Origin of the sequence: Actinobacillus capsulatus DSM 19761 (genome assembly GCF_000374285.1) — a bacterium.
GTDB classification, from domain to species: domain Bacteria; phylum Pseudomonadota; class Gammaproteobacteria; order Enterobacterales; family Pasteurellaceae; genus Actinobacillus; species Actinobacillus capsulatus.
Map to the genome: position 1 here is coordinate 1 of NZ_KB893937.1, position 57,671 is coordinate 57,671.

General features: G+C 39.4%; 49 protein-coding genes, 2 pseudogenes, 1 CRISPR repeat array and 1 riboswitch. Of the genes and pseudogenes, 33 read left to right on the plus strand and 18 right to left on the minus strand.

Features of this window, described 5'->3' with window-relative positions:
* The first annotated feature begins 129 nt into the window (after positions 1-129).
* The gene (locus tag C228_RS15075) at positions 130-288 is read left to right on the plus strand and encodes an IS3 family transposase (protein ID WP_425393289.1); all 159 of its coding nucleotides are present in this window, start codon (positions 130-132) and stop codon (positions 286-288) included.
* Between the two features lie 50 nt (positions 289-338).
* Here C228_RS15075 and C228_RS0106175 read toward each other — a convergent pair whose 3' ends face one another.
* A complete protein-coding gene (locus tag C228_RS0106175; RefSeq protein ID WP_018651801.1) occupies positions 339-1,163 on the minus strand; it encodes a D-alanyl-D-alanine carboxypeptidase family protein in 825 nt (274 codons plus the stop codon).
* A gap of 77 nt (positions 1,164-1,240) precedes the next feature.
* Positions 1,241-2,278: a glycosyltransferase family 9 protein gene (locus C228_RS0106180; protein ID WP_018651802.1), complete on the minus strand. Its 1,038-nt coding sequence runs from the start codon at positions 2,276-2,278 to the stop codon at positions 1,241-1,243.
* A gap of 245 nt (positions 2,279-2,523) precedes the next feature.
* Between C228_RS0106180 and argG the strand changes: the two genes are divergently transcribed.
* The 11 genes and pseudogenes from argG to C228_RS13380 all read left to right on the plus strand — a co-directional run bounded on the left by argG (position 2,524) and on the right by C228_RS13380 (position 13,767).
* Entirely contained in the window at positions 2,524-3,855 is a 1,332-nt protein-coding gene (argG, locus tag C228_RS0106185; protein WP_018651803.1) for an argininosuccinate synthase, read from the plus strand.
* 108 nt (positions 3,856-3,963) lie between these two features.
* The gene (gene rnhA / locus C228_RS0106190; protein WP_018651804.1) at positions 3,964-4,425 is read left to right on the plus strand and encodes a ribonuclease HI; all 462 of its coding nucleotides are present in this window, start codon (positions 3,964-3,966) and stop codon (positions 4,423-4,425) included.
* Between the two features lie 157 nt (positions 4,426-4,582).
* Positions 4,583-5,086, plus strand: coding sequence for a CvpA family protein (locus C228_RS0106195; RefSeq protein WP_018651805.1), 504 nt, complete (start codon positions 4,583-4,585; stop codon positions 5,084-5,086).
* A 13-nt stretch (positions 5,087-5,099) separates the two neighbouring features.
* Positions 5,100-6,617, plus strand: coding sequence for an amidophosphoribosyltransferase (gene purF / locus C228_RS0106200; protein WP_018651806.1), 1,518 nt, complete (start codon positions 5,100-5,102; stop codon positions 6,615-6,617).
* Positions 6,618-6,900: 283 nt separating this feature from the next.
* Positions 6,901-10,017, plus strand: coding sequence for a type II CRISPR RNA-guided endonuclease Cas9 (cas9, locus tag C228_RS0106205; protein ID WP_018651807.1), 3,117 nt, complete (start codon positions 6,901-6,903; stop codon positions 10,015-10,017).
* 53 nt (positions 10,018-10,070) lie between these two features.
* The gene (cas1, locus tag C228_RS0106210; RefSeq protein ID WP_018651808.1) at positions 10,071-10,988 is read left to right on the plus strand and encodes a type II CRISPR-associated endonuclease Cas1; all 918 of its coding nucleotides are present in this window, start codon (positions 10,071-10,073) and stop codon (positions 10,986-10,988) included.
* Complete coding sequence (gene cas2 / locus C228_RS0106215; RefSeq protein WP_018651809.1) at positions 10,981-11,307, plus strand: CRISPR-associated endonuclease Cas2; 327 nt, start codon at positions 10,981-10,983, stop codon at positions 11,305-11,307. The genes cas1 and cas2 overlap by 8 nt, the downstream gene beginning before the upstream one ends.
* Positions 11,308-11,371: 64 nt before the next feature.
* Positions 11,372-11,935: direct repeats of the CRISPR family, unit length 36 nt; unit sequence ATTATAGCACTGCGAAATGAAAAAGGGAGCTACAAC.
* Between the two features lie 16 nt (positions 11,936-11,951).
* Positions 11,952-12,008, plus strand: a pseudogene (locus tag C228_RS15165) (tail fiber protein); the annotation flags it as partial.
* A gap of 21 nt (positions 12,009-12,029) precedes the next feature.
* Positions 12,030-12,536, plus strand: a complete 507-nt coding sequence (locus tag C228_RS14325; protein WP_245552752.1) for a hypothetical protein — start codon at positions 12,030-12,032, stop codon at positions 12,534-12,536.
* Positions 12,537-12,773 (plus strand): hypothetical protein, encoded by a 237-nt coding sequence (locus C228_RS0106225; RefSeq protein WP_018651810.1) that lies wholly within the window; start codon positions 12,537-12,539, stop codon positions 12,771-12,773.
* Between the two features lie 81 nt (positions 12,774-12,854).
* Positions 12,855-13,767: pseudogene (locus tag C228_RS13380) on the plus strand (bile acid:sodium symporter family protein).
* Between the two features lie 75 nt (positions 13,768-13,842).
* Here the strand turns inward: C228_RS13380 and C228_RS0106235 are convergent.
* Positions 13,843-15,021: an efflux RND transporter periplasmic adaptor subunit gene (locus tag C228_RS0106235; RefSeq protein WP_018651811.1), complete on the minus strand. Its 1,179-nt coding sequence runs from the start codon at positions 15,019-15,021 to the stop codon at positions 13,843-13,845.
* A 99-nt stretch (positions 15,022-15,120) separates the two neighbouring features.
* Positions 15,121-15,936, minus strand: coding sequence for a Cof-type HAD-IIB family hydrolase (locus tag C228_RS0106240; protein WP_018651812.1), 816 nt, complete (start codon positions 15,934-15,936; stop codon positions 15,121-15,123).
* 599 nt (positions 15,937-16,535) lie between these two features.
* Between C228_RS0106240 and leuA the strand changes: the two genes are divergently transcribed.
* The 6 genes from leuA (at position 16,536) to upp (ending at position 22,686) form a co-directional block, all read left to right on the plus strand.
* Positions 16,536-18,083 carry a 2-isopropylmalate synthase gene (gene leuA / locus C228_RS0106245; protein ID WP_018651813.1) on the plus strand — a complete coding sequence of 516 codons (1,548 nt, stop codon included), beginning with the start codon at positions 16,536-16,538 and terminating at the stop codon, positions 18,081-18,083.
* Between the two features lie 334 nt (positions 18,084-18,417).
* A complete protein-coding gene (gene rpoE, locus C228_RS0106250) occupies positions 18,418-18,996 on the plus strand; it encodes an RNA polymerase sigma factor RpoE (RefSeq protein WP_018651814.1) in 579 nt (192 codons plus the stop codon).
* A gap of 19 nt (positions 18,997-19,015) precedes the next feature.
* Positions 19,016-19,627 (plus strand): sigma-E factor negative regulatory protein, encoded by a 612-nt coding sequence (locus tag C228_RS0106255; RefSeq protein ID WP_026313221.1) that lies wholly within the window; start codon positions 19,016-19,018, stop codon positions 19,625-19,627.
* Positions 19,628-19,859: 232 nt separating this feature from the next.
* Positions 19,860-20,288, plus strand: a complete 429-nt coding sequence (locus tag C228_RS0106260) for a SoxR reducing system RseC family protein (protein ID WP_018651816.1) — start codon at positions 19,860-19,862, stop codon at positions 20,286-20,288.
* A gap of 10 nt (positions 20,289-20,298) precedes the next feature.
* Positions 20,299-21,984, plus strand: a complete 1,686-nt coding sequence (gene fadD, locus C228_RS0106265; RefSeq protein WP_018651817.1) for a long-chain-fatty-acid--CoA ligase FadD — start codon at positions 20,299-20,301, stop codon at positions 21,982-21,984.
* 75 nt (positions 21,985-22,059) lie between these two features.
* Positions 22,060-22,686, plus strand: coding sequence for a uracil phosphoribosyltransferase (upp, locus tag C228_RS0106270; RefSeq protein WP_018651818.1), 627 nt, complete (start codon positions 22,060-22,062; stop codon positions 22,684-22,686).
* 126 nt (positions 22,687-22,812) lie between these two features.
* On the opposite strand, the gene rsmA is transcribed toward upp, so the two are convergent.
* From rsmA to hemA, 6 genes are all read right to left on the minus strand, one after another.
* Positions 22,813-23,682 (minus strand): 16S rRNA (adenine(1518)-N(6)/adenine(1519)-N(6))-dimethyltransferase RsmA, encoded by an 870-nt coding sequence (rsmA, locus tag C228_RS0106275; RefSeq protein ID WP_018651819.1) that lies wholly within the window; start codon positions 23,680-23,682, stop codon positions 22,813-22,815.
* 53 nt (positions 23,683-23,735) lie between these two features.
* On the minus strand, positions 23,736-24,680 hold the full coding sequence (locus C228_RS0106280) for a peptidylprolyl isomerase (protein WP_018651820.1): 945 nt from the start codon (positions 24,678-24,680) through the stop codon (positions 23,736-23,738).
* 83 nt (positions 24,681-24,763) lie between these two features.
* Positions 24,764-25,303: a bifunctional pyr operon transcriptional regulator/uracil phosphoribosyltransferase PyrR gene (gene pyrR / locus C228_RS0106285; RefSeq protein ID WP_018651821.1), complete on the minus strand. Its 540-nt coding sequence runs from the start codon at positions 25,301-25,303 to the stop codon at positions 24,764-24,766.
* Between the two features lie 16 nt (positions 25,304-25,319).
* Positions 25,320-26,750 (minus strand): bifunctional D-glycero-beta-D-manno-heptose-7-phosphate kinase/D-glycero-beta-D-manno-heptose 1-phosphate adenylyltransferase HldE, encoded by a 1,431-nt coding sequence (gene hldE / locus C228_RS0106290; RefSeq protein WP_018651822.1) that lies wholly within the window; start codon positions 26,748-26,750, stop codon positions 25,320-25,322.
* A 115-nt stretch (positions 26,751-26,865) separates the two neighbouring features.
* Positions 26,866-28,383, minus strand: coding sequence for a ribosome biogenesis GTPase Der (der, locus tag C228_RS0106295; RefSeq protein WP_018651823.1), 1,518 nt, complete (start codon positions 28,381-28,383; stop codon positions 26,866-26,868).
* Positions 28,384-28,544: 161 nt separating this feature from the next.
* Positions 28,545-29,855: a glutamyl-tRNA reductase gene (hemA, locus tag C228_RS0106300; RefSeq protein WP_018651824.1), complete on the minus strand. Its 1,311-nt coding sequence runs from the start codon at positions 29,853-29,855 to the stop codon at positions 28,545-28,547.
* 333 nt (positions 29,856-30,188) lie between these two features.
* Here hemA and relA point away from each other — a divergent pair, with 333 nt between their 5' ends.
* Positions 30,189-32,396, plus strand: a complete 2,208-nt coding sequence (relA, locus tag C228_RS0106305) for a GTP diphosphokinase (protein ID WP_018651825.1) — start codon at positions 30,189-30,191, stop codon at positions 32,394-32,396.
* 70 nt (positions 32,397-32,466) lie between these two features.
* Entirely contained in the window at positions 32,467-33,657 is a 1,191-nt protein-coding gene (gene ispC / locus C228_RS0106310; protein ID WP_018651826.1) for a 1-deoxy-D-xylulose-5-phosphate reductoisomerase, read from the plus strand.
* A gap of 53 nt (positions 33,658-33,710) precedes the next feature.
* Here the strand turns inward: ispC and lon are convergent, their stop codons facing one another.
* The 4 genes from lon to glpQ form a co-directional block, all read right to left on the minus strand.
* Entirely contained in the window at positions 33,711-36,119 is a 2,409-nt protein-coding gene (lon, locus tag C228_RS0106315) for an endopeptidase La (RefSeq protein ID WP_018651827.1), read from the minus strand.
* Between the two features lie 153 nt (positions 36,120-36,272).
* Entirely contained in the window at positions 36,273-37,181 is a 909-nt protein-coding gene (locus tag C228_RS0106320; RefSeq protein ID WP_018651828.1) for a hypothetical protein, read from the minus strand.
* 142 nt (positions 37,182-37,323) lie between these two features.
* The gene (glpT, locus tag C228_RS0106325; RefSeq protein WP_018651829.1) at positions 37,324-38,769 is read right to left on the minus strand and encodes a glycerol-3-phosphate transporter; all 1,446 of its coding nucleotides are present in this window, start codon (positions 38,767-38,769) and stop codon (positions 37,324-37,326) included.
* Positions 38,770-38,968: 199 nt separating this feature from the next.
* On the minus strand, positions 38,969-40,057 hold the full coding sequence (gene glpQ / locus C228_RS0106330; RefSeq protein ID WP_018651830.1) for a glycerophosphodiester phosphodiesterase: 1,089 nt from the start codon (positions 40,055-40,057) through the stop codon (positions 38,969-38,971).
* A gap of 263 nt (positions 40,058-40,320) precedes the next feature.
* On the opposite strand from glpQ, the gene glpA reads away from it, so the two are divergent.
* The 7 genes from glpA to ribH all read left to right on the plus strand — a co-directional run bounded on the left by glpA (position 40,321) and on the right by ribH (position 48,561).
* Positions 40,321-42,006: an anaerobic glycerol-3-phosphate dehydrogenase subunit A gene (gene glpA, locus C228_RS0106335; protein WP_018651831.1), complete on the plus strand. Its 1,686-nt coding sequence runs from the start codon at positions 40,321-40,323 to the stop codon at positions 42,004-42,006.
* Positions 41,996-43,282, plus strand: coding sequence for a glycerol-3-phosphate dehydrogenase subunit GlpB (gene glpB / locus C228_RS0106340; protein WP_026313222.1), 1,287 nt, complete (start codon positions 41,996-41,998; stop codon positions 43,280-43,282). The genes glpA and glpB overlap by 11 nt, the downstream gene beginning before the upstream one ends.
* Entirely contained in the window at positions 43,279-44,553 is a 1,275-nt protein-coding gene (glpC, locus tag C228_RS0106345; RefSeq protein ID WP_018651833.1) for an anaerobic glycerol-3-phosphate dehydrogenase subunit GlpC, read from the plus strand. Before glpB ends, glpC begins: the two co-directional genes overlap by 4 nt.
* A gap of 51 nt (positions 44,554-44,604) precedes the next feature.
* A riboswitch (FMN riboswitch) is annotated at positions 44,605-44,730 on the plus strand.
* 132 nt (positions 44,731-44,862) lie between these two features.
* Positions 44,863-45,957 carry a bifunctional diaminohydroxyphosphoribosylaminopyrimidine deaminase/5-amino-6-(5-phosphoribosylamino)uracil reductase RibD gene (gene ribD, locus C228_RS0106355; RefSeq protein ID WP_018651835.1) on the plus strand — a complete coding sequence of 365 codons (1,095 nt, stop codon included), beginning with the start codon at positions 44,863-44,865 and terminating at the stop codon, positions 45,955-45,957.
* Between the two features lie 123 nt (positions 45,958-46,080).
* A complete protein-coding gene (gene ribE, locus C228_RS0106360) occupies positions 46,081-46,728 on the plus strand; it encodes a riboflavin synthase (RefSeq protein ID WP_018651836.1) in 648 nt (215 codons plus the stop codon).
* Between the two features lie 55 nt (positions 46,729-46,783).
* Entirely contained in the window at positions 46,784-47,989 is a 1,206-nt protein-coding gene (locus C228_RS0106365; RefSeq protein WP_018651837.1) for a bifunctional 3,4-dihydroxy-2-butanone-4-phosphate synthase/GTP cyclohydrolase II, read from the plus strand.
* Between the two features lie 110 nt (positions 47,990-48,099).
* Positions 48,100-48,561, plus strand: coding sequence for a 6,7-dimethyl-8-ribityllumazine synthase (gene ribH, locus C228_RS0106370; RefSeq protein ID WP_005600491.1), 462 nt, complete (start codon positions 48,100-48,102; stop codon positions 48,559-48,561).
* Positions 48,562-48,650: 89 nt separating this feature from the next.
* Here ribH and greB read toward each other — a convergent pair whose 3' ends face one another.
* The 4 genes from greB to radA all read right to left on the minus strand — a co-directional run bounded on the left by greB (position 48,651) and on the right by radA (position 52,940).
* A complete protein-coding gene (gene greB / locus C228_RS0106375; protein WP_018651838.1) occupies positions 48,651-49,139 on the minus strand; it encodes a transcription elongation factor GreB in 489 nt (162 codons plus the stop codon).
* 9 nt (positions 49,140-49,148) lie between these two features.
* A complete protein-coding gene (locus C228_RS0106380) occupies positions 49,149-50,084 on the minus strand; it encodes a KpsF/GutQ family sugar-phosphate isomerase (protein WP_018651839.1) in 936 nt (311 codons plus the stop codon).
* A gap of 127 nt (positions 50,085-50,211) precedes the next feature.
* Positions 50,212-51,495, minus strand: coding sequence for an aminopeptidase PepB (gene pepB, locus C228_RS0106385; RefSeq protein WP_026313223.1), 1,284 nt, complete (start codon positions 51,493-51,495; stop codon positions 50,212-50,214).
* 65 nt (positions 51,496-51,560) lie between these two features.
* Positions 51,561-52,940: a DNA repair protein RadA gene (gene radA / locus C228_RS0106390; protein ID WP_014991736.1), complete on the minus strand. Its 1,380-nt coding sequence runs from the start codon at positions 52,938-52,940 to the stop codon at positions 51,561-51,563.
* A gap of 179 nt (positions 52,941-53,119) precedes the next feature.
* Here radA and C228_RS0106395 point away from each other — a divergent pair, with 179 nt between their 5' ends.
* Genes C228_RS0106395 through yacG form a run of 6 tightly spaced genes read left to right on the plus strand, consistent with a single transcriptional unit; the run spans position 53,120 to position 57,653 of the window.
* Positions 53,120-53,557: a prepilin-type N-terminal cleavage/methylation domain-containing protein gene (locus C228_RS0106395; protein WP_018651841.1), complete on the plus strand. Its 438-nt coding sequence runs from the start codon at positions 53,120-53,122 to the stop codon at positions 53,555-53,557.
* A gap of 20 nt (positions 53,558-53,577) precedes the next feature.
* Positions 53,578-54,963, plus strand: coding sequence for a GspE/PulE family protein (locus C228_RS0106400; protein ID WP_018651842.1), 1,386 nt, complete (start codon positions 53,578-53,580; stop codon positions 54,961-54,963).
* Positions 54,956-56,149, plus strand: a complete 1,194-nt coding sequence (locus C228_RS0106405; protein ID WP_018651843.1) for a type II secretion system F family protein — start codon at positions 54,956-54,958, stop codon at positions 56,147-56,149. The genes C228_RS0106400 and C228_RS0106405 overlap by 8 nt, the downstream gene beginning before the upstream one ends.
* On the plus strand, positions 56,149-56,823 hold the full coding sequence (locus C228_RS0106410) for an A24 family peptidase (RefSeq protein ID WP_018651844.1): 675 nt from the start codon (positions 56,149-56,151) through the stop codon (positions 56,821-56,823). The genes C228_RS0106405 and C228_RS0106410 overlap by 1 nt, the downstream gene beginning before the upstream one ends.
* A gap of 21 nt (positions 56,824-56,844) precedes the next feature.
* Entirely contained in the window at positions 56,845-57,483 is a 639-nt protein-coding gene (coaE, locus tag C228_RS0106415; protein WP_018651845.1) for a dephospho-CoA kinase, read from the plus strand.
* Positions 57,465-57,653 carry a DNA gyrase inhibitor YacG gene (yacG, locus tag C228_RS0106420; protein ID WP_018651846.1) on the plus strand — a complete coding sequence of 63 codons (189 nt, stop codon included), beginning with the start codon at positions 57,465-57,467 and terminating at the stop codon, positions 57,651-57,653. Before coaE ends, yacG begins: the two co-directional genes overlap by 19 nt.
* Positions 57,654-57,671 lie beyond the last annotated feature (18 nt).

A 57,671-nucleotide genomic window follows, 5' to 3' on the forward strand; every position in this document is an offset into this window, starting at 1 on the left:
TCGTCCTAATTTTGCTTTAGTGGCAAATATGCTGAAGAAAACGTTAGTGCAACTGAAAGAGGACAGAGCTACCAATTATTCATAGTGTTCAGGGTTGTTTATATGAGCTAGAACGTTGGCGAAATCAGCATATTAAAATCGGAATGTTTTTATGGACATCAATTTGCAACAGTTGATGAATTAGAACAGGCATTGCATAAACATATTCGTTACTATAATGAGAAACGGATAAAACCAAGCTTAAAAAATTTGAGCCCTGTACAATACAGAGCCCAATATCTTAGCTAATTTATGAACTGTCCAAATTTATGGGGCAGATCAACAAGCGGTCTTTTTCGTTAAATATCTTCTTCCTCATCATAGCCGTCATAATTATCGTTGGCTAATGAAGTACATCCGTATTGTTCCAATTTATTTTTGGTAAAGTTTGAACGAGTAGCAGAACTACGATTATTTAAGCTGATTACGCCGATAGTCGCATGGTTACATTGGTGTTTATTCACAAACACTAAGTTATAACCGGATTCACGAATATAACCGGTTTTATTGATTGCTGCATCGAAAATCTCTTCTCGTACTAATGCACTGGTGTTTTGCATAAATACATTGCGTTTTCCTGCACGAATATATGTTGCTTTCGTATTAGATAGCTCTTGAATTTTGGTATTATTCAGCGAATATTTTGCCAGCTTAACTAAATCCATCGCACTCGAGATATTAGCGCTAGATAAACCTGAGCTATCTCTAAAACGAGTAGAACGCATACCTAATTGCTGCGCTTTTTGGTTCATCTTTTGGATGAATTGCGAACGGCTCATCCCTGCAGAACGAGAGAGTGCGTGAGCAGCATAATTATCTGAATGGACTAACATCGCTTTTAATAATTCGCTGCACGCAATCGGTGTATATTTGGGCAATTTAGTGCCGGTGCCTTTGATGTAATCGAAATCTTCATCAGAAATCGAAGCGCTACAGTTTTTATTTTTATTATTTTCTAAGAAAACATTCGCTGTCATTAGCTTGGTAACAGAAGCAATCGGCTGAACATTATTCGCTGATCGGCTTTCTAAAATTTTATCGTGAGTAAAATCATACACCACATAAGATTGGGCAATACTAAGAGCTGGAAAAAGGAAAAAAACGGAAAGAAATTCTTTAAACATATTATGATTCATTGAGTTAAAAATTAGCCTGTTATTTTAACAGGCTTTTATTCTGCTCGCTATGGATTAAACAATTCTTAGGAATGCCAAATGTTCTTTACAAAAGGCACAATGGTTTTAAGCGCTTCCGAGATTGAAATTAAGCCTAAATTCATTTGTTGCGCTTTTTCTTTCGCTTCAGGCGGCATAAAGGCTAAATGTTTGCCTTCTTCATTAATCGGACGCCAACGGCGAGGCAATGCAGATAAACGGCTCGGATAAAACCCAATAGTTGCGACATTCAGTGCGCCGGCGATATGCAGAGGTCCGGTCGAACCAGCAATAAACAGATCGGCACAAGCAATCGAACAGGCAAAATCTTGTAAACCGTCATTCTTATCGTACACCACCGCTTTAGCTGCAGTAATTTGTGCGGCTAATTGGTGGGCTTTTTCACTTTCGCCTTTACCGGCAGTGAGCACGATTTCACAATTTGTTTCATTTGCAATGCAGTTAAGCATTTGCGCATATTGTTCAATGGATAAACTGGTTGCCGAGCCACCGGTGGACGCATGTACAAACAGCCATTTACAAGCGGTCGAAATTTGCAGATTTTTTGCTAATTTTGCTTTTTGTTGTGCAATCTGCTCTTCGCTGAATTGTAAGTACGGCGGCTTAGGCTCAACCACTGCAATATGGTGTTTTTGCAGAAATGCACGAGCTAAATCGAGATTATATTCGCTTTCCGCTTTTGCCGATTGCGAACGGCGCTGGGTTAAGCGCTGGTTATACAAAAATTGAAAGACTTTGGTTGCCGGCGCAAGACGGTGTTTAATGCCGCTTTTCCACGTCAGTTTGGCATTGTACCAGTCGGAAACAAAGCAGATTACCGCATCAAATTGCGCATTTTTGACAGCTTGCAGAACACGATTAAATTCGGCTTTATCTTTTTTGTTAGGTGTATCGATAATAACGTTATCAATCGAAGGGCATAGTTTGGCAAGCGGGGCGGTATAGCTTGGCACTAGCGCCGTAATTTCTACATTTAGTATAGACTGTTTCAACATCGCAAATGCCGGAAAACACACCATAAAGTCACCGATTTTATCATTGCGAATGACAAGAATTTTTTTCATTATATTTTTTACCTTTTAAAACGAATTGCGGGCTATTTTAGCATTTTTTAAGTGGAATTTTTGGTAAAAAATTATGAAAATTTGACCGCTTGTTTAGTGTCAAACGTTAGATTAAAAATCATTACGAGATTTCCTTCTAAATTTTAGATGTAATTTTTACAAAATTGAACTAGAATAGACGGAATGACACAAATGCAACCGTTTGCGTCAGTTGTCTTTTATTGTGAAAATTTATAGGAATTCGTATGTCAGCAACAATTTTAGAATCTCTCCCATTAGGTCAAAAAGTAGGTATCGCATTTTCAGGTGGTTTAGATACCTCAGCCGCATTACTTTGGATGCGTAAAAAAGGTGCAGTACCTTATGCTTACACTGCAAACTTAGGTCAGCCGGATGAAGACGATTACAACGCAATTCCGAAAAAAGCGATGGAATACGGTGCGGAAAATGCACGTTTAATCGATTGCCGTGCACAATTAGCACACGAAGGTATCGCAGCAATTCAATGTGGAGCTTTCCATATTTCAACCGGTGGTATTCCATATTTCAATACGACGCCACTTGGTCGTGCGGTAACCGGTACAATGCTTGTTGCGGCAATGAAAGAAGATGACGTAAACATTTGGGGTGATGGTTCAACTTTTAAAGGTAACGATATTGAACGTTTCTATCGTTACGGCTTATTAACCAATCCAAAATTAAAAATCTACAAACCTTGGTTAGACCAACTTTTCATTGATGAGCTTGGCGGGCGTTTCGAAATGTCGCAATTCTTAATTGCTAACGGTTTCGACTACAAAATGTCGGTGGAAAAAGCATACTCAACTGACTCAAATATGTTAGGTGCGACCCACGAAGCGAAAGACTTAGAAGAATTAAGCACCGGTATGAAAATTGTGAAACCGATTATGGGTGTGGCATTCTGGGACGAAAGTGTAGAAATCAAACCTGAAACCGTTTCAGTGACTTTCGAAGAAGGTGTGCCGGTTGCGTTAAACGGTAAACGTATCGAAGATGCGGTTGAATTAATTTTAGAAGCAAACCGTATCGGTGGTCGTCACGGTTTAGGTATGTCGGATCAAATCGAAAACCGTATCATTGAAGCGAAATCTCGCGGTATCTACGAAGCACCGGGAATGGCGTTATTACACATCGCTTACGAGCGTCTAGTGACTGGTATTCACAACGAAGATACAATCGAACAATATCGTATCAACGGTTTACGTTTAGGTCGTTTACTTTACCAAGGTCGTTGGTTCGATCCACAAGCCTTAATGTTGCGTGAAACTGCACAACGCTGGGTGGCAAAAGCAATTACCGGCACAGTAACTTTAGAATTACGTCGTGGTAATGACTTCACCATTTTAAATACTGAATCACCAAACTTGACTTACGAAGCAGAACGTTTAAGTATGGAAAAAGTAGAAGATGCACCGTTTACACCGGCGGATCGTATCGGTCAATTAACCATGCGTAACTTAGATATCGTGGATACACGCGGTAAATTAGGTATCTATACTGAGACAGGTTTATTATCCGTTCAAAACAACGTATTACCGCAACTTGGTAAAAAGTAATCTTGATCTAATGCTTTAGAAAACTTAGAATCAGACAAAAGCCCCATAGTTTACGCTTTGGGGCTTTAATTTTTTAATAAGCGGTTAAAATTGAAGAATTTTTTGCAAATGAAATTAGTTGAAATATTTACAGACGGTTCGTGCTTGGGTAACCCCGGTAAAGGTGGCATTGGTATCGTATTGCGTTACAACGGACATGAAAAGCAGGTTAGTAAAGGCTACTTGCAAACCACCAATAACCGGATGGAATTACGAGCGGTGATTGAAGCGTTGGCAATGTTGAAAGAGCCTTGTCAAGTACAGTTAAATTCAGATAGCCAATATATGAAAGACGGTATTACTAAATGGATTTTTAACTGGAAGAAAAATAACTGGAGAACCGCAAACGGTAAGCCGGTTAAAAATAAAGATTTGTGGATAGCGTTAGATCAAGAGATTCAGCGTCACAAAATTGAGTGGACTTGGGTAAAAGGGCACTCAGGTCATCGTGAAAATGAAATTTGCGATGAGTTGGCTAAAGCCGGTGCAAATAACCCTACATTGGAAGATGTAGGGTATAATGCGGAGTAGCCAAAAGAGGCAAGCGGTCAAATATTGCAAAATTTTTGCAAATTTGAACCGCTTGTAAATTTTTTCGGCATATATTATGCCGTTTTTTACGAAGTTTGCTCTACGCAAACGTTTTCTTTTTTTGTAGAATATAGGTTCTTAACCTTTAGAGGTTTTTATGGTTGACATTATTATTATCGGATTAATTGCATTTTCTATCTTAGTAAGCCTTTGGCGAGGTTTTGTGAGTGAAGTGCTTTCACTTGCCGGTTGGGTCGTAGCGTTTTTTGTGGCAAGCAATTTTTACCCTTACCTTAGCAGCTATCTCACGCAAGTAAATTCGGTATATCTTCAAAACTCAGAATATTTACGTAATGGCATCGCCGCCGCTATCCTTTTCATTATTACGCTGATTGTTTGTGGCATTATTACCGCTCTACTGAGCAAATTAGTTGACACAACAGGCTTATCGGCGACAGATCGTGTGTTAGGCGGTGCGTTTGGCGCATTACGCGGTATTTTGATTGTTGCGGCAATCTTATTCTTCTTAGATACCTTCTCATCAGCAAGTCAAACGGAATTATGGAAAGAGTCTCAACTTATTCCACACTTTGACTTTATTGTGAAATGGTTCTTTGAACAACTACAAGCTAATTCCAGCTTTTTAAATTCGACTAAATAGAGAGGTTTTTTATATGTGCGGCATTGTCGGCATTATTGGGGGATCGCCGGTTAATCAGGCGATTTATGATGGCTTAACATTACTTCAACATCGCGGGCAAGATGCCGCAGGTATTGTCACAATTGATGATGAAAACCGCTTCCGCTTACGTAAAGCTAACGGCTTAGTAAGTGACGTATTTCGTCAAGAGCATATGCTCAGATTACAAGGTAATGCGGGTATCGGTCATGTTCGTTACCCGACTGCCGGCTCATCAAGTGTTTCAGAAGCACAACCTTTCTATGTAAACTCACCTTTCGGTTTAACTTTAGTTCACAATGGTAACTTAACCAATAATGCTGAATTAAAAGAACGTTTATTCAAAGAGGCTCGCCGCCATGTGAATACCAATTCGGATTCAGAATCATTATTGAATATTTTTGCGCACTATTTAGATCAATATCCGACAGCGCATTTAACTCCTGAAAATATCTTTGAAACGGTACGTAAAACCAACGAAGTAATTCGTGGTGCTTATGCGTGTATCGCAATGATTATCGGTCATGGTATGGTGGCATTCCGTGATCCGTTTGGTATTCGTCCGTTAGTATTAGGTAAACGTGTTGTGGAAGGCAAAACAGAATATATGTTTGCTTCTGAAAGCGTTGCCTTAGATATTGTCGGTTTTGAATTTGTGCGTGATGTAAACCCGGGTGAAGCGGTTTATATTACTTTTGAAGGTGAATTGCATTCGGCAATTTGTGCTGATAATCCGAAATTAAACCCATGTATTTTTGAGTACGTTTATTTTGCTCGTCCGGATTCGGTGATTGACGGCGTGTCTGTGTATAGCGCACGTGTTCATATGGGAGAATTATTAGGTGAGAAAATTAAACGTGAATGGGGCAGAATGGTTGATGAGATTGATGTGGTTATCCCAATCCCTGAAACCTCAAATGACATTGCCGTACGTATCGCAAACGTTTTATATAAACCTTATCGCCAAGGCTTTGTAAAAAACCGTTATGTTGCTCGTACCTTCATTATGCCAGGGCAAGCGCAACGTAAGAGTTCGGTACGCCGTAAATTAAATGCGATTTCAAGCGAGTTTAAAGGCAAAAATGTGTTATTAGTAGATGACTCTATTGTACGCGGTACAACATCGGAACAGATTGTTGAAATGGCTCGTGCTGCCGGTGCGAAGAAAGTTTACTTTGCGTCAGCTGCACCGGAAATTCGTTATTCAAATGTATATGGTATTGATATGCCGACTTGTGAAGAGTTAGTGGCTTATGATCGCTCAGTGGAAGAAGTAGCGGAAATGATTGGTGTAGATAAACTGATTTTCCAAGATCTCGAAGCATTATACAAAGCGGTTCAGGCAGAAAACCCAACAATTCAACATTTTGACGCATCAGTATTTACCGGTGAATACATTACCGGCGATGTAGATAAAGCTTACCTTGACGCAATTGCACACGCTCGTAATGATAAAGCAAAAGCCAAAGCTGCAAAACAAGCAACTAATTTAGAAATTCATAACGAAAACTAAATTAAAGCATAAAAACAAGCCCTTGAGTCTGAGAAGATTCAAGGGCTTTTTGTATTAATGACTATATAAAACGATGCCCCTTGAAACCGAAATTTCAAGGGGCAGAGCGTTGCGAGAAATTCATCTCTTATTGTAACAACGTTTTTCATTTCGCAGTGCCATTACAATGGCTAAATAGTATCGTTGACATTGATTGTTGTCAATATACATTTATTACAATTTATGATAAAAATTAAACGCCGTGTAAAAAAGGATTATTACAAATTATAAGAGGTGAAATTGTATGAAATTGACGCCACTAAACTATATTTTAGGTCTTGATTTAGGGATTGCTTCTGTCGGTTGGGCAGTGGTAGAGATTGATGAGTCTGGCAACATCATTCGCCTAATTGATTTAGGTGTCCGAACTTTTGATGCAGCTGAAACTGGTAAAGGGGAGAGCCTAAATTTAGTCCGTAGATCTACTCGAGCTACCAGACTGCTGATTTATCGTAAAGCTCAACGAGTTAGAGAGTTACGATACCTTTTGAAAAATGAAGGGATGATTGATGATGCTATAGCTAGTTATAAATTGCCAAATAATGTTTGGGAGCTACGAGTTGAGGGCTTAGATCGAAAATTAAACAAAGAAGAATGGGCAGCTGTATTACTACATTTTGTCAAACATCGTGGATTTAAATCTTCAAGAAAGCATCAGCCTAAAGACGGCGGGAAACAAGGACAGTTAATAAAAGGAATAAACGATAATAAAATATTATTAGCTTCAGGAGTATATCGTTCACCAGCAGAGCTGGCGATCAAAAAATTCTATGTAGAAGATGGTTATATTCGTAACCAACGACAATATCAACACACGTTTGGCAGAGAAGAATTAGCTGCTGAATGCGCTTTATTGTTTGAAACTCAACGCAAACTAGGTAATCCATTTTCTTCTAAGGAATTTGAATCTAAGTGGGCAGATATATTTAATAAACAGAAAAAAGCACTTACAAGAAAACAAATGTTAGCGATGGTGGGTATCTGTACCTTTGAAAATACAAAATATGGTTTAACTGAACAAAAAAGAGCGGCTAAAAATACCTATTCTACTGAGCGATTTGTTGCAATTCAGCGATTACAGAATTTACGTATTGTTGAAAATGGTGAAGAAAAAGGATTAACCGACAATGAGTTTCAAAAAATTTTATCACTTGGTTATGAATTAGAAAAAGGTGTCAGCTATGCTCGAGTTAGAAAAGAACTTAATTTATCTGAAAAAGCCTTTTTTAAAGGACTACAATACTCAAAATATACTAAAAAAACTGAAGATAGTTTATTTTTAAACTTTAAGTTTTACCACACTCTCCACAATACTTTATTATCCAATAATTTAGAAAATGAATGGAATGAAATTTCTAAAAACGATAAATTAATGGATAAAATTGGTACAGAATTATCACTTTGTAAGAATCAAGATGAATTTTTAGAATCTCTTAGTGATGAATTACCAAAAAATGTTTTAAATGTATTATTTGAAAATATACATTTTGATAAATTTATTCATATTTCTCTTGTTGCCTTATATAAATTATTGCCATTGATGGAGCAAGGATATAACTATGCTCAAGCTCATACTGAAATTTATGGGTATTCGCAAATAGAAGATAAAAAGTTTTTATCTGCAATTCCTTTGGCGGATATTCATAATCCTGTTGTATTACGTTCACTGACTCAAGCAAGAAAAGTAATTAATGGTATTATTCGATTATATGGTTCTCCAACTCGTATTCATATTGAATTATCAAGAGATTTAGGGAAATCAAAGGTTGATAGAGATGCAATAAGTAAGCAGAATGCAAAAAATAGAGCTAGTAATGATGAACTAGCTAAACAAATTCGAGAAGAATTTCAGTTCGAACCTAAAGCAAAAGATATTCTTAAATATAGGTTGTATATTCAGCAAAACTGTCATTGTATTTATTCAAATAAGAAAATTGATTGTAAGCGATTATTTGAAGATAACTATGTAGAGCTCGATCATGCTCTACCGCTAAGCCGTTCTTGGGATGATAGCTTTAATAATAAAGTGCTAGTTTTAAAATATGAGAATCAGAATAAGAGAAATTTAACACCTTATGAGTGGTTAGATGGTAAAAATGATAGTTTACAATGGCGGACTTTTGTTGCGAGAGTAAATAGTTTTTCTGAAATTTCTAAAGAGAAAAAACAAAAGTTGTTATCACATAATATTAATGAAGATGAATTTAAATCTCGTCATTTAAATGATACACGTTATATTGCTAGATACTTAAAAAATCATATTGAAGAACATTTAATGATAACAGGAAAAGGTAAAAATGTATTGGCAACAAATGGGCGTATAACGAGTTTATTGCGTAAAGTTTGGGGGCTAAATAAAGATCGAGATTTAGGGGATCGTCATCATGCTCTAGATGCGGTAGTTGTTGCTTGTACACAGAGTAAGCTCATTCAACAAATAACAGAGGATATTCAACATAACCGTATTTGCCGTTTTACAGGAGAGCCTAAGAAAAAAATATTTATACCTTGGGAACATTTTACTGCAGATGTAAATATTCGAGTATTTAGTGATAATCCAAAATTAGAACTGGAAAATCGTTTGCCTGATTATCCGCAATATAACCATGAATTTGTGCAATCATTATTTGTCTCTCGTATGCCAACTCGCAAAATGGTAGGGCTAGGACATGAAGCGACATTACGTTCAGCGAGAATTCTTGACACAACAGGAAAGAGCATTAAAAAAGAGTTTTTAACTGATTTAACGCTTAAGAACCTTGAGAATATGATGAATAAAGAACGTGAACCAGAACTTTATCAATCATTAGTTGAACATTTTAAAAAATATGGAGATAAGCCTAAAGAAAAATTCTTTAAGAAAGGTGGTACAGAAGTTAAGTCAATTCGAATCTGTAAAACTCAAAATAAATTTGTAGATTTAGGCAATAAAACTATCGCAGATAATGGAGATATTGTTCGCACAGATCTATTTTTAAAAGGGAAAAAATACTATTTTGTTAATATCTATGCTTGGCAGGTTGCAGAAGGTATTTTGCCAAATGAAACAACAATGGGGAATTTATTAGATGATTCTTACATATTCCAATTTAGTTTATTTAAGAATGATATATTAGAGATACCTCATCCTGAAGATAAAAATAAAAGTGTATTTGCTTATTTTATTCGTCCAGATGATGATAGACGATGGATTTTAAAATTTCATGATAATGCTAAAATTCCTGAGATCTATAGCAAAAAAGATGACACATCTATCCGTTTAAGCGTTCAAGGGCAAAAATTTATTCGTAAATACCAAGTCGATGAACTCGGTAAAAATATCCGTCCTTGTCGCCCAACGAAACGACAACACGTACGTTAATTTAATCCCTACACTCTCTGAGTGTGGGGATTTTTGTATTTAAGGAAGAAATTATGACTTGGCGTAGTATTTTAATTAGCAAGGGCGGAAAACTTTCTTTGCAAAAAAATCAGATGCTGATTCAACAAGAGGGCAATGAATTTACTGTACCTTTAGAAGATATTGCGATTGTAGTGGTGGATAGTCGGGAAACAGTTATTACCATTCCCTTATTATCTGCTTTTGGTTTATATGGCATCACGTTTTTAACTTGTGATGAACAGTTTTTACCTTGCGGGCAGTGGCTACCATTTAATCAATATCATCGACAACTTAAAACCTTAAAATTACAGCTAGAAGCCAGTTTGCCACAAAAGAAACAGCTTTGGCAGAGAATTGTGCAACAGAAAATTCGTAATCAAGCAACAGTACTGAGCATTTGCAAATTTCAAGCAGAATCTGACCGCTTATTTAAAATGGCGGAGCAAGTGAAATCGGGTGATAAAGATAATTTGGAAGCGCAAAGTGCGGTGATTTATTTCCAAACGTTATTTGGCAAAGGTTTTAAACGCACAGAAGATGAAAACATGGTCAATAGCGCATTGAATTATGGTTATACTGTAATGCGTTCAGCAGTGGCTCGTGCGCTAGTGCTATATGGTTGGTTACCACAAATTGGCTTATTTCATCGAAGTGAGCTGAATGCGTTTAATCTTGCAGATGATTTTATTGAGCCTTTTCGCCCGTTAGTGGATTTATTGGTGGTGCAACTGGCGAATGAAGCCAAACTATCAGCTAATTTGTCACCGATTTTAAAGCAACGATTGATTAAGGTATTGAATTATCAGTTGTTATTTAAACAAGAAAAAGTGAATGCTTTAACGGCGATTGAGCGAAGTGTTGGCTCATTTCAAACGGCATTAAGCCAACGCAATACCGGTTTGCTAAAACTGCCTGAAATTCTACCGCTTGTGGAGCATCAATATGAGTGAGAATGTATTTATGCGAATGATTGTGTTATTTGATTTACCAGTTACCACCAAAGCTAAGATGCGAGCAGCAAACCAATTTCGGCAGTTTTTACTGAAAGATGGCTACCAAATGTTGCAACTTTCGATTTATACCCGCATTGTACGTGGGCGAGATTCGATGGAAAAACACCATAAACGGTTGGTGGAACACTTGCCTGAAGAAGGCTCAATTCGTTGTATTTCCATTACGGAAAAACAATTTGCCAATATGGAAATCCTTGTCGGCGAGAAAAAACTGCAAGAAAAAAAGGTTAATTCGAACCAACTTTTACTCTTTTAACGCGATTTTTTTAGTAAGAAAAAAGCCTTGAACCCTTATGGTTCAAGGCTTTTTAGCGCTCCGAATTATAGCACTGCGAAATGAAAAAGGGAGCTACAACTTAGTCACCGGTGACGGCTCAATTATGATGATTATAGCACTGCGAAATGAAAAAGGGAGCTACAACATTAAGAAATTTGGTACACAATGGTTGCCAATTATAGCACTGCGAAATGAAAAAGGGAGCTACAACAGTTACGAAGAACAGATAAAGCAGCTTGAAATTATAGCACTGCGAAATGAAAAAGGGAGCTACAACTAAACCCCTTTAAACCCCCCTCTTTTTCCGATTATAGCACTGCGAAATGAAAAAGGGAGCTACAACTTATCGCTACAACAGATTTAGCGCTTTGGAATTATAGCACTGCGAAATGAAAAAGGGAGCTACAACTGAGATAAGTTCGTACTCTAAGCCACCACCATTATAGCACTGCGAAATGAAAAAGGGAGCTACAACTGGCTTTCGGAGTGAATGGTGGCAAGGAAAATTATAGCACTGCGAAATGAAAAAGGGAGCTACAACATAATTTGTTGATTTTACAAGCGGTTGAATATTATAGCACTGCGAAATGAAAAAGGGAGCTACAACTGACAGCAATAAGTATGCGACATCAAAGGCGGTTAAAACAGTTAATGATAACGCGAATGGTCGTCTGTCTAAAACTGGCGATACGTTAACCGGTGTGCTTGATATTAAAAATGGCGACTACAGTTTAATTAATCAGTGGAATAGTGCAGGCAAGCAAACAAGAACGGAGACATTACCCGATAACGAAGATAATTTTTCAAAAATTAGCTATCGCTCAAATAATGGCAATCAAGAAGAACATTCGGCGTTTTTTAGAAAAAGAGGAATGAATCAAATTGTAGCTTACGAAAATTGGGTGAGCCAAAATTTCAATAAAAAAGAGGTTGCTGTATTAATGGGGGTTTTAGAGCATGGCGCGACTATCCCGTTGCCAGCCGGATTCAGTGAATCACAGTGTAAATGGATGTTATCAATTAATGAAGACAATCCAGATAATCAAGCTTGGGATATTGATGAGAATGAAGCCCATGTGCATTATCGTTTTCGCTGCTGGGCAAATGGTCGCAAAGTTGAGGCACTAACTTATTTAGGTGGGCACGGCAAAACACCGGGAAGATGGATTCCCGGTCGTGCAAATTATATTGTTATTGGAGTTAAATAAATGTATTACATCATTAATTCAGAAAACCGCATTGTCGGTACAAGCGATTATGAGTTGAACCTAGATGATTTACAAAGTCGAGGTGAATTTGTTATCGAACATGCAACAATGGTAAACCCCTATTTTGACGGCGAAAAGCTAGTTGAAAAAGGGGATGCACCAACGGCAAACCATATCTTTGATTATAAAAAGGCAAAATGGGTATATAACGCTCAGTTCAATTTAAACGCTTTTTAACTACGGTTTAAAGAGTGTTTTTTTCATTAAAACAATGAAAGCTTTTAAGTTTATTTACTTCGCAGTTTTTTTGATTGTGTTTTGCAGTTTTTTTGGTTCGCAACATTGGCTTTTATTGCAGCACAATTCCCCGATACTTTTAAACAGTTTGTCCCTTGGATTCCTTATTTATTAGGAATTGTGATGTTAGGCATGGGCTTAACACTAACCTTTAAAGATTTTGCGGAAGTTACTGAAAATCCGAAAGTCGCGATTTTAGGTATCATTGCACAATTTATGGTGATGTCGAGTCTTGCATTTGCTTTGGCAAAAGCATTTTAACTTTTGCCGGATTTAGCAATCGGTGGGATTTTGGTCGGCTCTTGCCCCGGCGGCACTTCGTCAAATGTGATGACTTACTTAGCAAAAGGTAATACCGCATTGTCTGTAGCGTGTACCACGGTTTCGACATTATTAGCACCATTACTTACCCCGGCGGTATTTTATATTTTTGCAAGCGAATGGTTAGAGATTGATGCGAGAGCGATGTTTGTTCTGGTATTAAAAATGGTGTTATTGCCTATTTTTATTGGCGTAGTGATTCGTTCAATCTTTAAGCAAAAAATTGAGCAATTTAGCCAAACTATGCCGTTGATTTCTGTATTCGCAATTGTGCTGATAGTGACGGCAGTCGTGTCGGTAAGTAAGGAGCGTATTATTGAATCAGGCTTATTAATTTTCTTAGTGGTGGTATTACACAACGGTTTAGGCTATTTGATTGGATACTTAATCGGACGTGTATTTAAATTACTGATTGCTGATAGTAAAACAATAGCGATTGAGGTAGGAATGCAAAATTCAGGGGTGGGGGGCTGCGCTTGCCGCATTGCATTTTAAAGCCAATCCTCTGATTGCCGTACCAAGCGCTGTATTTAGCTTTTGGCATAATATTTCAGGCTCAATATTAGCAATGATTTTTGCCGCAATGAAAAATCAGTCGGATAGCAAGGAATAGGCTAGCGTTTGAGAGAATTGAAAGTGGTCGAAATTTGTAAAAAAGATGCAAATTTCGACCGTTTGTTTTTCTAGATTAGAATGGACCTCGGCTACGTGGTTGAAAACCGATTTGTTCGCTATCCGCACGCTGAGTGGTAATCACCTGTTCTCCTTCGGCTACACCAGCTGTAATTTCAGTATATTGACTATCGGCTAATCCCAATTCGACTTTCTTTTCAATCGGCTGATTGTTTTCTAAAACTTGTATAAAGGTTTCGTTACCTTTTTTCTTTAAAGCGGATGTCGGCACCACAAGCACATTTTCACGTTTGGCAATTTCTACTTGTCCTTGCACGGTCATACCAATCCGTAAACGTTGCTCAGTATTATCCACTAAAGAGTTGGCGTAATAATAAATTGCCTCGGTATTACCGGCTTTTTCGGTATATTTATTTGAAGCGCTGTCATCACTGAGCGTAGTTAATGCTGGATCAACGCTATCAATTTTACTATGGTATTTATGATTAGGCTCGGCAAGCGTCGTGAACGTCATATCTTGCCCTTGTGCCACTTGAGAAATATCACCCTCTGAAATCTCTAATTTGATTAACATTTTCGATAAATCGGCAACGTGTACAATGGTTGGCGAGGTTTGTGCCGAATTCACGGTTTGTCCGACAGAAATCGGAATGGAGACAATCGTACCGTCCATCGGTGAGACGATTTGGGTGTAATTTAAATTGGTTTTCGCATCAGCTACCGAAATTTGTGCTGATTTGATTTGCGATTTCGCTTCATCCACACTTGCTTTAGCGGTGGCTAAGGTATTTTTTGCTGTTTCAAGATCTGACTGAGAAGCGCTTGCTTGTTTATATAGTTTACTTAAACGTGTGTAATTTGATTGTGCGACTTCCAGCGCCACTTTTGCAGAAGAAAGTTTAGCTTGATAAGAGGCAAGATTCGCTTCTGCCGTGCTTAAGCTGTTACTTTGGTTGCTGGAATCAATATCTGCAATCAGGTCACCTTTTTTGACGGTTTGGCCAAGTGTAACGTAGAGATTAATTATTTTCCCTGAAACCTGTGCACCAACTTCCGTACGTTTACTTGCACGTACAGAACCGGTAGCAAGTACGCTTTTATCTATTGTGCTACGCGTAACAGGCTCGGTAATATAGTGAACCTGTTGTGCCTCATCGTTACTCGAAAAATAGAAGTAACTTGCTGTGGTAATACCCGCAAGCACTAATGCGGTAATGATAGGTTTTAGTTTCATTTGTTTTCCAATTTTAGTGGGTAAAGATCAATAAATAAGCGGTCGTTTTTGACCTGTTTTTTGCAAAATAATTCCGAAACTTGACCGCTTACTTGAAACTTAAATAATACCAAAGGTCGCACGGATATAGCTAGCGACCGCTTCATGTTTGTGATTACCGATCACCTCGTTATGCGGAAGGGCTTGTTTTAGCCTTGGGTCGGCATTCTCCATAATGCAACCTTTACCGACATGAGCAAGCATTTCTATATCGTTCATACCGTCACCGAATGCTAAGCAATCTTGTAAGGTATAGCCGCGTAATCTGACTAATTCCTCAAGTGCATTCGCTTTACAAACGGATTTATGCATAATCTCTAAGCATAAAATACCGGAGTAAGTAATATAAAGTTGATCCCCGAAATGTTGTCTAATATAAGCCTCAATCGGAATCAGATCTTCAGGGGTTTTGCCTATAAAGAAAACTTTTTCCGTTTGTTTTCCGTGATGCTGGCTGAAATCGGCAACTTGATAGGTAAAACCAGAATCTTTGTGATATTTTTTCAATTGTTTGATATCAATATTGATAAACCACTCATCACCTTGATAGGTATTAAGGCATACACGAGTTGGATCAAAAGGTATTTGCATTAATTGAAAGGCAAGTTCTTCGGGAATGTAATGGTTTAGGACGGTATCACCGGAAAGGAAATTAGCTCTTGCACCATTTGAAGTAATTAGCATCGCTTCTTTTAAATCGACTTTATTGATAATGTGTTTTACGTCTGGCAAATTACGTCCGGTCGCCAGAAAAATATCAACACCTTGAGCAGCAAGTTTACTTAATGTTTCAATCGTAAAATTGCCAATTTTATGTTCTGCATTTAATAAGGTTCCGTCTAAATCTGAAACGATGGCTTTAAATGGTTGATTCATTGTTATTTCCTCAAATATTTTTTAGACAATTATTCTACAAAGGCTAGCAAATTTAAGCTTTATCTTCAAAGAAGATAGTAATTTTACGTTATTTTAACCAAAAATCGTTTAAAAAATCACAAAGCGAATAAAAAGTGTAAGGTTTTGTTATTTCTCAAAAGGCATTGCTTTTATTTGGGGTAATAATCTTAATTTGGGATTAATTGCTAATTAATTTATTAAATAAAGAATTTATCACTGTTTTTATATTTAAAATTACCAGGAAAACGTTTGCGAGGAGTGAAAAATTCTATTGACTTCACTCTATTTGGGGCTAATATAGCTCTTGTATTTTGAATAACTATGCAAACATAAACACACACAACACAATGGAAAAACTACTTTCTCTCCGACTTCTTTTGTTATCGCATTCTGTGCGAGGATAAAGGTTGGTTGGACGAAAATAGTTCACTATCCACACTTTACCCGCACATCGATGCGGGTTTTTTTATTTTTTCTTAACTTTTTGAAAGAAATAATAAAAAAGAAAAACGAGTGTTTATCGTAGGTATTTTACTTATTTTAATTAAATCGGTGTTTTAACACTAATGGAGAAGCCCATGAGCAATAACAACATTATTATTTTTGATACGACATTACGTGATGGTGAACAAGCATTAAAAGCAAGTTTAACCGTAAAAGAGAAACTTCAAATTGCTTTAGCGCTTGAGCGTTTAGGGGTTGATGTGATGGAAGTAGGTTTTCCCGTTTCATCTGCAGGAGATTTCGAATCGGTAAAAACTATTGCTCAGCATATTAAAAACAGTCGTGTTTGTGCGTTATCTCGTGCGGTAGATAAAGATATTGATGTTGCAGCGGAAGCGTTAAAAGTTGCGGAAGCATTCCGTATTCACACCTTTATTGCAAGCTCAGCTATTCACGTAGAATCTAAATTAAAACGTTCATTTGATGATGTAGTTGAAATGGCGGTGCATGCAGTAAAACGTGCAAAAAGTTATACCGATGATGTGGAGTTTTCGTGTGAAGATGCGGGGCGTACTGGTATCGACGATATTTGTCGTATTGTTGAAGCGGCAATTAATGCGGGTGCAACCACAGTAAATATTCCGGATACGGTCGGTTACTGCTTACCGACACAATACGGCGATATTATTGCCAATGTGATGAACCGCGTGCCGAATATTGATAAAGCAGTTGTTTCGGTGCATTGTCATAACGATTTAGGTATGGCAACGGCTAATTCATTAAGTGCAGTATTAAACGGCGCTCGCCAAATCGAGTGTACGATTAATGGCATCGGTGAACGTGCAGGTAATACAGCATTAGAAGAAGTGGTAATGGCGATCAAAACCCGTCAAGATATGTTTAACGGCAGAGATACTCGCATTAACACGCAAGAAATTCATCGTGCCAGCCAAATGGTGAGCCAGTTATGTAATATGCCGATTCAGCCGAATAAAGCGATTGTGGGCTCAAATGCGTTCGCGCATTCATCCGGTATTCACCAAGACGGTATGGTGAAAAACAAAAATACTTATGAAATTATGTCGCCTGAAACAATCGGCTTGAAGAAAGAAAAATTAAACTTAACCGCCCGCTCAGGCCGTGCGGCGGTGAAAAATCATATGACCGAGATGGGATACCAAGAAAGTGATTATGATTTAGATAAACTCTATGATGCATTCTTAAAATTAGCCGATAAGAAAGGTCAAGTGTTTGACTACGATTTAGAAGCGCTTGCTTTTATTGATATGCAGGCAGGTGATGAAGACAGATTACATTTGGATGTGATTACTTCGCAAATGGTTAGCGGGTTACCGGCCTCGGCTTTTGTTCAGGTTGAGCTTGATGGTAAATGCGTTAGCGAGGTGTCGAACGGTGGTAACGGTCCAGTAGATGCTGTGTATAATGCGATTCTTAAAATTGTAGGAATGGATATTAAAATGTCGCATTATAACCTTACCGCAAAAGGCGAAGGGGCAGAGGCGCTAGGACAAGTAGATATTGTGGTTGAGCATGAAGGTCGTCGTTTCCACGGTGTTGGTTTAGCAACCGATATTGTTGAATCATCGGCTCGTGCTTTAATTCATGCGATTAATGCTATCTATCGTGCGCATAAAGTTGCGGATTTAAAAGCAAATAAGTAGAAAAAACATCAGAAAATATTAAAAAATAGAAAGAAGCGGTCAGATAGAGTGGTATTTTTGCGAAAATCCAGTAAAATCTGACCACTTCATTTATAGGACAATGATCTTTTTGTTAGCGAAAAATTGAATTTTCTTATACCTGGGTAGTCTAGTAAGCAGCATATATTTGCGTCAATACTAGCTTCTTATGTTGTATTCGGATTAAAATGATTTGTAAATTTTTTAATTGGCCTATTCTTTTAGGAACTTTTACATGGTTTTATATACTAAGTGATATACGATATGAAAGTGACTAAAGAATATACGCGTAACTAAGTTAGGAGAACGCAGATAGATGAGTGAGCAGGTAGCCGATCAAATTTTGGTTGGGCGTGCACAGCAAGGTGACAAAAAAGCATTTAATTTACTCGTCGTGCGTTATCAAAATAGAGTAGCGGGTCTATTAACTCGTTATGTCGCACGCGATGATATTCCAGATATTGTGCAAGAATCATTTATTAAAGCTTATCGTTCATTAGAGTCTTTTCGTGGGGAAAGCGCTTTTTATACGTGGCTTTATCGTATTGCAGTAAATACAGCTAAGAATCACTTAACAGCCTTAGGAAGACGTCCACCTAAAGAAGATATTTTGGCAGAAGATGCTGAAAGTTTTGATGCAGGTGTGCAACTTCGTGAAGGGGATACACCGGAAAGTATGGTGTTATCCGAAGAATTAAAGCGTGTTGTTTTTGACACAATTGAGAGCTTGCCTGAAGAGCTTAAAACCGCAATTACTTTGCGTGAGTTAGAAGGGTTAAGCTATGAGGAAATTGCAAAAGTGATGCAATGTCCGGTAGGTACGGTTCGTTCGCGTATCTTTAGGGCAAGAGAAGCCATTGATGCAAGAATTAATCCTCTTATGCAGCAAATTTAAGATTCAATCGGAGTTTATTATGCAACAAAGAGAAAACCTTTCGGCTTTTATGGATGGACATAGTGTTGATGAAGAATTCATCAATGAATTATGTAAAGATCCAGAACTAAAGCAAAAATGGGCTAGCTACCATGCAATTAGCAGTGTTATGCATGGTGATGAAATCATTCTAGGTGATGATTTCTCTGCAAAAATGGAAGCATTGCTTGAAAATGAAGAGATGGAATCTTTATCATTAATGGTAGCTAGCGAACAGCCTCAGCCAAAAGGTATGTTACTCAAACTAAAACGTTGGGGAACGCCTCTTATGCAGATAGGTATTGCAGCATCTGTATGCTTAGTTGCAGTGTTGGGTGTGAATATGATGGGAACGGATAATGATATTGCGCAAGCGGATCAACCGGTTCTACAGACTCAACCATTTAGCGATTCGGTTCAGCCGGTTAGTTATAATGCACCTGAAAAAGATGCGCCTACAGTAGCTCAGTTAGAGCAGCAACAGAATAAAATTAATTCATTATTGCACTCTAACAAATTACAGTATCGTTCAAAGCCGGAAGATCAAAAAGAGAAAGCACAAACTTCTTCGGTAGATCCAGCTGAAAATAGTGAAATGCAAAAGACAAATTAAGTTTGAGAACTTATCATTTCCATTTTATTATTGAGCAGGTTAAATTATTAGCCTAATAATTTAAGCGGTAAGATTGTAGCGAATTTTTTGCAAAAATTTGCTACAATCTTACCGCTTTTTTATTACCTATTCAGACCTCCGTCCTCTAGCCGATGAGAATCAAACGAAATGTTATCTTTTTATTCTTCAAATTAAGGCGGTTAGTGAGTACATAATGCGGGAGAACAAAATAATGATGGTTGAAATTGCGACAGTGATTAGTTATCGGAATGGCTTAGCAACCGTACAATGTAGCGCTAAAAGTGCGTGCGGTGGTTGTGTGGCAAAAGAAAGTTGCGGAACAGAATCCTTATCTGCTTTAGCTGGCGAAAAATTTACACCGCAATTTGAATTAAAAGTCAGCGAGCCGTTAGTGATCGGTGAGCAAATTCGAATCGGCCTTGCAAAACAGACACTATTACGTAGCATTTTTTGGATTTATGTAGTACCGTTGTTCGTACTGATTTTATCAGCGGTCGGATTTTCTCAGCTTTTTACAAATGAATTATGGGTTGTTTTAGCTATGTGTATTTGCACTAGCGGGGCATTTATCGGAATAAAAAAAATGATAAGTAAGATACAGGAAAATGAATTTACACCTGTATTTCTAGGACGGATTTAGTGGAGACGATATGGATAAGATTTGGCTAAAAAACTACCCAGAAGGCGCAGCACAAACCATTGATGTTAATCAATATGAATCGTTACTTGAAATGTTTGAGTTAGCCGTATGTAAGCATCCGGATATGCCGGCGTATATCAATATGGATAAAGTATTAACATTCCGTAAGTTGGAAGAGCGTAGCCGTGCTTTTGCTGCTTATTTGCAAAATGAACTACGTTTGGAAAAAGGCGAGCGAATCGCATTAATGATGCCGAATTTGTTGCAATATCCAATTGCATTATTTGGTGCATTACGAGCCGGTTTAGTCGTGGTTAATGTTAATCCGCTTTATACCCCGAGAGAACTTGAGCATCAGTTAAATGATAGTGGTGCGAAGGCAATTGTTATTGTATCAAATTTTGCCGCAACCTTAGAAAAAGTTGTATTTGATACAAGTGTTAAGCATGTAATTTTAACTCGTATGGGAGATCAGCTTTCTTTTGGTAAACGTACATTGGTAAACTTTGTCGTAAAATACGTGAAAAAGTTAGTACCTAAATATAAGTTACCGCACGCAGTAAGTTTCCGCGAAGCATTAAGTATCGGTAAACAACGTCAATATGTAAAACCGATGGTTTATAAAGATGATCTTGCGTTTCTTCAATATACCGGTGGTACAACAGGTATTGCAAAAGGCGCAATGTTGACTCATAGTAGTGTGATTGCAAACGTCCTGCAGGCAAAATGGGTTGCAGAACCATTGCTTAAGAATGCTCGTGAGCGTATTGCAGTGATTCCTTTGCCTCTCTATCATGTTTTTGCACTTTCTGTGAATTGCTTGCTCTTTATTGAGCTGGGAGTAACGGGATTACTTATTACAAACCCTAGAGATATTCCGGGGTTCATTAAAGAGCTGAAAAAATACCGTTTTGTTGCATTAACTGGTGTTAATACACTATTTAATGCCTTATTAAACAATGAAAACTTCAAAGAAGTTGATTTCTCAAATTTAAAATTGAGTGTAGGTGGCGGCGCAGCAATTCAATCTGCAGTTGCAAAACGTTGGCACGAATTAACTGGTAGCCATATTATTGAAGGCTATGGCATGACTGAATGTTCACCATTGATTGCGGCAACTCGTTCAGACTCCACCGAGCATACCGGTTCCATTGGGATTCCAGTGCCAAATACCGATATTCGTATTGTCGATGATGAGGAACATGATGTACCAATGGGTGAACGAGGAGAACTTTGGGTAAAAGGCCCTCAGGTAATGAAAGGCTATTGGCTGCGTCCGGAAGATACGGCAGACGTTTTAAAAGATGGTTGGATGGCAACTGGTGATATTGTGGTAATGGGCGAAGATCTGAATTTACGTATTGTTGACCGTAAAAAAGATATGATCATTGTTTCCGGTTTCAATGTATATCCGAATGAAATTGAAGATGTTGTTGCACATAACCCGAAAGTAAATGAAGTGGTTGCAATTGGCGTACCAAGTAAAGCATCAGGCGAAGCAATTAAAATCTTTGTAACTAAAAAAGATGAGAGCTTAACGCGAGAAGAATTACGTAGCTATTGCCGTCAGTATCTCACCGGCTATAAAATTCCTCGTGAAATAGAGTTCCGTGATGAATTACCGAAGAGCAATGTCGGTAAGATTTTGCGTCGTGTATTGCGAGATGAAGAATTAGCAAAAGCACAAAGCGTATAAATAGATTTAGGATAAGCAGAGGATAAAACTCTGCTTATAGCATAAAGTTAGCATTTAAATGCTTAGGAGCCACAAATGAGAATTATAGAAGTTAAACATCCATTAGTAAAACATAAATTAGGCTTAATGCGAGCAGCGGATATTAATACCAAAGATTTCCGAGCATTAGCGACAGAAGTGGGTAGTTTATTAACATACGAAGCGACAACGGATCTTGAAACAGAATTAGTAGAAATTGACGGTTGGTGTGGTAAGGTCGAAGTTGAACGTATTAAAGGTAAAAAAGTAACAGTGGTACCTATTTTGCGTGCAGGCCTAGGTATGATGGACGGTGTTTTGGAACATATTCCAAGTGCTCGTATCAGTGTAGTTGGTATCTACCGTAATGAAGAAACGTTAGAGCCGGTACCGTATTTCACCAAGTTAGCGAATGATGTAGAAGAGCGCTTAGCGATTATTGTGGATCCAATGTTAGCGACCGGTGGTTCAATGATTGCAACCATTGATTTATTGAAAAAAGCGGGTTGTAAGCAAATTAAAGTGCTTGTGCTTGTAGCGGCTCCGGAAGGGATCAAAGCATTAGAAGCGGCACATCCTGATATTGAGTTATTTACCGCTTCAATCGATAGCCATTTAAATGAACACGGCTATATTATTCCGGGATTAGGCGATGCTGGCGATAAGATTTTTGGTACAAAATAATTTTTGTTGAAAACGAAAAAACCTAAGAGAGAGTCTCTTAGGTTTTTTATATCTACAAAGTTCTTTATCTTTTAATAAGCGGTCTGATTTGCAAAATGTTTTACAAATTTAACCGCTTGCTTAAGGCTAAATATCTTCGTCAACGCTCTCTTCTTGATTATCCACTACCGAAGGATTGTCATATAACCAGTTAGCTAACCGAGCATAGTCCGCAATACTTAAATTTTCCGCACGTGCATTTAAGTCGATATTAAGTGCTTCTAATTGCTCAGGACTAAATAAGGTTGAGAGCGCATTACGCAACGTTTTACGGCGTTGGTTGAATGCTTGTGTAGTGATACGGTTTAACCAATGCACATCTTTCACCGGATGTGGTAATACTTTATGTGGCATTAAACGCACCACGGCAGAATCTACTTTTGGTGCCGGTTTAAATGCGGTTGGCGGTACTTCCAATACCGGCATTACTTGACAATAATATTGCGCCATAATGGTTAAACGACCATACGCTTTACTATTTGGTGCCGCACATAAACGTTTTACCACTTCTTTTTGCAACATAAAGTGCATATCTTGAATCAAATCGTGGAATTTGAATAAATGAAACATCAACGGTGTTGAAATGTTATACGGCAAATTACCGAATACTCGAACACCTTCGCCTTCTTTTAATTCAAGGCTTTCAAAATATTCACGGAAATTAAAACGTAACGCATCTTGTTCGATAATCGTTAATTTGTGATTTAAGAACGGATGATGACGTAAACGCTCGGCAAGATCTCGGTCTAGCTCAACCACAGTGAGTTTATCCACTTGTTCGGCTACCGGCTCGGTTAATGCACCTAAACCCGGACCAATCTCAAGTAAAAATTGACCGTTTTTAGGGTTGATGGCAGACACGATATTATGGATAACATTCATATCGTGTAGGAAGTTTTGACCGAAACGCTTACGAGCGGTATGACCTAAGTGTTTTTTAGAATTTGGAGAACTCATTTTTACTCTTTAGAAATAAGGAAAGAACCTCGCAGTCGCGAGGTTCTCAAAAATTATTTAACGTATTGAACGTTAGCTGTTTTTCTTAACGCTTTTACCCAGTCTCTTGAGGCTTCTTGCGCTTGCTTATCAACTAATTGTTCATAAGCACGCTGTTGATATGCATCTTCAGTGCGGTCACCTTGCTGGCTGCCGGTTACTTTAAGAATATGCCAACCAAACTGAGATTTGAACGGTGCAGTAATTTGATCTTGTTTTGCAGTGCTTGCCGCTTTAGCAAAGGCAGGATCGTAAATATCTAAGAAATTATACCCTAAATCGCCACCGTCTGCTGCAGAAACATAATCAACAGAGTTTAATTTCGCCGCTTGTTCGAAAGTTGTTTTACCGGCATTAATGTCTGCGGTAATCTGCACTAATTTTGCTTTCGCCTGCGCATCGTTCAGAACAGGTGTTGTTTTTAACAAAATGTGGCTAATACGGTATTGATTGCCGGTCACAGTTTTTAATTTACCGCTTGCTTTATCTTGTGCTAATAATTCTTGCGCACGTGCTTGAACGTCTTGTGGCTGAACTTGGATTGATTTTCCAATGCTAATATTACGCACTTGTTCCATTGCCATTTGTTGGGCAATTTGTTGACGGTATTGATTTAATGTAATGCCTTGATAGTCTAACGCATCCAGTAATTGACCGTAGGTAATACCATTACGAGCTGCAATTTGCTCGATCGCTTGATCTACATGAGCATAATTGACTTTGACACCGGCTTCTTTGACAGCTTTTTGAATAAGAACATCATCAATAGCCTGTTCAACAGCGGCCTTGTGCTGTGCTTCCGTAGCATTTTTGCCAAGTAAACGTTGCACTTCGCTTTCCATTACCGGTACACCATCCACAGTTGCGACAACACGCTCTTCCCATGCCATTGTAGATTGTGAAATGCCGACTGCTGCAACCAATGTCAGTAATAATGATTTTGCAGAGATTAATTTCATTTGTTAATTCCCTTAAAGTTAAAGATAAGCCCTAAAGCCTGTTAGAGCAAAATTCAGAAAAAAGGTTCATACGGAACGTTGTTTTATTCGTTATTTGCTCGAATTAGAGCGACTTGATTTACGCCGTCATAATGTTGAGTCCTTACTTGAACTTGTTCATTACGAGCGGTCGGGATATTTTTCCCAACATAGTCAGCTCGAATCGGTAATTCTCGATGTCCTCTATCCACTAGAATAACGAGTTCTATACGAGTTGCCCGCCCGAAATCTAATAAGGCATCTAATGCTGCTCGAATTGTCCGTCCGGTAAAGAGTACATCATCAATCAGAATCACATTTTTGCCTTCAATATTAACCTGATCTTCCGCTCCGGTATAAATTGGATCTTGATGAATAAAATTTAAATCATCTCGATAGAACGTGATATCTAATGCCATTAGCGGCAATTCTACTTGCGAGAGTTCCGATATCCTTTTTTGTAACATTTCAGCAATTTCAGCGCCACGACGTTTGATTCCGACTAAAACTAAATTATCCAATGAAGCATGCTTTTCGATAATTTGGTGAGAAATACGCGAAATCGTACGCTGAAACTGCTCGGCATCAATAATAATTTTTTCCATTATAGAGTAAGAACACTTATTTTGATGCCTGAATTTTCTTGATCACGTTTGTTGTTGAACAACCGTTCTCAAAATTTAATACTTTGACTTCACCGCCATTTGCCCAAACTTCTTGACTGCCGGCAATCTCTTCAGGTTTATAATCACCGCCTTTGACTAATAAGTTAGGTAAGATTTCACCGATAAGACGTTGAGGCGTATCTTCCGCAAAAGGTACTACCCAATCCACAGAAGCTAAACCGGCAAGTACCGCCATACGAGCGCTTAAATCGTTAATCGGGCGAGATTCACCTTTTAAGCGTTTTACCGATTCATCGGTATTTACTGCTACGATTAAACGATCACCTAATTTACGTGCATTTTCTAAATAAGAAACGTGACCCGGGTGCAGAATATCAAAACAGCCGTTGGTCATTACAATTTTCTCACCACGTTGTTTTGCATGTTCTACCGCACGTTTTAATTCGTCTTCCGCTAAAATGCCGAAACCGGTTTCTTCACGATGATGAATGGCATTTTCTAACTCGGTCGGGGTGACGGTTGAAGTACCTAATTTACCCACAACGACCCCAGCTGCTGCATTCGCTAAATAACAGGCTTCTTCGTAAGGGCGACCGTCAGCAATCGCAGTGGCAAGCACACTGATCACCGTGTCGCCGGCACCGGTTACGTCATAAACTTCTTTTGCTTGGGTCGGTAAGTGGAACGGTGTTTGATTCGGACGTAGTAACGTCATACCTTTTTCCGAACGTGTCACTAATAACGCAGTTAATTCGAAATCAGCGATAAGTTTTAAGCCTTTCTCCACGATTTCAGCGTCATCTTTGCAGTGACCGACTACCGCTTCAAATTCAGACATATTCGGCGTTAAGAGCGTTGCACCACGATAACGTTCAAAATCGGTACCTTTCGGGTCAATCAGTGTCGGCACGCCGGCTTTGCGTGCCTCTTGAATCATTTGTTGTACCGATTCAAGCGTACCTTTGCCGTAATCCGATAAGATTAATGCGCCATAAGCGGTAATTTCTTGCTTGAGTTTTGCAAGTAGAGAATCGCTTGCGACATGATGAAAGCCTTCTTCGAAATCTAAACGTAAAAGCTGTTGATGACGTGAAAGGATACGTAATTTGGTGATGGTTGGGTGTGAATCCAATGCAACGCAGTGGTTTTGGATATTATGTGAATTGAGTAATTTATCTAAAGCACGGCCGGCATCATCTTGCCCGATTAAACCGTGAAGGGCAACCGGTACACCAAGGCTGGCAATGTTCATTGCCACATTCGCCGCGCCACCGGCACGTTCTTCGATATCTTGTACTTTTACCACCGGCACAGGTGCTTCCGGAGAAATACGGTTTGTCGCACCAAACCAGTAACGGTCTAACATCACATCGCCAAGTACAAGCACTTTAGCATTATTAAATTTTGGAGAGTATTGCATCATCATAGTTAATTTCTCAATTAAATGATGACGCTCGTCTGTGACGAGCGCCTTAAACCTTGTTCACTCATAGCACCCGCCAAAGACGGGCGCTAACATAAGGCTGGGTGAGATTGTCTAATTATTTCTTACTTTTCTTAATAAACTTCATCAAGCGTTTACGTTTACGTAATTGGCTTGGCGTGAGTTTATTTTTTTTACCCGCAAATGGGTTATTACCTTCTTGGAACTGAATACGGATCGGCGAACCGATAATTTTCAAGCTCTTACGGAAGTAATTACTTAAATAACGTTTATAAGAATCCGCTAATTTTTCGACTTGGTTACCGTGAATCACGATAATCGGCGGATTATAACCACCTGGGTGAGCGTATTTTAATTTCACACGGCGACCATTTACTAACGGCGGCTGATGCTCATCCGTAGCCATACGTAAAATACGCGTTAACATCGAAGTCGAAGTTTTTTGTGTTGCACACGCATAGGCTTCTTTCACGGAATCAAATAAGTTACCTACGCCAGAGCCGTGTAATGCGGAAATAAAATGCACACGAGCGAAATCAATAAAGTCTAAACGGCGGTCTAATTCGGACTTCACTTGATCTTTAATATCTTGCGATAAGCCATCCCATTTATTAACGACGATCACAAGTGAACGACCTGCATTCAGAATAAAGCCGAGTAGAGATAAATCTTGATCAGAAATGCCTTCACGGGCATCAATGGTAAGTAATACCACGTTCGCATCTTGAATCGCTTGTAGGGTTTTAATTACGGAGAATTTTTCCACCGCTAAATTAACCTTACCACGTTTACGTACGCCGGCGGTATCAATAATCGTATATTGCTGACCGTCACGCTCCATCGGAATATAGATTGAATCACGAGTCGTACCCGGCATATCGTAAACCACCACACGTTCTTCACCGAGAATACGGTTGGTTAAAGTCGATTTTCCCACATTCGGACGACCGACGATAGCGATCTTGATGTTTTTATCTTCAATTGATTCGCTTTCGTCTGCTAATGCTTCATCAAGTAATGCGGTGTCTTCTTCGTTATCAAAGTCGAAATCGGTATCCCATTCATCCGCTTCTTCATTTGCAGAATCTTCATCGTTTTCGACCGCTTGATCCGCATTTAATTGCTCGCCAAGTGGCGCTAACACTTGTTCGATAAGTTGTGTTACACCACGGCCTTGTGCCGCTGCGATCTGTTCAACTTCACCTAAGCCTAATTGATAAAATTCTGCACAATGTGAATCCGCATCAATACCGTCCGTTTTGTTTGCTACCACCACGGTCGTTTTTTCACGCTGACGTAAATATTGAGCGATACCGATATCCGCAGGCAGTAAGCCAGCGCGTGCATCAACTAAGAAAAGTACAACATCCGCTTCTTCAATCGCAAGTAGCGATTGTTCCGCCATTTTTTCTTCTACGCCTTCTTCCGTACCGTCAATACCACCGGTATCAACTACGATAAAATCATAACCGGCGATATTCGCATGACCGTATTTACGGTCACGAGTAAGCCCCGGAAAGTCCGCTACCAACGCATCACGCGTACGGGTTAAGCGGTTAAATAAAGTGGATTTACCCACATTCGGTCTGCCGACAAGGGCAACAACTGGAGTCATTCTTATTCTGTCCTTCTAAAAATTCTGTCTTTGCGAGTCGCAAAATCATCACATTATATACTAAAAGCATTGAGAACGGAAAAAGGCTCGAAAACAAGCGGTCGATTTTCTGCAAAATTTTACCGAAAATCGACCGCTTGTTTGTTTGAATTTCTGAGCTGTTACTGTTCTTCTAATTTTAGGGCTTTAGAGAAACATTGTAAGCCTTTGGAATTACCGCTCTTCGCCATTGCTTGGAGGGCTTGGGTTGGCACGTGTAATAAGCTGTTAGTCAGTTTATAACTCAATTCATTTAAGATTTTCTCAGCGTCTTGCCCTGCGGCAATTGCTTGCATCGCTTTATTGAGTAATTCTTGACGAGTTTGTTCGGCATCTTGGCGATAGCGTTTAATTAAGTCGCTGGATTGTTGCTGTTTTAACCACTCGAAGAACGCTTTACATTCCTGTTCTACGATTTCAGCCGCTTGTTCAGCTGCTTGTTGGCGTTGGGCTAGATTACGTTGAATAATGTTTTGCAAATCGTCAACACTATAGGAATAGACCGCATCCAGTTCTCCGGCTGTCTCATCAATGTCACGAGGCACAGCGATATCAATTAACAGCATCGGATCAAATTGGCGTTGTTTTTGGGCAATCGCCACCATTTCTTTGCTAATTAACATATCCGGACTGCCGGTCGAGCTAATCACTACATCCGCCTGATTTAAACCGATTTGTAACGCACTGAGTGACAGAATTTGCATTGGCGTTTCTAACCGTTCCGCTAACATTTCCGCACGTACATGGGTACGGTTTGCAATCATAATATTTTTTGCGCTATGTTGGATCAAGTAACGAGCCACTAATTCGATCGTTTCACCTGCGCCGATTAATAGGAAACGCAGTTTGCTGAAATTATCAAAAATTTGGCGAGCTAAACCACAAGCAGCATAAGCGACAGAAACTGCGCTTGAGCCGATTTCCGTTTCAGAACGAACACGTTTAGCGGTTGAAAATGTACGCTGGAATAAACGAGAAAGTTTGGTTGAAACTTGAGAGCCTTGTGATTGATAAAAATTCTCGCTGTCTTGGTAAGCTTGCTTTACTTGGCCAAGAATTTGTGGTTCGCCTAAAATCAGTGAATCCAATCCGCAAGCTACCTGCATTAAGTGACGAGCAGCTTCAAAATTCTGTTTGAAGTAGATACATTCACGTAATTCAGCGTGATCAAGTTGATGAATTTCGGCAAACCATTCGAAACACTGCTCTCGCCAAGCGAGATTATCCTCATGTTCTGCTTGTGGTGTAATTTCCGAATGATGGAAATAGAGTTCGGTACGGTTACAAGTTGATAGGATAACAATGCTTTCAGCTAAATCTCGCTGCTGAATTTGCTCAAACGCCAACTGACGTTTGACTTCATTAAACGCCACTTTTCCTCGCAAACTCACAGATGCGGTTTTATGGTTAATACCTAAAGCTAAAATTGTCATTGAATCCCACACAAAAGAAAAACGGCAAAATGCCGCTTAAAACATACTTCATTCTAACCAATTGACAAATACGCTGCAATTAATTGTAGAGATTGGTTTGATTTATCACAATTTATATACCTCAAAAGAGGTGGGGGGGTAATTTTGAGAAATTAGCCAAATACTTTTTTATGATATGGTGAGTTAAGTGAAAAAGAGAACAATTTGTAGCGGATAGATAACAACAAGGTATCGATAACCACTAACAATAATTCGCAAATCCAAGTATAATGCCAAACAATTTCTAGCCGCCAAGCGGTTAAATATCCGTAAGATTTTACAAAAGGAGGATTTATGGTAGCGATTCGCCGTTCACACGAGCTTAACCCTAGTACTTTTGAGTTAGCTAGTTGGAGTGCAGCTTTACAAATGTCGCCCATAACCTTTGAAGAATTACAAATTGCTTGGCGCTATGCCCAAGAGAAGTTAGATACCGAAACATATCATTTAATGTGGGATGGTGTTGAGATGGTTGAAATCTTACACGGTCTAAATATGGATGATGACTCTCTTGTCGCCGCATTATTATTTCCTCTCGTTAAACACAATATTATCGATCTCGTTCAGGTAAAAGAACACTTTGGTAACCAAGTAAAAAATTTGGTTAAAGGCGTGATCGAAATGGATAATATTCGCCAATTAAGTGCCAACAGTGCTTCCGATTTACAAATTGATAATATCCGCCGTATGTTACTTGCGATGGTGGATGATTTCCGTTGTGTAGTCATCAAACTTGCCGAACGAATTACCTATTTGCGCGATAAACATCTGCATACGGAAGAAGACTTGGTTTTAGCCGCCAAAGAATGTTCGCACGTTTATGCGCCGCTCGCCAATCGTTTAGGTATCGGACAGCTTAAATGGGAGCTGGAAGATTATTGCTTCCGTGCTTTACACCCGCAATGTTATCGTGTGATTGCGTTGCAATTGGGCGAGCGCCGTCTAGAGCGTGAAAGCTATATTGCAAATTTTGTGGCGAATTTGACCGCTTCTTTAGCAGAACAGATTAGTGATATTGAAGTTTACGGTCGTCCGAAACATATTTACAGTATTTGGAAGAAAATGCAGAAGAAAAATCTGCGTTTCGAACAGCTGTTTGACGTAAGAGCGGTACGTGTTATCGTGCCGAATCTACAAGATTGCTATACCGCTTTGGGGATTATTCATACGCAATATAAGCATTTGCCGGAGCATTTTGATGACTATATCGCACATCCGAAACCGAATGGTTACCAATCGATTCATACCGTCGTGTTGGGTGAGGGCGATAAAACTATCGAGGTGCAAATTCGTACGCGCAAAATGCATGACGATGCTGAACTAGGCGTTGCGGCGCATTGGAAATATAAAGAAGGTGCAACGGCTGGTCGTTCCGGTTATGAAGAGAAAATCGTTTGGTTACGTAAATTATTGGCGTGGCAAAATGATATTGCGGATTCGGGCGATGTGGTTGCGGAAATGCGTTCTCAAGTATTTGATGATCGTGTTTATGTGTTTACCCCGCGAGGCGAGGTAATTGATTTACCTAAAAATGCGACGCCGCTTGATTTTGCATATGCGATTCATAGTGAAGTAGGACATCGTTGTATCGGTGCTAAAGTTGCCGGACGAATCGTGCCGTTTACCTATTTATTACAAATGGGTGATCAGGTTGAAATTATTACCCAGAAAAATCCAAATCCTAGCCGAGATTGGTTGAATCCGAATTTAGGCTTCGTAAATACTTCCAAAGCGCGTGCAAAAATTATCGCTTGGTTTAAGAAATTGGATCGAGAGAAAAATATTCCGATCGGCAAAGAAGCATTAGAAGCGGAAATGGCGCGTTTCGGCTTTACTTACAAGCAAATCGAGCAATATGCGTTGCCACGCTATAACCTGAAACAATTTGATGATTTGTATGCAGGGATTGGCGGTGGTGATATTCGTCTGAATCAGTTAAGCCATTATTTGCAAAGCAAGTTAATCAAACCGACCGCAGAGCAAGAAGACGAAGCGGTACTGAAGCAAGTGAATAAGCATGCCAATAATGCGAATCAGCACAAAGGCAAAAATGGACAAATTATTATTGATGGTGTCGGTAATTTAATGCACACCATTGCCCGTTGCTGTCAGCCGATTCCGGGCGATAAGATTGTCGGTTATATCACGCAAGGACGCGGAATTTCGATTCACCGTGCGGACTGTGAACAATTGTTTGAATTGCGTAGTGCAAATCCGGAGCGTGTAGTTGGTGCACAATGGGGCACGAATTATGCGAGTGGCTTTAGTTTAGCGATTCGGGTTACGGCAAATGACCGTAACGGTTTATTACGTGATGTGAGTGCGGTAATGGCAAATGAGAAAGTTAACGTATTGAGTGTCTCAAGCCGTATTGATGCGAAACGCAGTCTAGCCATTATGGATATGGGAATTGAACTGAGCAATGTTGAAATGCTGGGTAAATTATTAGCGCGTATCGCACAACTTGAAGATGTTATTGAAGCGAAACGCTTATCAAATTAAGTAGCAAGCGGTCAAATTTGCAAAAAAAATTGCAAAATAGACCGCTTGTTTTTAGTGATTAGGAATGTCTATGAAGAAATTAGTTATTTTAGGTTCAACCGGTTCAATCGGTAAAAGCACTTTATCGGTGGTGGAACAGAACAAAACGGAATACGAGGTATTCGGTTTAGTCGGTGGTAAAAATATTGAATTAATGGCAGCACAATGCTTATTATTTCAACCGAAATTTGCCGCATTAGATGATGAGCAAGCGGCAAAAGCATTAGCGGAACAGCTTAAACAATTGAATGTAAAAACCGAAGTATTCAGCGGTCAAAAAGCGATTTGTGAACTGAGTGCTCACCCCGAAGTGGATATGGTGATGGCGGCGATTGTTGGGGCAGCAGGTTTGTTACCAACGCTTTCAGCGGTTAAGGCAGGTAAAAAAGTCTTATTGGCAAATAAAGAATCGTTAGTCACTTGCGGGCAAATTTTTATTGATGAGGCGAGAAAATCCGGCGCGCAGTTATTACCGGTTGATAGCGAACACAATGCGATTTTCCAATCTCTACCACCGGAAGCGCAACAAAAAGTCGGTTTTTGCCCGCTTGCGGAGTTAGGCGTGAGTAAAATTATTTTGACCGGTTCAGGCGGTCCGTTCCGTGTAAAACCGCTCGATGAGTTTGCCACTATTACTCCGACACAAGCGGTTGCACACCCGAATTGGTCGATGGGTAAGAAAATCTCGGTCGATAGTGCCACCATGATGAATAAAGGCTTGGAATATATTGAAGCCCGTTGGTTATTTAATGCTTCGGCAGAGGAAATGGAAATTATTATTCATCCACAATCCATTATTCATTCGATGGTACGTTATATTGACGGCTCGGTTATCGCTCAAATGGGGAACCCGGATATGTGTACACCGATTGCGCATACAATGGCGTATCCGAAGCGGATTAATGCCGGTGTGGCGCCGTTAGATTTCTTTAAATTGAAAGAATTAACTTTTATCGAAACGGATTTTGCCCGCTATCCGAATTTGAAATTAGCGATTGATGCGTTTGCGGAAGGACAATATGCTACAACCGCAATGAATGCGGCAAACGAAGTGGCGGTAGAGGCTTTCTTAAATGAACGTATTCGTTTTATTGATATTGTGAATGTAAATAGAACGGTAGTGGAAAATATTGCACCGATTCAAGTAAAAGAAATAGCTGATGTGTTACATATTGATAAATTAGCACGAGAATTAGCGGAACAAACCGTGATTAATTTATAAAAAAGAAAAACCTCGAATAACAAGTTCGAGGTTTTTTACTTTAAACGGTAAATTTATTGAATTGCCGCTTTTGAACGAGATTTCTTCACTTTAATCGTTTGAGATTTTGTCGGAATGATCTCAATCCCCATTGGCGGATTTTCTAGTGCAATTGATAACACTTCATCAATTGTTTCAACCGCATGAATCGTTAATGCCGCTTTTGCATTTTCCGGAATTTCTTCCAAATCTTTTTCATTATCTTTTGGAATAATCACGGTTGTAATACCACCACGGTGTGCAGCCAGTAATTTCTCTTTTAAGCCACCGATTGGTAATACTTTACCACGTAAGCTAATTTCACCGGTCATCGCCACCTCTTTACGAACAGGGTTGCCGGTTAGACTTGAAATTAATGCGGTACACATTGCGATACCTGCACTCGGGCCGTCTTTCGGAGTTGCACCGTCCGGCACGTGTACGTGGATATCACGTTTCTCGTGGAAGTCATCTGCGATACCTAATTGAGCAGCTCTTGCTCGAACCACCATCATCGCCGCTTGGATAGATTCTTTCATTACGTCGCCTAATGAGCCTGTGAATGAGAATTTACCTTTACCGCTTACTGATGCTGTTTCGATCGTTAATAAATCGCCGCCAACTTCTGTCCACGCTAAACCGGTTACTTCACCTACACGGTTTTGGTTATCCATTTTGCCGTAATCAAAACGTTTTACGCCTAGGTAATCCGCAATATTCTCTTCTGTTACAGTCAGTGATTTAACTTTCTTGTCTAGCACTAAAGTTTTAACCGCTTTACGACAGATTTTTGCAATTTCACGCTCAAGACTACGCACACCGGCTTCACGAGTGTAGTAACGAATAATGCTTAAAATAGCATTATCTTCAATGGTTAATTCACCTGCTTTTAAGCCGTTATTTTCTTGCTGCTTAGCAATTAAATGTTCACGCGCAATGTGCATTTTTTCATCTTCGGTATAACCGGAAAGACGAATCACTTCCATACGGTCGAGTAGTGCCGGTGGAATATTCATTGAGTTTGATGTTGCGACAAACATAACATCAGAAAGATCGTAATCAACTTCTAAATAATGATCGTTAAATGCTTTATTTTGTTCCGGATCTAACACTTCAAGTAATGCGGATGCCGGATCACCACGCATATCCTGCGCCATTTTGTCGATTTCATCGAGCAAGAATAGCGGGTTTTTCACGCCGACTTTTGCCATTTTCATCATTAATGAACCCGGCATAGAACCGATATAAGTACGGCGATGACCACGGATTTCCGCTTCATCACGCACGCCACCTAGTGCCATACGGACATATTTACGTCCTGTTGCATTAGCGATAGATTGACCAAGAGAGGTTTTACCTACGCCCGGAGGACCAACTAAACAAAGGATTGGACCTTTGAGTTTATTTAAGCGGCTTTGTACCGCAAGATATTCCACAATGCGTTCTTTAACTTTTTCTAGTCCGTAATGATCTTTATCCAATATGGCTTGCGCTTTCGCTAAGTCTTTTTTGACCGCAGATTTTTTATGCCACGGCATTTGTAAAATCCAGTCAATATAACTACGTACTACTGTTGCTTCAGAAGAACTTTGCGGCATCGCTTTTAATTTTTTAAATTCACCGTCTAATTTTTCTTTTACTTCTACTGGTAATTTAGTCGCATCAATTTTCTCTTTAAGCTTATCTAATTCACTCTGTTCTACATCTTCGCCGTTGCCTAATTCTTTTTGAATCGCTTTAATTTGTTCATTCAAGTAGTAATCACGTTGGTTTTTTTCCATTTGTTGTTTAACACGATTGCGAATACGGCTTTCTGTTTCTAGAGAGTCCATTTCCGTCGCCATCGCAACTAATAACGCTTCAAAACGAGCGATAAGATTTGCTTCTTCAAGTAACGCTTGTTTTTTCTTAACCGGTGCAATGAGATTTGATGAAATTGTATCAGCTAAACGATCTTTAGTCGTGATTTTTTGTAATTTCGGTAAAATCTCAGCTGGAATCTTTTTATTATTTTTTACGTAATTTTCAAATTCATTAAGCGTTGCTTTAGCGATTACTTGTAATTCATTATCTTCTTCATCAAATTCTGATGAGATGACTTGTACACCAGCCCAGAAGCCGTTTTCATCATCGTGAATATGTTCAATTTTGGCACGTTGCTGACCTTCAACAAGCACTTTCACCGTACCATCAGGAAGGTTTAACATTTGGATAATATTAGCAATTACACCAACATCATATACATCAGCAGTTGTTGGCTCTTCTTTATTCGGGTCTTGCTGAGTTACAAGGAATAATTGTTTATTGCTATCCATTGCTGCACGTAAGGCTTGAATTGATTTTTCTCGCCCTACAAATAACGGCATAACCATATAAGGAAAAACCACTACGTCACGTAACGGAAGTAGCGGTAACTCAATTGCTTTCTTTTTTCTTGGTGCCATGAATTTGCTCTCTTCTTATGTTCTATCAAAAGATTAATTTCCCCATTATGGGGGTGAAATTTGGAAAAACAAGAAAAAATTTGATTAAAGTTAAAAAATAAAGGAAATAATCCGAGATTATTTCCTTGCAAGAAATGAGTAGAAAAGAAATGATTATTGGCATCTAGGCGTCATTTGATAAAAATATATTTCACTAATTTCACGATCATATCCCGGGTAAAAACCTTTCGGCATTCCTAATACGATTTGTTTGCCGCGATTAGCATGAACAATCAATTGCTTGCTTTTTGGATTGATTACGAGTCCTTCGATTTCTCCATAATCTTTCACATCATCAAGGGTACGCTCTAGCACCACTCGAGCTTCGTTATTTTTAGTAGAAAGTTCTACACGATATAAGTGATCGTGTTCTTTCTCATCGGCAGTTCCGTCATCTGCAGTCAGATATAAGTTTCCCTCATGGGCGAAGATACCTTGAATCCATTGCGGAACCGGCTGTAAATGGACTTTGCGTTTATATTTGCCGCTATCAAGATCATATTCATATAAATAGCGACCACTTTCTTCTCCAACCCAAGATGCCATCCAAACACTACGATTGACGGTATCTACCGTAATTGCTGATACCTCGAGTTGCCCCGATTCCGGATAAAAATCTACCGCTCTTTTAAAGGCTAAGCTATTCGGATCATGAATGGCAATTTGGATATTTTTACCTACACCGTCCATAAACCATTCGGAGGAAACATATAATTCATGGTTATAAATATCAATATCACCGATATGATTGGCTTCTTTTTGATAACCGATAAACGGCTTTTTATTTTCAATAATGAGCTTTCCGTTTAAATCATATTTGGTGAGCGACGATGAACCAGATACATAGAGATATTTACCGTCAGTGGTAATTCCTTGGCGACCATTGACTTCCATTACTTTATTTAAGATATATTCGTATTTGGGCAAAGCTTTTACATACGGAGATTGACAACTTTGGTTTGCCAAACTAATAGAACTGATAAAGAAACAGCCTAACGTAAGTGCAATTTTTAGTAATTTCATATGATTCTCCAGTTATTTAATGCTGTTGGTTAAGGAAGTTAGTAGCTAGTTAACCTTAGTTATATGGCAAATTGATGACAAATAGTGGTTTTAGGATGAAAAAAAGGAAGAACAATGGTTCTTCCTTTTGTAAGCGAGTTAATTATTTACCGTAGTGGTCGCCTAATGTTGCTTTATGTTTGCCTTCTTCAAGCATTACGATAAGCATTAGTAATACAGCTAACACACCGCCAGCAATCATCACGTAGAAACCGCCGTTCCAGCCGTAATATTCTGCTGCCCAACCAACAACTGCTGATGCAGAAACCGTACCACCTAAGTAACCGAATAGACCGGTGAAACCTGCTGATGTACCCGCTGCTTTTTTCGGTGCAAGTTCAAGTGCATGTAAACCAATTAACATTACTGGACCATAGATTAAGAAACCAATTATGGTCATTAAGATGAAGTCCATCAATTGATATGGGTTTTCATACCACGCTTTACCTGCATATTGCACTAATTCAGCCTCAGGTGTTGCTGGGTTTTTCCATAATGCTACAACGGCTATCGTGGTTAAGATCATAAAGATAAAGCCGGTTAAACCACGTTTACCTTTGAATAATTTATCTGATACCCAACCACATAATAATGTACCCGGAATTGCAGCTAATTCATAGATCGTATAAGCCCAAGCAGTACCTTTGATATTGAAGTGTTTTACTTCACCGAGGTAAACCGGAGACCATTTTAATACACCATAACGAATTAAATAAACGAATACGTTAGCAATTGCGATGTACCATAATAATTTGTTTTTAAGTACATAAGTCACAAAGATTTCTTTGGTACTTAAATCTTTTTCCGCTGTTTCCTCATTATAGTCATCAGGATAATCATTACGCCATTTTTCTACCGGAGGTAAACCGCAAGATTGTGGCGTGTCTTTCATTACAAAATAAACTGGAATCGCAGCAACCATTGCAGCAATCCCCGGATAGTAAAGTGCTTGTTGCCATACGTCTTTCGCAGTTGCGTGTTCGCCAGTATTGCTAAAGTAAATCGCACTTGCTAACAACACCATTGCACCCGGTACCATACCACCCACATTATGCGCACAGTTCCAGATAGAAACGATAGTACCACGCTCAGATTTAGACCACCAATGCACCATCGTTCTACCACATGGAGGCCAACCCATACCTTGGAACCAACCATTTAAGAAAATCATGATGAACATGACAGCGATACCTGAAGTTGCCCACGGCATTAAGCCCATCATCGTCATGCAGAGGCCGGAAAGTAATAAACCGAACGGTAAAAATACTTTCGGGTTTGAACGGTCAGACATACCAGCCATCACGAATTTAGAAAGACCATAAGCTAAACCTGCACCGGTACCGATAATACCTAATTCAGCTTTGTTATATAAACCTGCTTCAATTAAACCTTTTTGTGCAAGGTCGAAGTTTGCACGCACAAAATAATATGCGGCGTATCCAAAGAAGATACCTGCGAATACTTGCCAACGTAAGAATTTATATTTTGCATCTATTTTATCTGCCGGTAATTCCGCAATGTGCGGAGCCGGTTTAAAAGGACCAAACATAGAAACACTCCAAATGATATATATTGATAAAACGTTCGATTACGAAAAATCACGCATATTTTAGCGAAAAAAGAGTAATACTCCATATTATTTATCTAAATTTGTGAATGTACTCACATTTTTATGAGAGATTTTCAACATATTTGTTAAAAATGTAAGCAATTCACCAATTTAGTATTCATGTTCGCTCAAAAAACGCTTATTTAGTTCCTTTAATAAACTGTACGCCGGTATCTGGGAAGTCGGTAAATACACCGGTTGCCCCTGCTTTATTTAATAAAGCATCGTACATTTGATTTACATCGGTAAAGAATTCCGGAAGCGCATCTTTACGTACAGTGTAAGGGTGCAATTCCATGTTGGTTTTCGCAATATCTTTTACCATTGGAGTGTATTTGATATCACCTAGTTTTGAGTTTTTATCATCAACCAACATATACCAACCCGGACCTACACCATCGGCATATTTAGCTACTTCAGTCATAGCACCGTCTTTAAACATCCAGTCGTAGTTATAGTTCACCCATTTGCCCGAAGCATCTTTTTCTTCGGTTTCATGCCAATCGGTATAAGCGATTAATTGAACAAGTTTTACGTCCATACCAAGTTTTGGTAACAATTCAGTTTTAATACGTTTTAACTCGTTAAAATCGAAAGTTTGTAAATAAACTTTGTCCGATTTTTGGTCATAGCCGTATTTTTTCAGTACTTTTAAGGTCTCTAATGCAATGTCTTTGCCTTCTTGGTGATGTAACCAAGGTGCTTTGATTTCTGGGTAAATACCGATTTGTTTACCGGTTGATTTTTCTAAGCCTTGGATAAATTCGATTTCATCTTCGAAGGTGTGAATTCGGAAATGAGATTTCCACATTGGGAAACGATTTGGATAAACTTGTACTTGTTGGCCGTTTTCTGTTTTGAAGTTTTCCGTCATTTCAAGTGTTTGGATTTCTTTTAAGGTGAAATCAGCGACATAGAAACGACCGTCTTTACGCGCACGTTTCGGGAATTTCTTCGCTACATCAGTTAAACCATCTAAGAAATGGTCATGAATAACAATTAAACGATTATCTTTCGTCATCGCAAGATCTTGTTCTAAATAATCTGCTTGTTGAGCAAAAGCGAGCGCTTTAGACTCAAGCGTATGTTCAGGTAGGTAGCCACTCGCTCCACGATGTGCAATGATTAATTTGTCTGACTGAGTTGATTTATCAGCGGCTTGCTGTGCGGTACACCCGGTTAAAACTGCTGTTGCAAGTAAGCTCCTAGCTAATGTTTTCAATTTCATTATTTTCTCCTTGATTAGCTTAAATGTTTGTTTATCAACAAACCGCGCATAGCATAACCGAACAAAATGAATAGAAAAGCATATTTGTACAAATTTGTGATCTATTCCACAAAGAATTTAACAAATTTAAATTCTTTGTGAGCATTATCACATTTTTGATTTCTTTTATGCTCATTTGCTTGTTCCAAAACGCTCATTTTTATACAATAAATCTGTTTTTATTGTTTCGTTTCATTTCATTTAAAATGTGGGAGAGGTTGAGTATGAACATTTCACCTCAAATATATCAAAATCTTGCAGATTTTTCGCCAATCAGTACAGATGTCATTATCATCGGCGGTGGTGCAACCGGTGCGGGGATTGCAAGAGACTGTGCGCTCCGAGGTTTAAAATGCGTATTGTTAGAGCGTAGAGACATCGCAACCGGTGCAACCGGTCGTAATCACGGCTTGCTACATAGCGGGGCACGCTATGCGGTAAATGATAGAGAATCGGCTGAAGAATGTATTAAGGAAAATCTCATCCTCAAACAGATCGCGCGCCATTGTGTAGATGACACAAAAGGGCTTTTCATTACCCTACCGGAAGATGATCTTAATTATCAGAAAAACTTTATCCAAGCCTGTACCGATTCGGGTATAGAAGCGGTCGAAATTGAGCCGGACCTTGCAAAATATATGGAGCCGTCTGTTAACCCTTCGCTAGTCGGTGCAGTGGTTGTGCCGGATGGTTCGATTGACCCGTTCCGTTTAACCGCTTCCAATATGTTGGATGCGACGGAGAACGGTGCAAAAGTGTTTACTTACTGTGAAGTAACCGGTTTGATTCGCGAAGGTGGCACTGTTATCGGTGTTAATGTGTTTGATCATCGAAACCAAGTCAAACGCCAATTTTTTGCGCCAATCGTGGTGAATGCCGGCGGAATCTGGGGGCAGGGTATTGCCGAATATGCCGATCTCAAAATCAAAATGTTCCCAGCGAAGGGTTCGTTACTGGTAATGGGACACCGCATTAACAATATGGTGATCAACCGTTGCCGTAAACCGGCAAATGCCGATATTTTGGTGCCGGGCGATACCATTTGTGTTATCGGTACAACGTCTGACCGTATTCCTTATGATCAAATTGACAATATGGTGGTTACTCCGGAAGAAGTGGATGTGTTATTCCGTGAAGGGGAGAAACTTGCACCAAGTTTACGTCATACCCGTGTGTTACGTGCTTATGCGGGGGTTCGTCCATTGGTGGCAACGGACGATGATCCATCCGGTCGTAATGTTAGCCGTGGTATTGTCTTGCTGGATCACGCAGAACGTGACGGTTTAGACGGTTTTATTACAATTACCGGCGGTAAATTGATGACTTATCGTTTGATGGCGGAATGGGCAACCGATTTGGTTTGCAAAAAATTGAATAAATCCGACCGCTTGTGTAGCACGGCGGAACGTCCGCTTCCGGGTTCAAATGAAAGCCGTGAAGAAACTAGTAAAAAAATTATTTCATTGCCGAATACGATTCGCCATTCTGCGGTTTATCGTCATGGTTCTAGAGCATTGCGTTTACTTGAAACCGAGCGTTTAGATAAAACTTTAGTGTGTGAATGTGAAGCGGTAACTGCCGGTGAAGTTCGCTATGCGGTTGATGAACTCAATGTGAATAATTTGGTGGATTTACGCCGCCGTACTCGTGTCGGTATGGGAACTTGCCAAGCGGAACTTTGTGCTTGTCGTGCTGCAGGGCTGATGAGTCGTTTTAAAGTGGCGACACCAAAAGAATCAACCACCCAATTAGCCTCATTTATGGAAGAGCGCTGGCGTGGAATTCAACCGATTGCATGGGGGGATGCAATGCGGGAAGCGGAATTTACCAGCTGGATTTACTATAGTTTACTCGGGCTGAATGATGTACCGATGGATGAAGAGCAGGGAGTGAATGGCAATGAATTTTGATGTAGTGATTATCGGGGGCGGACTTGCCGGTTTAACTTGCGGGATTGCCCTTCAAGAGCAAGGAAAACGTTGTGCGATTATTAATAACGGACAAGCGGCAATTGATTTTTCTTCTGGTTCCATGGATTTACTTTCTCGCTTACCAAGCGGTCAAAAAGTGCAAAACATTTACCAATCGCTTGATGAGTTAACAGCTCAAGCACCGGAGCATCCGTATAGCATTCTCGGCAAAGATCAAGTATTGGCAAAAGCACAACAATTTGAACAATTAGCGAGAGCATTAAATTTACATTTAGAAGGCTCAACAGCAGGAAATCACGAACGAGTTACCCCGTTAGGTGGACTTCGTGCAACTTGGTTATCACCGAATAGCGTACCGACAGTAAAACATTTAACCGCCTTAGCGGAGAAACAGGTCGCTATTTTAGGAATTGAAGGCTATCACGATTTTCAGCCGCAATTATTGGCGGATAATTTAAAACAGCATAACCAGTTTGCTGATTATGAGTTTACAATCGGTTATTTGAATATTCCAGAGTTGGACTATTTACGTCAAAATTCACGTGAGTTCCGTAGTGTCAATATTGCCCAATTGTTAGAGCATAAATTATCTTTCCAAGATCTGGTACAAGAAATTAAACAAGCAGCGGGTAGTGCGAAAGCGGTATTTTTACCGGCTTGTTTCGGTTTGGATAACCAAGATTTCTTCAATAGCTTACAACAAGCAACCGGTTTGGCATTATTCGAATTACCGACGTTACCGCCGTCTTTATTGGGTATTCGTCAGCATCGCCAATTATGTTCATGCTTTGAGCAGTTAGGCGGCATGATGATGAATGGCGACCGAGCGGTGAGAGCGGAGTTTGAAGGTGATAAGGTCGTACGTATTTTTACTACGTCACATCAAGAAGAACCGATTAGTGCAAATCACTTTGTATTGGCTGCCGGCAGTTTCTTCAGTAATGGCTTAGTGGCGGAATTTGAGCGTGTGACAGAACCGGTGTTTGATTTGGATATTTGCGGTTGCAAAAATTTTGACAGTTCCGACCGCTTTACTTGGACAAATAACCGCTTTGCGGCACCTCAACCTTACCAATCTGCTGGTGTGGTGATTAACTCGGCTTGCCAAGTGCAAAAAAACGGTGCAGTTATGCCAAATTTATATGCGGTGGGAAATGTCATTGGTGGTTTCCAAGGCATTGAGCAAGGTTGTGGTTCGGGTGTTGCTGTGGTAACGGCATTAACCGTTGCAGAACAAATCGGAGGTATAAAATGAATATCCAACAATTGATTGAAAATGCACGTCAAGGCGCACAATCTCCGGTTGTTCATCAACATTTTGACCCAAGTTTTGAAAGCTGTTTGAAATGTACCGCTTGTACGGCGGTATGTCCGGTTTCACGTAATAATCCGTTTTATCCGGGACCAAAACAATCCGGTCCGGACGGTGAGCGTTTACGCCTGAAAAGCCCAGATTTCTATGATGAAGCCTTGAAATATTGTACGAACTGTAAACGTTGTGAAATTGCTTGCCCGTCAGATGTAAAAATTGGCGATATTATCGTACGTGCAAGAAATCGTCATGTTGAGCGTCAAAATAAACCATTGATTCATAAATTGCGTGATGCGGTATTAAGTAATACCGATATTATGGGGACGATGAATACCCCGTTTGCGCCGATTGTGAATACGATTACCGGTTTAAAAGCGACTCGTTTCTTGTTAGAGAAAACCTTAAAAGTCAGCCAACACCGTACCTTACCGAAATATTCATTCGGTTCGTTCCGTAATTGGTATATGAAAAAAGAAGCGAAACGCCAGGCGCAATTCAAAGAGCAAGTCGCTTATTACCACGGTTGTTATGTGAACTATAATAATCCGCAGTTAGGTAAAGAAGTGATCGATGTGATGAATGCACTGGATATCGGAGTGGTTTTGCTTGAAAAAGAAAAATGTTGCGGTTTGCCGTTAATGGTGAACGGTTTTCCTGAAAGAGCAAAAAAACAGGCGGAATTTAACCTGAAATATCTTGAAAAAACCGTGGATAAACAGTTAGAAGTGATTGGTACTTCCTCAAGCTGTACGGCAAATATTAAAGAAGAGTACAGCCACGTACTCGGTATGCCGAATACCAAAGTGAAATCGCATATTGATATCGTGACACGCCACTTGTATAAATTACAAAAAGCCGGCAGAAAATTACCGCTTAAACCGATGCGTTTACGTGTTGCTTATCATACTGCTTGTCATGTGGAAAAAGCCGGTTGGGCACCTTATACGTTGGAATTGTTAAAACAAATTCCGGAGTTAGACGTAGTAATGTTGCCGTCGCAATGTTGCGGTATTGCAGGGACTTACGGTTTTAAAGCGGAAAACTACGAAACGTCACAAGCGATCGGACGCACGCTGTTTGAACATATCAACGAGGGCGGTTTTGATTATGTGATTTCAGAGTGTGAAACCTGTAAATGGCAGATTGATATGTCGAGCAATGTCACTTGCTTACATCCAATCACTTTATTATCAATGGCATTGAATAAACGCTAATTGTTGCTTGACATTGGCAATCAAAAGTCGCAAAATTTGCAACAATTTTTTAATAATCTTCAGGGCAGGGTGAAATTCCCGATCGGCGGTAAAGTCCGCGAGCCGAACGAAAAAGGTTTGGCAGGAACTGGTGAGATTCCGGTACCGACAGTATAGTCTGGATGGAAGAAGATGAAATAACCGTGTAAGCGGTAGTTTTTCCTATCTTTTTTACAAGCCTTGAGATCGAAAGATTTCAAGGCTTTTTTCATCATTAGGGTAAACACGCCTGTAATGTGTTTTCCTCTGCCCTCAAATAGTTTCAAAACAATGACTGATTTAGACTATATGCGCCGTGCTATTGCACTGGCAAAACAAGGTTTAGGCTGGACGAATCCCAATCCGCTTGTCGGTTGTGTAATTGTCAAAAACGGTGAAATCGTTGCCGAAGGTTACCATGAAAAGATCGGCGGTTGGCATGCGGAGCGTAATGCCATTTTACATTGTAAGGAAGATCTTTTCGGGGCGACTGCTTATGTAACACTTGAGCCTTGTTGTCATCACGGACGCACGCCACCTTGTTCGGATTTATTAATTGAAAGAGGCATTAAAAAAGTGTTTATCGGTTCAAGTGATCCAAATCCGTTAGTAGCAGGGCAAGGTGCAAGTCAGTTACGCCAAGCCGGTGTGGAAGTGGTGGAAGGTTTACTCAAAGAAGAATGTGATGCGTTAAACCCGATTTTTTTCCACTATATTCAGACTAAACGCCCGTATGTGCTGATGAAATATGCCATGACGGCAGACGGAAAAATTGCAACCAGTAGCGGCGAATCTAAATGGATTACCGGTGAATTGGCAAGAGCAAGAGTGCAACAAACTCGCCATCAATATAGTGCGATTATGGTTGGAGTGGATACGGTGCTTGCTGATAATCCAATGCTGAATAGCCGAATGCCGAATGCGAAACAACCTGTTCGGATTGTCTGTGATAGCCAATTACGTACACCGTTGGATTGCCAGTTAGTGCAAACAGCGAAAGAATATCGCACCGTGATTGCAACCGTTAGTGACGATTTGCAAAAAATTGAACAATTTAGACCGCTTGGCGTAGAAGTATTAGTGTGTAAAGCACGAAACAAGCGGGTAGATTTGCAAGATCTTTTGCAAAAGCTCGGTGAAATGCAGATCGACAGCCTCTTATTGGAAGGCGGTTCAAGTTTAAATTTTAGTGCGTTAGAAAGTGGCATTGTGAATCGAGTACATTGTTATATTGCGCCTAAATTAGTCGGTGGTAAACAAGCGAAAACCCCAATCGGCGGTGAGGGAATTCAACAAATCGACCAAGCGGTTAAATTAATACTGAAATCAACCGAACTCATCGGCGAAGATATTTTGTTGGATTATGTAGTCATCTCCCATCTTTAACAAAGAGGGGCAGGGGGAGATTTGATACAGTGTTGAAATTTACAAAGCCTTCTACTTTGGTGTTTTTTAAATCTCCCCTATCCCCTCTTTACAAAAGAGGGGGATCAATAATGAGGAAATTATATGTTCACAGGTATTATTGAAGAAGTCGGTAAAATTGCTCAAATTCATAAACAAGGTGAGTTTGCGGTAGTGACGATTAATGCGACAAAGGTATTACAAGATGTTCATTTAGGCGACAGTATTGCCGTAAACGGCGTATGTTTAACTGTAACGTCTTTTTCAAGTAATCAATTTACCGCCGATGTAATGTCGGAAACGTTAAAACGTACTTCATTAGGCGAATTAAAACCGAATAGTCCGGTTAATTTGGAACGAGCGATGGCGGCAAATGGACGTTTTGGCGGACATATTGTTTCGGGTCATATTGATGGCACCGGTGAAATTTCGGAAATCACGCCAGCACATAATTCGACATGGTATCGGATTAAAACTTCGCCAAAGTTAATGCATTATATTATCGAAAAAGGTTCGATTACCATTGATGGTATTAGCCTTACCGTAGTGGATATCGATGATGAAAGCTTCCGTGTGTCGATTATTCCGCATACGATCAAAGAAACCAATTTAGGCTCGAAAAAAATCGGCAGCATTGTCAATTTAGAGAATGATATTGTCGGAAAATATATCGAACAGTTTTTATTGAAAAAGTCGGCGGATGAGCCGCAAAGTAATCTTAGTTTAGACTTTTTAAAGCAGGTAGGATTTTAAAATACACACGTAGTGTGTTTCTGCCGACAAAAAATATATATTTTAGGAAAAGAAGATGACAGATTTCCAATTTTCAACAGTAGGAGAGGCGATTGAAGCAATTCGTCAAGGTAAAATCATTTTAGTCAGCGATGATGAAGATCGTGAAAATGAAGGTGATTTTATTTGTGCGGCAGAATTTGCTACACCGGAAAATATCAATTTTATGGCAACTTACGGCAAAGGTTTAATTTGCACACCGGTTTCAGCGGAAATTGCTAAAAAGTTAAATTTCCATCCGATGGTGGCAGTCAATGAAGATAACCATGAAACGGCGTTTACGGTATCGGTGGATCATATTGACACAGGAACGGGCATTTCTGCTTTTGAACGTTCAATTACCGCAATGAAAATTGTAGATGATAATGCGAAAGCAAGTGATTTTCGCCGTCCGGGGCATATGTTCCCATTAATCGCAAAAGATGGCGGCGTGTTAGTACGTAATGGTCATACCGAAGCAACTGTGGATTTAGCTCGTTTAGCAGGATTAAAACACGCCGGTTTATGTTGTGAAATTATGGCGGATGACGGCACAATGATGAGAATGCCGGAGTTACAAAAATTTGCCGTAGAACACAATATGCCGTTTATTACGATTCAACAATTACAAGAATACCGTCGTAAACACGATAGCCTAGTTAAACAAGTTTCTGTGGTAAAAATGCCGACCAAATACGGTGAATTTATGGCGCATAGTTTTGTTGAAGTGATTTCAGGTAAAGAACATGTTGCGTTAGTTAAAGGTGATTTAATGGATGGTGAGCAAGTGTTGGCGCGAATTCATTCGGAATGTTTAACCGGTGATGCTTTCGGTTCTCAACGTTGTGACTGCGGTCAGCAATTTGCGGCGGCAATGACGCAAATTGAGAAAGAGGGCAGAGGCGTTATTCTGTATTTACGTCAAGAAGGGCGTGGTATCGGTCTAATTAATAAGTTACGTGCTTACGAACTGCAAGATAAGGGAATGGATACCGTTGAAGCGAACGTTGCTTTAGGTTTTAAAGAAGACGAGCGTGAGTATTATATCGGTGCACAAATGTTCCAACAGTTAGGTGTAAAATCTATCCGTTTATTAACTAATAATCCAGCAAAAATTGAAGGTTTAAAAGAGCAGGGGTTAAATATCGTTGCACGTGAGCCGATTATTGTAGAACCAAACAAAAATGACATTGATTACCTAAAAGTAAAACAGGTAAAAATGGGGCATATGTTTAACTTCTAACTTTAACAACCGTATGTAGTGTTAGGGATGCAAGCGTTGCGTCCCTACTATAAAATGATACAAGCGGTCACTTTTTTATAAAATTTTGCATATTTCAAGAGGACAAAAAAATGGCAAAGATTACAGGTAACTTAGTTGCGACAGGTTTAAAATTCGGTATCGTAACTGCACGTTTCAACGATTTTATCAACGATAAATTATTAAGCGGTGCAATTGATACGTTAGTGCGTCACGGTGCCGATGAAAATGATATTGATACGGCATGGGTACCGGGTGCATTTGAAATTCCACTTGTAGCGAAAAAAATGGCAACAAGCGGTAAATATGATGCGGTAATCTGCTTAGGTACAGTAATTCGTGGTTCAACAACTCACTATGATTACGTATGTAATGAAGCGGCAAAAGGTATCGGTGCAGTTGCATTAGAAACCGGCGTACCGGTAATTTTCGGTGTATTAACCACAGAAAATATTGAACAAGCAATCGAACGTGCGGGCACGAAAGCGGGCAACAAAGGTTCAGAGTGTGCATTAGGCGCAATCGAAATGGTAAACGTATTAAAAGCGATCTAATTTTTCGTTTGACGTGCTAAAAACAAGCGGTCGTTTTTGACTGAAATTTTGCAAATTTCCCGTTAAAAACGACCGCTTATATTTTATGTCTAGTAAAGACCTTCTTTCTCGTACCAGATTTTGTTGATATATAGCAAGCTTTTGCCAAGTGGCGTATCCACCTTAATTTCATCATCCACTTCCTTACCGATTAACGCTCGGGCTACCGGCGAATCAATGGAAATCCAATTCTTAGCCGGATCAAATTCATCACAACCGACAATCCGATATTGCTTAGTTTCACCTTGCTCATTTTCAAGCTCAACCCAAGCGCCAAAAAACACTTTGCCTTCTTGTTTCGGATGATAATCCACGATTTGTAACACTTCTAAACGTTTGGATAAAAAACGAACTCGGTGATCAATTTCACGTAACCGGCGTTTACCATAAATATATTCGGCATTCTCGCTTCGATCACCTAAAGCTGCGGCTTCCGATACCGCTTGCGTTACTTTCGGGCGTTCATCTTTCCACAAGAATTTAAGTTCTTGATCTAAGAGTTGCCACCCGCCACGTGTAATATAATTTGATTTTGCCACAAAAGCTCCTTAGCTTGAGAATTCCATAATACCGGACACTTTGCCTTCGTCATTTAGCGCAATAAGCGAATGGATATGCAATTCTTTCATCATTTCTTCCGCTTTTGCTAAATAAGTATTGTCCGAAATGGTTTTCGGATTTTTAGACATAATTTGTGCCGCTGTTTTCGTCAGACTCCCTGCGCCGAATTGAGCGAGCGCACGACGAATGTCACCATCAGTAATAATGCCATGTAAGTCTTCATTTTGCATAATCAGTGCAACCCCCATTCTGCCTTCATTCATCACACTTAAAATCGTGCTGAAATCCGCATTTGGTTGTGCGATCGGCAACTTAGTTTGCATCACATCTTTCACTCGATTGAGTAATTTACGTCCTAAGCTACCGCCCGGATGGAAACGGGCAAAATCTTCCGCTTTAAAATCACGTGCGTTAATTAATGCAATCGCCAGCGCATCGCCTAGCGCCATAGTCACTAGTGTCGATGTAGTTGGGGCAAGATTATTTGGGCAGGCCTCTCGTTCAACACAGATATTGAGAATTAAATTAGCGTGTTGAGCGAGCGTTGAATTCGGATTGCCGGTCATCGCAATAATTTTGTTGCCAAAACTTTTTAGGCTTGGTAATAATTTAATGACATCGTCCGTTTCGCCGCTATTGGAGATCAAAATGACAATATCAATCGGTTTTAACATCCCTAAATCGCCATGAAATGCTTCGGTCGGATGCAAATAAAAACTTGGTGTACCGGTTGAAGCAAAAGTTGCCACCATTTTTTGTCCGACTAAGCCGGATTTACCGATACCCGCAACCACGACACGCCCTTCGCAATTTAAAATCATTTCAATTGCTTGATTAAATGTGCTGTCTAAACGCTGATTAAGCTGGTTAATTGCTTGGGTATAAAGGCTGAGAGTTTCGTTTGCGCTCACTAAGTAATTCATATTTGTTCCTAAATGGCAAAATAGAAGTTAATTCGTAATATTATACACAAAGCAAAATAAAACCGCTTGTTTTGCGCTAACGTTAGCGGAACAAGTGGTTAAATTTTCCGGAAATTTTACTAAAGGCTTATTGAGATAAAAGCAGATTCGCTAGGGTTTTCATACCTAAACCGGTCGCGCCGGCTGCCCATAAATCACTTGCTGTTTTACGAAAAGTCGCAGAAGCATCAATATGTAACCAATTTCGTGCGTAATCTTTAACAAAGTACGATAAAAATGCAGTTGCGGTACTTGCACCGGCAACGACCGGCACCGATCCGATATTGGCAATATCGGCAAACGAAGATGAAATTTGTGAACGATGAAATGATTCAAATGGTAAACGCCAGAACGGTTCGTTTTCCGCTTTTGCTGCATTAAATAAGTGAGCAGTTAATTCATCATCCATAGAAAGTACCGAATGATAGTCATTGCCGACCGCAACTTTTGCAGCACCGGTTAAGGTTGCCGCATCAATGATAAATTTCGCATTTTGCTCACTTGCTTCAATTAGACCATCTGCTAATACTAAGCGGCCTTCCGCATCAGTATTAAGGACTTCTGCACTAACACCGTTGCGATATTTGATAATATCGCCTAATTTAAATGCAGTACTGCTTACCATATTTTCTGCACAGCATAGGTAGAGTTTTACACGTTGTGTTAAGCCTCGACTGATCGCAAAACCTAATGCACCGGTCAATAAGGCCGCACCGCCCATATCGGTACGCATCGTACTCATTGAGTCACTCGGCTTAATGCTATAACCGCCAGTATCGAAGGTAATCCCTTTACCAACTAAACAAGCAAGCACCGGTGCATTAATATCACCGATTGGATTGAAATCTAATTTGAGCAATGCCGGTTTATTTGCCGAGCCTTTACCTACCGTCCAAATACCATGATAGCCCTGTTGTTTTAACGCTTCACCACTAATAATTTCAGCGGATACTGCATTTTTACCAAGATATTGCTCGGCTTGTTTGCCAATAAACTCCGCCGCTTTTTGAGCTAAACGCTCAGGGGTAAGCGTTTCGGAAGATTCGTTAATCAAAGAGCGTGTAAAGCTAGAGCAGTACACACGCGCATCAAATTCCGCTTGTTGTTCGGCTAAGTCGGGGTAACTTACTGTTCCGGTATTGCGGACACTGATAAAACCTTGATGGAATGCCCAACACTCTTCTAAGCCCCAATCAAGACCGGTAAGCACAGCATTCAAAATGCCTTGATTTTTAATTTTACGGGCAGCACATTGAATAGTCGTTAACGGATCTTTTTGCAGGTGAATTGTCATACCTTGTTCATTGGCAGACAGAATTGCATTTTTGCCCCACTGCTCAGGAGCGGCTTGTTGTGATAATGTGATTCGCATTGCCATAAATAAGATTCCTATTGAATGAAAGTTTTTATATCGTAGCTAAATTTAAATTAACGAGATTATAAATTACCAAGTGCATCTAGCGCATCACTTAATTTTTTAACCCCAATCACTTCCATATCTTTTATCGGCTTTTTCGGCATATTACCAAACGGTACAATCGCACGTTTAAAACCGTGTTTTGCCGCTTCGCTAATACGTTCTTGGCCGCTTGGCACCGGACGAATTTCGCCAGCAAGCCCTACTTCACCAAAAATTACTAAGTCCTGTGGTAACGGGCGATTTCTAAAACTTGAGATCAAGGCCAAAATTAAAGCAAGATCGGCACTGGTCTCTGTGACTTTTACGCCCCCAACAACGTTAACAAAAACATCTTGGTCAGACATTTGTAGCCCACCATGGCGGTGGAGTACAGCAAGTAAGAGCGATAAGCGATTATGATCTAAACCGACAGCCACACGACGTGGATTTGCAAGCATTGAATGATCAACAAGCGCTTGAATTTCAACTAATAACGGACGAGTCCCTTCCCAAAGAACCATAACAGAACTGCCTGAAACCAATTCATCACTACGGCTTAAAAAAATAGCGGATGGATTTTTAACTTCTCGTAAACCTTGTTCAGTCATAGCAAACACACCAAGTTCATTTACCGCGCCGAATCGGTTTTTTTGGCTTCGTAATGTTCTGAAACGTGAATCAGATTCACCTTCTAGCAATAATGAGGCATCAATAGCGTGTTCCAACACTTTTGGGCCGGCAAGCGTACCGTCTTTGGTAACGTGACCGACCATAATAATTGCCACTTGGCGTGTTTTCGCATATCGGGTAAGAAATGATGCGCATTCTCGTACTTGAGCAACAGAACCCGGCGAGGATTGAATATCGGATAAATGCATCACTTGAATAGAGTCAATTACCATTAATTTAGGTTTTTCTTGGTCAGCAATATTGCAAATATGTTCGACAGATGTTTCCGAAAGCATTTTCAGATTATCAGTTGGTAGCCCTAAACGATTAGCACGCATTGCAACCTGTTGTAATGATTCTTCACCGGTGACATAGAGCGTCGGTAGCATTTTTGATAAGCCGCACATCACTTGCAGTAATAGTGTCGATTTTCCCGCGCCGGGATGTCCCCCAATGAGAATAGCAGAACCGGGAACCACTCCACCGCCGAGTACACGATCAAGCTCATTAAACCCACTACTAAAACGAGGCACTTCTTGTAAGCTGATTTCGGAAAGTGTTTGTACCTTGCCTGATGTTTCTCCGGCATAACCGCTGAATCGGTCATTTTTGCTTGATTCTTTACTAGAGATTAAGCGAACTTCACTAATTGTGTTCCATGCTTTGCACTCTTTGCATTGTCCCATCCAGCGAGAATATTCTGCGCCGCAATCGTTACATACGTAAGCCGTTTTCGGTGCTTTTGCCATTTTGACCTCTATCTGATTTAAACCGATAAAATCATAGCAAAAAACACTGAGTAAATAAACAGGTGAGAATTTGTTTTTGCGATCCGGATCGAGAAATTGAAGTTCGGTTATCGCATAGATTTAAAACAGCTTGCAAACTAATAGAGCGCAATAAGCGTGGACAAAAAAGGAACTTATAGATGAAACACATAATTAAACCGATACAACAGGCATTTACCCTGATTGAATTAATGATTGTGATTGCAATCATTGCAATTTTAGCAACGGTAGCCATTCCTTCTTATAACAATTACACCAAAAAAGCAGCATTATCCGAACTGTTAGCGGCATCTTCTGCATATAAAACGGATGTAGAAATTTGTATTTATAACACCGGCGAGACAAAAAGTTGTTCTAGCGGAACGAATGGCATTAAGAATGGTGATGATCTTAAAAATTCTAAGTATTTAGCTTCTGTCTCGGTAGCTTCCGGAGTCATAACTGTGAATGGTAAGGGAAGTGTAGCAGGATACGGCTATACACTTACACCGGATTATTCAAATAAAACGTTAACTTGGAAAACGACTTGTTCAGGAGAAGATAAAAGTTTATTCCCTGCCGCGTTTTGTTCGGAATAACGGTATAAGGAGGAAATCAAATGCAGTATTCGGTTTGTGATATGAACAGCCAGCAGCTATTTGAAATTTCGGAATCGTTATGGCAAAAAAATTGTGATGAAAAACATATTTTGTTGCGTTATTTAGCCATTCCGATTCAAGAGAATGACGATACGTTATGGCTTGCAATTGATGATATGAATAATTTAAGTGCTTGTGAAATTTTTGCATTTATTGCGCATAAAACAATTGAACCTGTTTTGATTTCCTCCGATGAATTGAAGTACTTACTTAATCAACTTTCACCTGAACAACAATCCGTATATGAAGAAACCGAGTTAAATTATCAATCTCCGGATAATTTAGAACTACTCAATCAAAATGATCCTATTATTCAGATTTTAGATAATTTATTTAAATTTTGCTTAAAGCAAAATGCTTCGGATATTCATTTTGAGCCACAAAAAGAAAAACTACTGATTAGATTACGTATTGATGGAGTATTGCATATCTATAAAAGTTTATCGTTTAGCTTAGCTAATCGCATTATCACGAGGCTTAAATTGCTAGCTAAATTAGATATTAGCGAAACACGTTTACCACAAGACGGCCAATTTAATTTTAAGACGGTAGCTGCTGAAACATTAGATTTTCGTGTATCCAGTTTACCTACGAGCTTTGGTGAAAAAATCGTTTTACGTTTACAAAAGAATAAACCTACTCATTTCGATTTTTTGGAATTAGGTTTTTCACTGGAACAAAAGCAATTACTACTTACGGCACTACATCAGCCACAAGGACTGATTCTAGTGACAGGACCAACGGGCAGTGGTAAAAGTATTACGTTATATAGTGCGTTAAATTATTTAAATAATAGCGAACGGCATATTCTGACGGCAGAAGACCCGGTTGAAATTGAGATAGAAGGGATTATCCAAACTCAAGTAAATCGTGCTATTCAATTGGATTTTAGTCAATTACTCAGAACATTTTTACGTCAGGATCCGGACATTATTATGTTGGGTGAAATCCGTGATCGGGAAAGTGCCGAAATTGCATTAAGAGCAGCGCAAACAGGACATTTAGTGCTTTCTACTTTACATACGAATGATGCGCCGTCTGCGATTGAGCGTTTACTACAATTAGGGATTAAAGAGTATGAGATTAAGAATTCGTTGCAACTGATTATCGCACAGCGTTTATTACGTAAACGTTGTCCGCAATGTGGCGGAAAAGGATGTGATAACTGTTATCACGGTTATAAAGGGCGAACGGGAATTTACCAATTACTTGCGAAACAAGGTAAATTTTTTGAAAAATCAACCGCTTATTTGGATTATGACAGCTTACGAGCCAGTGCCGAACAAAAGTTAGCGGCTAACATAACAACAGTAGACGAAGTAAAGCGGGTGTTAGGTGATGGTTAGTATTTTTGAATTTCACTGGAAAGCGAAGAATCGTTTCCAACAAAAACAAAGCGGTATTTTATTAGCCCAAAATCATGCTGAGGCAGAACAAAAGCTCTTGGCAAAAGGTTATCAAGATATTCATATTCAACGCAATTTTACTTTTGCTCGACATCCTAAAGCAGATGAAATTACTCAATTTATTACGCAATTAGCATTATTGATTAACGCTTCCATTCCTTTTAAACAAGCGTTAATGATGCAGCAGGAAAATTGTACGAATATTAAATTATATCAGTGGCTACTTGCTTTGAATGCTGCTGTGACATCCGGATATAGTTTTTCTGCAAGTTTAGCGAAATTAGGGCGTTATTTTTCTAAGCAAGAAATCCAATTAATTCGTATTGGTGAACAAAGTGGTAAATTAGGTACTGTTTTGGATAATCTTGCTAAAACACGTAGCCAGTCCGAAAAATTAACGAAAAAAGTTAGAAAAATTATGTTTTATCCGCTGATTGTGTTAGTCATTTCATGTGTATTGACTCTAGGGCTGTTAGTATTCATTGTGCCTCAATTTGCCGACTTATATATGGATAAAGCGCAAAATTTACCATGGCTAACGTCATTATTGTTTTCTCTCTCTGCGTTTCTACGACAAGATGGGGTATTCCTATGCTGTAGTAGTATAGTAGTCGCTGGGGTGTTGCTCTTTTTTGTAAAAAAATTCGGAAATTTGACCGCTTGTCAGATGCGTCTTTTGTCCTATATTCCTTTTTTTAATCAAGTTACTCGTTACACAAGAATTATCTTCTTTAGCCAGAATCTTGCGTTAATGTTAAGTGCTCATCTGCATTTAGAGGTTGCCTTAAACGCTTTTTTATCCGAGAGAATGCATGATCGGTTTTTACAGCAACAAATAAAGTTGACGTTATCTTTATTAAAACAAGGGTATAAATTTTCGGAAGGACTAAATCCGGCTATCTTCACTTCGCAAGTGGTACAAATGATAACGATAGGAGAGAAAAGTGCTAATTTAGCAGCGATGTGTACACATATTAGCGATATTTATCAGCTGAAATTAGATTATCAAATAGATTTGCTTTCACAATTACTGGAGCCGATTTTAATGCTACTTATGGGGATTATTATTGGCACGGTTTTAATTGGGCTCTATTTGCCGATTTTTGATTTGGGGGGACTCGTGTAATGGAAGCAGTCAAATTTAATCAATTTTTTGCGACTATGATTGCATTCTTATTTGCATTTTGGTGTAAACGATCAGTCAAATTATTTGCTAATCATATTAATCAACAAGTTTATCAAGAATACAGTAGTTTACTGCCTCCTATACACAGTTATGATTATTTTAAGCAGCATTCACAATTGCAGCCCAAACAAAGTGATTGGTCTAATTATTTCTTCTGGATTTTTCCATTACTTGCATTTCATATTCCTTCAACAATACTCGCATTTTTATTGATGATTTTGCTATTTTTGAGTGTGTTGGATTATTGTTACTATTTGACCGATATTCGTTATGTCGCAGTACTGTTTGTTTTAGTGCTTGCCTATGATCCAGTTACGGCACATATTGATACTTTACTGAGCTGTTTATTATTTTTTATCTGTCTGCATTATGGGATGTTGTGGCTCTGGAAGAAAGAAGCATTTGGTATAGGTGATAGCTTAGTGATTAGCTCAATTTCTCCTTTGTTTAATATTGATGATATGTTGAAGTTAATCTTATTGGCTTGTGTTTCCGGTTGTATTTATTATTTTGGCTATCAAGCTATAATGAAGCATAATTTAGCAAAATTACCCTTTATTCCTTTTATTAGCTTTTCGACTTTCGTACTAATTATTGATAGAATTTATGTCTAATTGTTAGTATGGGAATCACAAATGACCTATGTAGTTGGTTTAACCGGCGGAATTGGAAGTGGTAAAACGACAGTTGCAAACTTATTTGCTGAACTCGGTGTACCATTAATTGATGCAGATATTATTGCACGCCAAGTGGTTGAAAAAGGTTCTCCACTATTGAGCAAAATTGCCGAGCATTTTGGCAATGAGATTTTAACTTCTCAGGGGGAATTGGATCGTGCTAAGTTACGCCAAATTATCTTTCATCAAGAACAAGAAAAAATATGGTTAAATAACTTATTACATCCTGCCATTCGTCAAGAAATGTTATGCCAAATTCAAGCGTGTTCAGCTCCTTATCTATTATTTGTGGTACCGTTACTGATTGAAAATAACCTCACTGAATTTTGTGACCGAGTATTGGTTATTGATGTAGAGCCTGCTATTCAGCTGGAACGTGCAACCAAGCGAGATCAAAGTAATGTTGAAACAATTAAAAGCATTATGGCATCACAAGTGAGCCGAGAAGAGCGTTTACGGTATGCGGACGATGTGATTGAAAATAATTTACTGCTGGAACAAGGTCTCGAAGTTATAAAAACACGAGTCGCAATGTTACACCAATCCTATTTAGGTTTAGCTCAACAGAAGGAAAACAAATGTCAGAAACTATCGTAAATTGTCCGACTTGTCATCAAGACGTGATTTGGAAGGCAGAAAGTAAATATCGCCCGTTTTGTAGCGAACGTTGTCAATTGATCGATTTGGGTGAATGGGCTAGTGAAGAAAAGCGTATCGTTGCAGTTGAGAATGATGTAATGACTTCGGATTTAGAAGGGCATTACTAACTAATAACGATGACGGAA

Coding starts and splice junctions, on each gene's coding strand:
- C228_RS0106320 (WP_018651828.1), bottom strand. CDS start 37,181: ATGAAATTACTAAAAATTGCACTTACGTTAGGCTGTTTCTTTATCAGT.
- lon (WP_018651827.1), bottom strand. CDS start 36,119: ATGGCACCAAGAAAAAAGAAAGCAATTGAGTTACCGCTACTTCCGTTA.
- rnhA (WP_018651804.1), top strand. CDS start 3,964: ATGAAATTAGTTGAAATATTTACAGACGGTTCGTGCTTGGGTAACCCC.
- argG (WP_018651803.1), top strand. CDS start 2,524: ATGTCAGCAACAATTTTAGAATCTCTCCCATTAGGTCAAAAAGTAGGT.
- hldE (WP_018651822.1), bottom strand. CDS start 26,750: ATGATGATGCAATACTCTCCAAAATTTAATAATGCTAAAGTGCTTGTA.
- C228_RS0106225 (WP_018651810.1), top strand. CDS start 12,537: ATGTATTACATCATTAATTCAGAAAACCGCATTGTCGGTACAAGCGAT.
- pepB (WP_026313223.1), bottom strand. CDS start 51,495: ATGCGAATCACATTATCACAACAAGCCGCTCCTGAGCAGTGGGGCAAA.
- coaE (WP_018651845.1), top strand. CDS start 56,845: ATGACCTATGTAGTTGGTTTAACCGGCGGAATTGGAAGTGGTAAAACG.
- C228_RS0106280 (WP_018651820.1), bottom strand. CDS start 24,680: ATGAAATTAATCTCTGCAAAATCATTATTACTGACATTGGTTGCAGCA.
- C228_RS0106180 (WP_018651802.1), bottom strand. CDS start 2,278: ATGAAAAAAATTCTTGTCATTCGCAATGATAAAATCGGTGACTTTATG.
- radA (WP_014991736.1), bottom strand. CDS start 52,940: ATGGCAAAAGCACCGAAAACGGCTTACGTATGTAACGATTGCGGCGCA.
- ribE (WP_018651836.1), top strand. CDS start 46,081: ATGTTCACAGGTATTATTGAAGAAGTCGGTAAAATTGCTCAAATTCAT.
- cas9 (WP_018651807.1), top strand. CDS start 6,901: ATGAAATTGACGCCACTAAACTATATTTTAGGTCTTGATTTAGGGATT.
- C228_RS0106235 (WP_018651811.1), bottom strand. CDS start 15,021: ATGAAACTAAAACCTATCATTACCGCATTAGTGCTTGCGGGTATTACC.
- leuA (WP_018651813.1), top strand. CDS start 16,536: ATGAGCAATAACAACATTATTATTTTTGATACGACATTACGTGATGGT.
- glpC (WP_018651833.1), top strand. CDS start 43,279: ATGAATATCCAACAATTGATTGAAAATGCACGTCAAGGCGCACAATCT.
- yacG (WP_018651846.1), top strand. CDS start 57,465: ATGTCAGAAACTATCGTAAATTGTCCGACTTGTCATCAAGACGTGATT.
- C228_RS0106400 (WP_018651842.1), top strand. CDS start 53,578: ATGCAGTATTCGGTTTGTGATATGAACAGCCAGCAGCTATTTGAAATT.
- ispC (WP_018651826.1), top strand. CDS start 32,467: ATGAAGAAATTAGTTATTTTAGGTTCAACCGGTTCAATCGGTAAAAGC.
- cas1 (WP_018651808.1), top strand. CDS start 10,071: ATGACTTGGCGTAGTATTTTAATTAGCAAGGGCGGAAAACTTTCTTTG.
- C228_RS0106240 (WP_018651812.1), bottom strand. CDS start 15,936: ATGAATCAACCATTTAAAGCCATCGTTTCAGATTTAGACGGAACCTTA.
- upp (WP_018651818.1), top strand. CDS start 22,060: ATGAGAATTATAGAAGTTAAACATCCATTAGTAAAACATAAATTAGGC.
- C228_RS0106405 (WP_018651843.1), top strand. CDS start 54,956: ATGGTTAGTATTTTTGAATTTCACTGGAAAGCGAAGAATCGTTTCCAA.
- purF (WP_018651806.1), top strand. CDS start 5,100: ATGTGCGGCATTGTCGGCATTATTGGGGGATCGCCGGTTAATCAGGCG.
- cas2 (WP_018651809.1), top strand. CDS start 10,981: ATGAGTGAGAATGTATTTATGCGAATGATTGTGTTATTTGATTTACCA.
- C228_RS0106260 (WP_018651816.1), top strand. CDS start 19,860: ATGATGGTTGAAATTGCGACAGTGATTAGTTATCGGAATGGCTTAGCA.
- relA (WP_018651825.1), top strand. CDS start 30,189: ATGGTAGCGATTCGCCGTTCACACGAGCTTAACCCTAGTACTTTTGAG.
- glpQ (WP_018651830.1), bottom strand. CDS start 40,057: ATGAAATTGAAAACATTAGCTAGGAGCTTACTTGCAACAGCAGTTTTA.
- C228_RS0106410 (WP_018651844.1), top strand. CDS start 56,149: ATGGAAGCAGTCAAATTTAATCAATTTTTTGCGACTATGATTGCATTC.
- C228_RS0106365 (WP_018651837.1), top strand. CDS start 46,784: ATGACAGATTTCCAATTTTCAACAGTAGGAGAGGCGATTGAAGCAATT.
- rsmA (WP_018651819.1), bottom strand. CDS start 23,682: ATGAGTTCTCCAAATTCTAAAAAACACTTAGGTCATACCGCTCGTAAG.
- glpB (WP_026313222.1), top strand. CDS start 41,996: ATGAATTTTGATGTAGTGATTATCGGGGGCGGACTTGCCGGTTTAACT.
- C228_RS0106255 (WP_026313221.1), top strand. CDS start 19,016: ATGCAACAAAGAGAAAACCTTTCGGCTTTTATGGATGGACATAGTGTT.
- der (WP_018651823.1), bottom strand. CDS start 28,383: ATGACTCCAGTTGTTGCCCTTGTCGGCAGACCGAATGTGGGTAAATCC.
- C228_RS0106395 (WP_018651841.1), top strand. CDS start 53,120: ATGAAACACATAATTAAACCGATACAACAGGCATTTACCCTGATTGAA.
- hemA (WP_018651824.1), bottom strand. CDS start 29,855: ATGACAATTTTAGCTTTAGGTATTAACCATAAAACCGCATCTGTGAGT.
- ribD (WP_018651835.1), top strand. CDS start 44,863: ATGACTGATTTAGACTATATGCGCCGTGCTATTGCACTGGCAAAACAA.
- C228_RS0106175 (WP_018651801.1), bottom strand. CDS start 1,163: ATGTTTAAAGAATTTCTTTCCGTTTTTTTCCTTTTTCCAGCTCTTAGT.
- glpT (WP_018651829.1), bottom strand. CDS start 38,769: ATGTTTGGTCCTTTTAAACCGGCTCCGCACATTGCGGAATTACCGGCA.
- glpA (WP_018651831.1), top strand. CDS start 40,321: ATGAACATTTCACCTCAAATATATCAAAATCTTGCAGATTTTTCGCCA.
- C228_RS0106195 (WP_018651805.1), top strand. CDS start 4,583: ATGGTTGACATTATTATTATCGGATTAATTGCATTTTCTATCTTAGTA.
- fadD (WP_018651817.1), top strand. CDS start 20,299: ATGGATAAGATTTGGCTAAAAAACTACCCAGAAGGCGCAGCACAAACC.
- ribH (WP_005600491.1), top strand. CDS start 48,100: ATGGCAAAGATTACAGGTAACTTAGTTGCGACAGGTTTAAAATTCGGT.
- pyrR (WP_018651821.1), bottom strand. CDS start 25,303: ATGGAAAAAATTATTATTGATGCCGAGCAGTTTCAGCGTACGATTTCG.
- C228_RS0106380 (WP_018651839.1), bottom strand. CDS start 50,084: ATGAATTACTTAGTGAGCGCAAACGAAACTCTCAGCCTTTATACCCAA.
- rpoE (WP_018651814.1), top strand. CDS start 18,418: ATGAGTGAGCAGGTAGCCGATCAAATTTTGGTTGGGCGTGCACAGCAA.